The sequence below is a fragment of the Nonomuraea sp. NPDC049649 genome, from assembly GCF_040675175.1.
Lineage (GTDB): Bacteria > Actinomycetota > Actinomycetes > Streptosporangiales > Streptosporangiaceae > Nonomuraea.
Genome location: NZ_JBFAOH010000020.1, coordinates 1 through 56495, shown reverse-complemented (window position 1 = coordinate 56495; position 56495 = coordinate 1). Strand labels below are relative to the sequence as shown.

56 protein-coding genes and 1 riboswitch (1 of these 57 running past the window's edge) are annotated in these 56495 nt (G+C 70.8%); of the genes, 36 read left to right on the top strand and 20 right to left on the bottom strand.

Annotation, left to right across the window (positions count from 1 at the left end):
* On the bottom strand, nt 1-700 hold the 5' portion of the coding sequence (locus AB0J42_RS23855) for a bifunctional adenosylcobinamide kinase/adenosylcobinamide-phosphate guanylyltransferase (RefSeq protein WP_364297898.1). It extends 416 nt beyond the left edge of the window; 700 of the gene's 1116 nt are visible here — the first part of the coding sequence; its start codon is at nt 698-700; its stop codon lies beyond the left edge, outside the window.
* A gap of 148 nt (nt 701-848) precedes the next feature.
* Here AB0J42_RS23855 and AB0J42_RS23850 point away from each other — a divergent pair, with 148 nt between their 5' ends.
* A complete protein-coding gene (locus tag AB0J42_RS23850; RefSeq protein ID WP_364297896.1) occupies nt 849-1055 on the top strand; it encodes a hypothetical protein in 207 nt (68 codons plus the stop codon).
* Between the two features lie 57 nt (nt 1056-1112).
* Here AB0J42_RS23850 and AB0J42_RS23845 read toward each other — a convergent pair whose 3' ends face one another.
* Both AB0J42_RS23845 and AB0J42_RS23840 read right to left on the bottom strand, forming a co-directional pair.
* A complete protein-coding gene (locus AB0J42_RS23845; protein WP_364297894.1) occupies nt 1113-2114 on the bottom strand; it encodes an aldo/keto reductase family protein in 1002 nt (333 codons plus the stop codon).
* A gap of 57 nt (nt 2115-2171) precedes the next feature.
* Nucleotides 2172-2756, bottom strand: coding sequence for a DUF3043 domain-containing protein (locus AB0J42_RS23840; protein ID WP_364297892.1), 585 nt, complete (start codon nt 2754-2756; stop codon nt 2172-2174).
* 151 nt (nt 2757-2907) lie between these two features.
* On the opposite strand from AB0J42_RS23840, the gene AB0J42_RS23835 reads away from it, so the two are divergent.
* The 7 genes from AB0J42_RS23835 to AB0J42_RS23805 all read left to right on the top strand — a co-directional run bounded on the left by AB0J42_RS23835 (nt 2908) and on the right by AB0J42_RS23805 (nt 9785).
* The gene (locus AB0J42_RS23835) at nt 2908-3705 is read left to right on the top strand and encodes a PspA/IM30 family protein (protein WP_364297890.1); all 798 of its coding nucleotides are present in this window, start codon (nt 2908-2910) and stop codon (nt 3703-3705) included.
* Nucleotides 3702-3980, top strand: a complete 279-nt coding sequence (locus AB0J42_RS23830; RefSeq protein WP_364297888.1) for a hypothetical protein — start codon at nt 3702-3704, stop codon at nt 3978-3980. Before AB0J42_RS23835 ends, AB0J42_RS23830 begins: the two co-directional genes overlap by 4 nt.
* Before the next feature lie 3 nt (nt 3981-3983).
* Nucleotides 3984-4883: a zinc metalloprotease HtpX gene (gene htpX, locus AB0J42_RS23825; protein WP_364297886.1), complete on the top strand. Its 900-nt coding sequence runs from the start codon at nt 3984-3986 to the stop codon at nt 4881-4883.
* A gap of 5 nt (nt 4884-4888) precedes the next feature.
* On the top strand, nt 4889-5446 hold the full coding sequence (locus AB0J42_RS23820; protein WP_364297884.1) for a hypothetical protein: 558 nt from the start codon (nt 4889-4891) through the stop codon (nt 5444-5446).
* A 43-nt stretch (nt 5447-5489) separates the two neighbouring features.
* Nucleotides 5490-6830, top strand: a complete 1341-nt coding sequence (locus AB0J42_RS23815) for an alpha/beta hydrolase (RefSeq protein WP_364297882.1) — start codon at nt 5490-5492, stop codon at nt 6828-6830.
* Between the two features lie 178 nt (nt 6831-7008).
* Nucleotides 7009-9147 carry a serine/threonine-protein kinase gene (locus tag AB0J42_RS23810; protein ID WP_364297880.1) on the top strand — a complete coding sequence of 713 codons (2139 nt, stop codon included), beginning with the start codon at nt 7009-7011 and terminating at the stop codon, nt 9145-9147.
* A gap of 17 nt (nt 9148-9164) precedes the next feature.
* The gene (locus AB0J42_RS23805; protein ID WP_364297878.1) at nt 9165-9785 is read left to right on the top strand and encodes an SIMPL domain-containing protein; all 621 of its coding nucleotides are present in this window, start codon (nt 9165-9167) and stop codon (nt 9783-9785) included.
* Nucleotides 9786-9794: 9 nt separating this feature from the next.
* Here AB0J42_RS23805 and nadA read toward each other — a convergent pair whose 3' ends face one another.
* Nucleotides 9795-10946: a quinolinate synthase NadA gene (gene nadA, locus AB0J42_RS23800; protein ID WP_364297876.1), complete on the bottom strand. Its 1152-nt coding sequence runs from the start codon at nt 10944-10946 to the stop codon at nt 9795-9797.
* Nucleotides 10947-11102: 156 nt separating this feature from the next.
* Here nadA and erpA point away from each other — a divergent pair, with 156 nt between their 5' ends.
* Both erpA and AB0J42_RS23790 read left to right on the top strand, forming a co-directional pair.
* Nucleotides 11103-11456 (top strand): iron-sulfur cluster insertion protein ErpA, encoded by a 354-nt coding sequence (gene erpA, locus AB0J42_RS23795; protein ID WP_364297874.1) that lies wholly within the window; start codon nt 11103-11105, stop codon nt 11454-11456.
* A gap of 114 nt (nt 11457-11570) precedes the next feature.
* Complete coding sequence (locus tag AB0J42_RS23790; RefSeq protein WP_364297872.1) at nt 11571-12557, top strand: carbohydrate kinase family protein; 987 nt, start codon at nt 11571-11573, stop codon at nt 12555-12557.
* Between the two features lie 45 nt (nt 12558-12602).
* Here AB0J42_RS23790 and AB0J42_RS23785 read toward each other — a convergent pair whose 3' ends face one another.
* From AB0J42_RS23785 to AB0J42_RS23775, 3 genes are read right to left on the bottom strand one after another with little or no spacing between them, the layout of a single operon-like run.
* Nucleotides 12603-13019: a CBS domain-containing protein gene (locus AB0J42_RS23785; protein WP_364297870.1), complete on the bottom strand. Its 417-nt coding sequence runs from the start codon at nt 13017-13019 to the stop codon at nt 12603-12605.
* 59 nt (nt 13020-13078) lie between these two features.
* Nucleotides 13079-13324 (bottom strand): sulfurtransferase TusA family protein, encoded by a 246-nt coding sequence (locus AB0J42_RS23780; RefSeq protein WP_364297868.1) that lies wholly within the window; start codon nt 13322-13324, stop codon nt 13079-13081.
* Nucleotides 13321-14454, bottom strand: a complete 1134-nt coding sequence (locus AB0J42_RS23775) for a cysteine desulfurase family protein (RefSeq protein WP_364297866.1) — start codon at nt 14452-14454, stop codon at nt 13321-13323. The genes AB0J42_RS23780 and AB0J42_RS23775 overlap by 4 nt, the downstream gene beginning before the upstream one ends.
* Before the next feature lie 221 nt (nt 14455-14675).
* Between AB0J42_RS23775 and AB0J42_RS23770 the strand changes: the two genes are divergently transcribed.
* The 4 genes from AB0J42_RS23770 (at nt 14676) to AB0J42_RS23755 (ending at nt 18880) form a co-directional block, all read left to right on the top strand.
* The gene (locus tag AB0J42_RS23770; protein ID WP_364297864.1) at nt 14676-15443 is read left to right on the top strand and encodes a cytochrome c oxidase subunit II; all 768 of its coding nucleotides are present in this window, start codon (nt 14676-14678) and stop codon (nt 15441-15443) included.
* The gene (gene ctaD, locus AB0J42_RS23765; RefSeq protein ID WP_364297862.1) at nt 15440-17113 is read left to right on the top strand and encodes a cytochrome c oxidase subunit I; all 1674 of its coding nucleotides are present in this window, start codon (nt 15440-15442) and stop codon (nt 17111-17113) included. The genes AB0J42_RS23770 and ctaD overlap by 4 nt, the downstream gene beginning before the upstream one ends.
* Complete coding sequence (locus AB0J42_RS23760) at nt 17113-17526, top strand: cytochrome c oxidase subunit 4 (RefSeq protein WP_364297860.1); 414 nt, start codon at nt 17113-17115, stop codon at nt 17524-17526. The genes ctaD and AB0J42_RS23760 overlap by 1 nt, the downstream gene beginning before the upstream one ends.
* 187 nt (nt 17527-17713) lie before the next feature.
* Nucleotides 17714-18880 carry an Ig-like domain-containing protein gene (locus AB0J42_RS23755; protein ID WP_364297858.1) on the top strand — a complete coding sequence of 389 codons (1167 nt, stop codon included), beginning with the start codon at nt 17714-17716 and terminating at the stop codon, nt 18878-18880.
* 130 nt (nt 18881-19010) lie between these two features.
* On the opposite strand, the gene trpD is transcribed toward AB0J42_RS23755, so the two are convergent.
* Nucleotides 19011-20054: an anthranilate phosphoribosyltransferase gene (gene trpD / locus AB0J42_RS23750; RefSeq protein ID WP_364297856.1), complete on the bottom strand. Its 1044-nt coding sequence runs from the start codon at nt 20052-20054 to the stop codon at nt 19011-19013.
* Nucleotides 20055-20064: 10 nt separating this feature from the next.
* A complete protein-coding gene (locus AB0J42_RS23745; protein ID WP_364298024.1) occupies nt 20065-20463 on the bottom strand; it encodes a hypothetical protein in 399 nt (132 codons plus the stop codon).
* A 196-nt stretch (nt 20464-20659) separates the two neighbouring features.
* Between AB0J42_RS23745 and AB0J42_RS23740 the strand changes: the two genes are divergently transcribed.
* Genes AB0J42_RS23740 through AB0J42_RS23725 form a run of 4 tightly spaced genes read left to right on the top strand, consistent with a single transcriptional unit; the run spans nt 20660 to nt 24889 of the window.
* Complete coding sequence (locus tag AB0J42_RS23740; RefSeq protein ID WP_364297854.1) at nt 20660-21313, top strand: heme-copper oxidase subunit III; 654 nt, start codon at nt 20660-20662, stop codon at nt 21311-21313.
* Nucleotides 21314-21327: 14 nt separating this feature from the next.
* On the top strand, nt 21328-22137 hold the full coding sequence (locus AB0J42_RS23735) for a c-type cytochrome (RefSeq protein ID WP_364297852.1): 810 nt from the start codon (nt 21328-21330) through the stop codon (nt 22135-22137).
* A complete protein-coding gene (locus AB0J42_RS23730; RefSeq protein WP_364297850.1) occupies nt 22134-23255 on the top strand; it encodes a Rieske 2Fe-2S domain-containing protein in 1122 nt (373 codons plus the stop codon). The genes AB0J42_RS23735 and AB0J42_RS23730 overlap by 4 nt, the downstream gene beginning before the upstream one ends.
* Nucleotides 23252-24889, top strand: coding sequence for a cytochrome bc complex cytochrome b subunit (locus tag AB0J42_RS23725; RefSeq protein WP_364297848.1), 1638 nt, complete (start codon nt 23252-23254; stop codon nt 24887-24889). The genes AB0J42_RS23730 and AB0J42_RS23725 overlap by 4 nt, the downstream gene beginning before the upstream one ends.
* A 285-nt stretch (nt 24890-25174) precedes the next feature.
* Here AB0J42_RS23725 and AB0J42_RS23720 read toward each other — a convergent pair whose 3' ends face one another.
* Both AB0J42_RS23720 and AB0J42_RS23715 read right to left on the bottom strand, forming a co-directional pair.
* Nucleotides 25175-25462 (bottom strand): Lrp/AsnC ligand binding domain-containing protein, encoded by a 288-nt coding sequence (locus AB0J42_RS23720; protein WP_364297846.1) that lies wholly within the window; start codon nt 25460-25462, stop codon nt 25175-25177.
* An 18-nt stretch (nt 25463-25480) separates the two neighbouring features.
* Nucleotides 25481-27217, bottom strand: a complete 1737-nt coding sequence (locus AB0J42_RS23715) for a DEDD exonuclease domain-containing protein (protein ID WP_364297844.1) — start codon at nt 27215-27217, stop codon at nt 25481-25483.
* Between the two features lie 125 nt (nt 27218-27342).
* Between AB0J42_RS23715 and AB0J42_RS23710 the strand changes: the two genes are divergently transcribed.
* The 3 genes from AB0J42_RS23710 to AB0J42_RS23700 all read left to right on the top strand — a co-directional run bounded on the left by AB0J42_RS23710 (nt 27343) and on the right by AB0J42_RS23700 (nt 32397).
* Nucleotides 27343-28851, top strand: coding sequence for a serine/threonine-protein kinase (locus AB0J42_RS23710; RefSeq protein WP_364297842.1), 1509 nt, complete (start codon nt 27343-27345; stop codon nt 28849-28851).
* Entirely contained in the window at nt 28841-30289 is a 1449-nt protein-coding gene (locus tag AB0J42_RS23705) for a serine/threonine-protein kinase (RefSeq protein ID WP_364297840.1), read from the top strand. The genes AB0J42_RS23710 and AB0J42_RS23705 overlap by 11 nt, the downstream gene beginning before the upstream one ends.
* Nucleotides 30290-31053: 764 nt before the next feature.
* Nucleotides 31054-32397: a hypothetical protein gene (locus AB0J42_RS23700; protein ID WP_364297838.1), complete on the top strand. Its 1344-nt coding sequence runs from the start codon at nt 31054-31056 to the stop codon at nt 32395-32397.
* A gap of 194 nt (nt 32398-32591) precedes the next feature.
* On the opposite strand, the gene AB0J42_RS23695 is transcribed toward AB0J42_RS23700, so the two are convergent.
* The 3 genes from AB0J42_RS23695 to AB0J42_RS23685 form a co-directional block, all read right to left on the bottom strand.
* Nucleotides 32592-32918 (bottom strand): hypothetical protein, encoded by a 327-nt coding sequence (locus AB0J42_RS23695; RefSeq protein ID WP_364297836.1) that lies wholly within the window; start codon nt 32916-32918, stop codon nt 32592-32594.
* A gap of 73 nt (nt 32919-32991) precedes the next feature.
* Complete coding sequence (locus AB0J42_RS23690; RefSeq protein ID WP_364297834.1) at nt 32992-34623, bottom strand: PH domain-containing protein; 1632 nt, start codon at nt 34621-34623, stop codon at nt 32992-32994.
* Nucleotides 34624-34952: 329 nt separating this feature from the next.
* Nucleotides 34953-35462, bottom strand: coding sequence for a PH domain-containing protein (locus tag AB0J42_RS23685; protein ID WP_364297832.1), 510 nt, complete (start codon nt 35460-35462; stop codon nt 34953-34955).
* A 244-nt stretch (nt 35463-35706) separates the two neighbouring features.
* Between AB0J42_RS23685 and AB0J42_RS23680 the strand changes: the two genes are divergently transcribed.
* From AB0J42_RS23680 to AB0J42_RS23660, 5 genes are all read left to right on the top strand, one after another.
* Complete coding sequence (locus AB0J42_RS23680; protein WP_364297830.1) at nt 35707-36987, top strand: histidine kinase; 1281 nt, start codon at nt 35707-35709, stop codon at nt 36985-36987.
* A 137-nt stretch (nt 36988-37124) separates the two neighbouring features.
* Nucleotides 37125-37793 carry a response regulator transcription factor gene (locus tag AB0J42_RS23675; RefSeq protein WP_364297828.1) on the top strand — a complete coding sequence of 223 codons (669 nt, stop codon included), beginning with the start codon at nt 37125-37127 and terminating at the stop codon, nt 37791-37793.
* Between the two features lie 279 nt (nt 37794-38072).
* Nucleotides 38073-39395, top strand: a complete 1323-nt coding sequence (locus AB0J42_RS23670; RefSeq protein ID WP_364297826.1) for an NYN domain-containing protein — start codon at nt 38073-38075, stop codon at nt 39393-39395.
* 106 nt (nt 39396-39501) lie between these two features.
* Nucleotides 39502-40455 (top strand): NlpC/P60 family protein, encoded by a 954-nt coding sequence (locus AB0J42_RS23665; RefSeq protein WP_364297824.1) that lies wholly within the window; start codon nt 39502-39504, stop codon nt 40453-40455.
* 267 nt (nt 40456-40722) lie between these two features.
* A riboswitch (cyclic di-AMP (ydaO/yuaA leader) is annotated at nt 40723-40890 on the top strand.
* A gap of 79 nt (nt 40891-40969) precedes the next feature.
* Complete coding sequence (locus AB0J42_RS23660; RefSeq protein WP_364297821.1) at nt 40970-41482, top strand: C40 family peptidase; 513 nt, start codon at nt 40970-40972, stop codon at nt 41480-41482.
* Nucleotides 41483-41530: 48 nt separating this feature from the next.
* Here the strand turns inward: AB0J42_RS23660 and AB0J42_RS23655 are convergent, their stop codons facing one another.
* On the bottom strand, nt 41531-42382 hold the full coding sequence (locus AB0J42_RS23655) for a transglutaminase-like domain-containing protein (protein ID WP_364297819.1): 852 nt from the start codon (nt 42380-42382) through the stop codon (nt 41531-41533).
* 114 nt (nt 42383-42496) lie between these two features.
* Here AB0J42_RS23655 and AB0J42_RS23650 point away from each other — a divergent pair, with 114 nt between their 5' ends.
* A complete protein-coding gene (locus AB0J42_RS23650) occupies nt 42497-43864 on the top strand; it encodes a M48 family metallopeptidase (RefSeq protein ID WP_364297817.1) in 1368 nt (455 codons plus the stop codon).
* Nucleotides 43861-44946 carry a glycosyltransferase family 4 protein gene (locus AB0J42_RS23645; RefSeq protein WP_364297815.1) on the top strand — a complete coding sequence of 362 codons (1086 nt, stop codon included), beginning with the start codon at nt 43861-43863 and terminating at the stop codon, nt 44944-44946. The genes AB0J42_RS23650 and AB0J42_RS23645 overlap by 4 nt, the downstream gene beginning before the upstream one ends.
* 2 nt (nt 44947-44948) lie before the next feature.
* Here AB0J42_RS23645 and AB0J42_RS23640 read toward each other — a convergent pair whose 3' ends face one another.
* From AB0J42_RS23640 to AB0J42_RS23620, 5 genes are all read right to left on the bottom strand, one after another.
* A complete protein-coding gene (locus AB0J42_RS23640; RefSeq protein ID WP_364297813.1) occupies nt 44949-45830 on the bottom strand; it encodes a carbohydrate ABC transporter permease in 882 nt (293 codons plus the stop codon).
* On the bottom strand, nt 45827-46699 hold the full coding sequence (locus AB0J42_RS23635; protein WP_364297811.1) for a sugar ABC transporter permease: 873 nt from the start codon (nt 46697-46699) through the stop codon (nt 45827-45829). Before AB0J42_RS23635 ends, AB0J42_RS23640 begins: the two co-directional genes overlap by 4 nt.
* A complete protein-coding gene (locus AB0J42_RS23630; protein ID WP_364297809.1) occupies nt 46699-47973 on the bottom strand; it encodes an ABC transporter substrate-binding protein in 1275 nt (424 codons plus the stop codon). Before AB0J42_RS23630 ends, AB0J42_RS23635 begins: the two co-directional genes overlap by 1 nt.
* Nucleotides 47974-48121: 148 nt before the next feature.
* Nucleotides 48122-48517, bottom strand: a complete 396-nt coding sequence (locus AB0J42_RS23625; protein WP_364297807.1) for a hypothetical protein — start codon at nt 48515-48517, stop codon at nt 48122-48124.
* A 133-nt stretch (nt 48518-48650) separates the two neighbouring features.
* The gene (locus AB0J42_RS23620; RefSeq protein WP_364297805.1) at nt 48651-50411 is read right to left on the bottom strand and encodes an AMP-dependent synthetase/ligase; all 1761 of its coding nucleotides are present in this window, start codon (nt 50409-50411) and stop codon (nt 48651-48653) included.
* Between the two features lie 136 nt (nt 50412-50547).
* Here AB0J42_RS23620 and AB0J42_RS23615 point away from each other — a divergent pair, with 136 nt between their 5' ends.
* From AB0J42_RS23615 to AB0J42_RS23580, 8 genes are all read left to right on the top strand, one after another.
* Nucleotides 50548-51315 carry a metallophosphoesterase gene (locus AB0J42_RS23615; RefSeq protein WP_364297803.1) on the top strand — a complete coding sequence of 256 codons (768 nt, stop codon included), beginning with the start codon at nt 50548-50550 and terminating at the stop codon, nt 51313-51315.
* 46 nt (nt 51316-51361) lie between these two features.
* A complete protein-coding gene (locus AB0J42_RS23610; RefSeq protein WP_364297801.1) occupies nt 51362-51799 on the top strand; it encodes an SRPBCC family protein in 438 nt (145 codons plus the stop codon).
* Nucleotide 51800: 1 nt separating this feature from the next.
* Nucleotides 51801-52982 (top strand): ArsA family ATPase, encoded by a 1182-nt coding sequence (locus AB0J42_RS23605; RefSeq protein WP_364297799.1) that lies wholly within the window; start codon nt 51801-51803, stop codon nt 52980-52982.
* A gap of 38 nt (nt 52983-53020) precedes the next feature.
* Nucleotides 53021-53452 carry a hypothetical protein gene (locus AB0J42_RS23600; RefSeq protein ID WP_364297797.1) on the top strand — a complete coding sequence of 144 codons (432 nt, stop codon included), beginning with the start codon at nt 53021-53023 and terminating at the stop codon, nt 53450-53452.
* 15 nt (nt 53453-53467) lie between these two features.
* On the top strand, nt 53468-54400 hold the full coding sequence (locus AB0J42_RS23595; RefSeq protein WP_364297795.1) for an ROK family glucokinase: 933 nt from the start codon (nt 53468-53470) through the stop codon (nt 54398-54400).
* A 4-nt stretch (nt 54401-54404) separates the two neighbouring features.
* Entirely contained in the window at nt 54405-55103 is a 699-nt protein-coding gene (locus tag AB0J42_RS23590; RefSeq protein WP_364297793.1) for an endonuclease/exonuclease/phosphatase family protein, read from the top strand.
* 38 nt (nt 55104-55141) lie between these two features.
* Nucleotides 55142-56248, top strand: coding sequence for a hypothetical protein (locus AB0J42_RS23585; protein WP_364297791.1), 1107 nt, complete (start codon nt 55142-55144; stop codon nt 56246-56248).
* A 74-nt stretch (nt 56249-56322) separates the two neighbouring features.
* The coding region (locus AB0J42_RS23580; RefSeq protein ID WP_364298022.1) for a transposase at nt 56323-56495 on the top strand (173 nt) is incomplete at its 3' end.

Sequence of the window (56495 nt, the reverse complement as noted above, 5' to 3'; positions counted from 1 at the left end):
CGGTGGCGACGTAGGTGACGTACGGTTCGGCGGCCAGCCGCAGCTCGGCCTCGGCCGACTTGCCCGAACGCGACCCGCCGAGGATCAGCGTCCGTCTCGGGGGAGAGGCACCGGGTCCGGCGTCCAGGACCATTTCATCCGGCAGGGTGAGGGTGTACGGGATCACGTCCGGCGGGGTGCCGTGAGAGGTGCGGGCCCGGCTCGCGTTCGATGGGGGCGTGCCCGGGCGGAGGGACGGGGGCGTGCCCGGGCGGAGGGTGGTTCCGTCCGGGACGGCGGTGGCGCCCCACAGGCTCAGGCGCCTGTCCAGCTCCTGGGGGGAGCGGACGCGGTGGTCCAGGCCGACGGCGACGACGCGGGTGCGGCTGGTGACCGCGCCGATCCGGCGCAGCAGCCCGAGCCTCTCCGGGTGATCCAGGAGGTCGATCAGGACGACGTCGTACGGGGACGCGGCGTCGAGGGGCGGCTCACGGTCCGCGGGCGCGTACAGCACCCGGTGCCCGTCCGGCCCCCGGAGCGCCAGGCCGCCCGCGGAGACCTCGTACCCGGGCGGCACGCCGGTCCACGGGAACGACACCACGTCGTCGACGATCAGCCCGAACGGGCGGCGGGCGGGGGCCGTGACGGCGCAGGACGCGCACGGGCACCCGGGCTCGGGCCAGCCGCGCGCGCCGGCGGTCCCGGTCAGGAGAAGCTTCATCGCGCCGAGCGTACAAACCCGCCGGACAGGACCCGGGCCCGGGCCGACGCGGCGGGCGCCGGGGCGCGTGCGGGAGCGATCGGACGGAGTAGGGTTCCAATGCCGCCGGGGGGTGTGCCGGCGGTCCTGCGGAGAAGGAGCGTAGTTGATGACATGGCGTTGGCGTTACGAGGACGCGCACGGCGGTGAGGTGACGGACCGTCCCCTGTCCCGTGAGGTCTTTACCAGCCAGGCCGACGCCGAGTCGTGGCTCGGCGAGAACTGGCGTGAGCTGCTCGACCAGGGGGTCGAGCAGGTGACGCTGCTCAACGAGGACCGGGTCGAGTATCGGGGGATGTCGCTGCGCCAGGAGTGACGCCCCCGGAAGACGGGAGAACCCCTTGAGCTCCGGGGCTCAAGGGGTTCTCGCGCGTCAGGGGCGCTGCTTGGGGCTCACCGTCTTGGCGGGGTCGCGCTCCACGACCGAGCCGAGCACGTCGTCGATGCGCTTCATCACGTCGGCGTCGAGCTTGACGCCCGCCGCCTTCACGTTGTCGCGCACCTGCTCAGGCCGGCTGGCGCCGACGATCGCGCTGGAGACGTTCGGGTTCTGCAGCACCCACGCCACCGCCAGCTGCGCCATGGACAGGCCCAGGTCGGCGGCGATGGGCTTGAGCTCCTGCACCTTGGTCAGCACGTCGTCGTTCATGAACCGGGCGATCGTGTCGGCGCCGCCGGCCTTGTCGGTCGCCCTGGAGCCCTCGGGCGGGGCCTGGCCGGGCAGGTACTTGCCGGTGAGCACGCCCTGAGCGATCGGCGACCAGACGATCTGGCCGACGCCCTCGCGCTCGCAGAGCGGCACGATCTCGCCCTCGATGATCCGCCACAGCATCGAGTATTGAGGCTGGTTGGACACGATCCGGTCGAAGCCCATCTGGTCGGCGATCTTCAGCGCCTCGGCGATCTGCGGCGCCGACCACTCGCTCACGCCCACGTACAGGACCTTGCCCTGGCGTACGAGGTCGTCGAAGGTCTTGAGCGTCTCCTCGAGCGGCGTCTCGTAGTCGAAGCGGTGCGCCTGGTAGAGGTCCACGTAGTCGGTCTGGAGGCGGCGCAGCGAGCCGTGGATCGACTCGGTGATGTGCTTGCGCGACAGGCCGCGGTCGTTGGGGCCCTTGCCGGTCGGCCAGTAGACCTTGGTGAAGATCTCCAGGGACTCCCTGCGGACGCCCTTCAGCGCCCGGCCGAGCACCTCTTCGGCCTTGGTGCCCGCGTAGACGTCGGCGGTGTCGAAGGTGGTGATGCCCTCGTCGAGCGCCGCCTGCACGCACTGCTTGGCGGCGTCCTCCTCGACCTGGGAGCCGTGGGTGAGCCAGTTGCCGTAGCTGATCTCGCTGACCATGAGACCGCTGCGGCCGAGGTGACGGAATTCCATGATCCGACCTTAAGGCCTTTCCGCGGCTCCATGGTCATCAAGCGGACGCCGCGGGAGCTACTTCCTCGGCTGCACCGGCTTGCCGCCCGGCAGCACCGTGGGCGGCGGGAAGCGCAGCTTGCGGATCTGCAGGGCGCGCATCGCGGCGTAGAAGCCCACCCCGCGCACCGGCTCGTCCGGCATCTTCGCCGCCACCTCGCGCTTGACCTTCCACGACACGTAGATGGAGGTGAACAGCACGCCGATCATCATCACCGGCCACCCCACCGCGATCACCGCGTTGAGCACCTGGACGCGGATCGCGGGCGGCCACGGAATCCAGGTCGCCAGCAGGATCAGCAGCGAGAACGGCAGGAAGTACTGGCTGGGCAGCCTCCGGGAGTCGACCCAGTCGCGCGCGAACTTCCGCGCCGGGCCCTTGTCGCGCGGCGGAAAGTAGCGCTCGTCGCCCGCCAGCATGCCCCGGCGGGCCCGCTCGCGCTCGGCGGCCTGCTTGGCCCGCATCTGCCGATAGGCCTCTTTACGGTCTCTCGGCGCGCTGACCGGCTGGCGCCGCCTGCTCTCGGCATCCCGGCGCTTGGGGGTGGGACGTCCCTTGCCCTGGGGCTTAGGATCGTCGACGGAGACAGGGGTGTCGTCCACGGAGGATTGAGAACGGCGTCGCAACACACGTCAACCCTACCTGGACTGCAACTTAGTGACGCCCTCGTGCGTTATGCGTAGGGTAATCCCAAGGCGGCTGCGCTGCACTGGGTGATCACAGCACGACCGAAGAAGGGGACGGCCGACGCGCATGAGCGTGATGAAGAGACTTTCAATGATCTTCAAGTCCAAGGCCAACAAGGCCTTGGACAAGATGGAGGATCCACGCGAGACCCTCGACTATTCCTATCAGCGGCAGCTGGAGCTGCTGCAGAAGGTGCGTCGTGGCGTGGCGGACGTCGCCACCTCTCGCAAGCGTGTGGAACTGCAGATCAACGGTCTTGAGCAGCAGAGCAAGCGTCTTGAGGAGCAGGGCCGCAAGGCGCTGTCCGTGGGGCGCGAGGACCTGGCCAGGGAGGCGCTGCAGCGCCGCTCCAACCTGCAGTCCCAGATCAGCGACCTCCGGGTTCAGCACGACAACCTGCAAGCGGAGGAGGAGAAGCTGACCACGGCCTCGCAGCGGCTGCAGGCCAAGGTCGACGCCTTCCGCACCAAGAAGGAGACCATCAAGGCGACCTACACCGCCGCCGAGGCGCAGACGCGCATCAACGAGGCCTTCTCCGGCATCTCCGAGGAGATGGGCGACGTCGGCCTCGCGGTCCAGCGCGCCGAGGACAAGACCGCCCAGATGCAGGCCCGGGCCGGCGCCATCGACGAGCTGCTCGCCAGCGGCGCGCTCGACGACGTCAGCGGCACCCGCGGCGACGACATCCAGGCCGAGCTCGACCGCATGGGCGGCGGCATGGACGTGGAGCTGGAGCTGGCCAGGATGAAGGCCGAGCTCGGCCAGGGCCCCGCCCCGCAGAGCGCCATCGAGCAGGGCCAGCAGCAGCCGCAGCAGCAGCAGGCTCAGACCCAGCAGCTTCGTCAGCCGGGGGAGGGCGCGTGATCGTCAGGATTATGGGCGAGGGGCAGATCGAGATCTCGCCGGAGGACATCGCCGTGCTCAACGAGCTCGACAGCGAGCTCGAGTCGGCCATCGAAGCCGGTGACGAGCAGCAGTTCAGGGTCAGGCTGCACGCGCTGCTCGACAAGGTCCGCCATGTCGGAAAGTCACTGCCGGACGACTCCCTGGAGCCTTCCGAGCTGATCCTTCCCCCCGCGGACGCTTCGATAGACGAAGTCCGGGAGATGCTGGGAGACCAGGGCCTGATCCCGGGCTAGGCGATGAAGACCAGGTTCGCGCCCGACAGCGGTCTCACCCGCCGCATGGTCGTGACGATGTTCCTGCTGGGTCTGCTCTACGTGGTCTTCGTCGGCGTGCTCATCGCCCTGGGCGCGCAGGCGGTGACCGTGCTGGTGATCGCGGGGGTCCTGCTGTTCGTGCAGTACTTCCTGTCCGACCGCATCGCGCTCTTCGCGATGCACGGGCGGGAGGTCTCGCCGCAGGAGGCCCCCGAGCTCCACGGCATGATCGACCGGCTCTGCGCCATGGCCGACATGCCGAAGCCCCGGGTGGCGATCGCGCAGTCCGACGTCCCCAACGCGTTCGCCACCGGGCGCAACCGCAAGAAGGCGGTCGTCTGCGTGACGACCGGCCTCCTGCGCCGGTTGGAGCCGCGCGAACTCGAGGGCGTGCTGGCTCATGAGCTGTCCCACGTCGCGCACCGCGACGTGGCGGTGATGACGATCGCGTCGTTCCTGGGCATCGTGGCGGGGCTGATGACGCGGGTCGCGCTCTACACGGGGCTCGGCAGCCGGCGCTCGAACGGGCAGGGGGGCCTGCCCGTCGGGCTGATCGTCATGCTCGTCTCGATCATCGTCTACGCGGTGAGCTTCCTGCTGACCCGGGCCCTGTCTCGCTACCGCGAGCTGTCGGCCGACCGGGCGGCGGCGCTGCTCACCCAGCAGCCCTCGGCCCTGTCGAGCGCGCTGGTCAAGATTTCCGGGGACATGGCCAGGATCCCCACCCGAGATCTGCGTGAGGCGGAGCCGTTCAACGCGTTCTACTTCGCGCCCGCCCTGGCCAGGGGGGAGGCGCTGGCCAGCCTGTTCTCCACGCACCCGCCGCTGGAGCGCCGGCTGGACCAGCTCGCGAAGATCTCCAACCAACTCGGAAGGGGCTGAGCGCGATGAGTTGGCTCGACGCCATCCTCGGCCGGTCGAAACCGGCCAAACCCAACCTCGATGCGCTGTTCGCGCTGCCGTCGGCGGCAGTGACCTTGCAAGCAGCCACCGGGATGGCGCCGACAGGCACCGGCTCGGTGTCGTTCCGCGCCGCCGAAGGCGGCGCTTTCGCCAATCTGGAGCAAGACGTCAAGGCCCTGCTCGGCGGCAGGGTCGAGGAGTTCACCGACAGCTACGGCTACACCTGGCTGCTGGTGCGCCGGACACCGGACGCCATAAGCGACCTGGTCACCGAACTGCACGCGGTCAACTCCTCCCTGGAGGGCGCCGGGTTCGGCCCGTCGCTGCTGTGCTCGCTGGTGTCGTTCGCCGACCGCGACGGCAGGCGGCTGGCCGTGGTCTACCTCTACAAGCGCGGAACGTTCTATCCGTTCGCGCCGCTGGCAGGTCAGCGCCGCGACAACGCCCTGGAACTGCAGGCGCGCGGCGTGCTCGCCGACGAGCTGCCGCTGGAGGAGGACCTCGGGCGCTGGTTCCCGGTCTGGGGCGCTCCCGGCCTCTGACCGCTTTCCCCGATTTGGTCGCTCTGGGTGATGTAATCATCACGTGGAGCGAAGGTTGTGCGTGCTGGCGGCGTCCGCGTTCATCGGGGCCGCGGTGCTGTCCAGCGCGTGGGTCACCGGACAGCTCGCCACGCCGCGAGTCGACCGGGTCCACGGCTACGTCGGCGAGCTCGCTGCTCACGGCCAGCCGTGGACCCGGCTGTTCCGGATCAGCGACGCGCTGGCCGGGCTCGCCTGCCTGGCCGGGGTGGCGCTGACGCCCCGGGTGCGCGAGGAGTGGCCGGGCTGGCTCGCGCTGGCCGCGGCCGGCCTGCTGACCGCGCTCGCCGGGCTGTTCCCGATGGACTGCGCGGTCCTCAGCGACCCGGCCTGCTTTCCCCTCTCGTTCGCGCACCGCGCGCACGCCGCCGCCGCGGTGCTCGCCGCCGTAGCCGCCGCCGTCGCGACGGCGGCGCTCAGCTTCCGCTGGCGGTCCCCGGGGGCGTGGCTGCTCACCGGGCTGACCGCCGTCGCGGGCGCGCTCACCGCGGTCGCGTCCGCCGCCGGGCAGTTCGCCGGGCTGGCGCAGCGGGGGCTGCTCACGATGGTCGCGCTCTGGCTGGTGTACGTGGCCGTACGGCTGCTCGAAACCGACATCACCGTGCTGATCCCCGGCCCGCTGCACGTCGTCCGGGAAGGGGCGGGCCCGGCCGTGCTGATCGCCGGTGGGCCGGGCAGCGCCTGGTGCCACTGGGACGCGGTCGCCGCCGAGCTGGCGCGCGACCGGCTCGTCATCCGGTTCGACCGTCCCGGGCTCGGCTTGAGCCCGGCCTCGCCCGTACCGCCGACCCTGCACGGAGAGGCGGCGCGGCTGGCCGCGCTCGCCCCCGATCACCCCGAGCGGGTCACGGTGGTCGCGCACGACGTCGCCGCCTGGCACGCCGAGGCGTTCGCCCGGCTGCACCCGCTGCGGGTGGCCCGGCTCGTGCTCGTGGACCCGCCCTGCCTGCCCGCGCCGGGGCGCGGCACCTCCTCGCTCGGGCGGGCGGCCGGGGTGTGGCTGCCCGTGCTGGGCGGCACCTGGGGCGCCGCGGTGCTGGCCCGCCTGGTGGGGCCCGTCGCGCACCGCCTGATGTTCGGGCGGGCCGACAGGTGCGGGCTCTACCGCAGCGGGCGGGTGCCGGCGGCGATCGCGGGGGAGTGGCTGGCGCGCCGTGACATGGCCGTCGAGCTGCGTGAGATCAGGGCCGAGCACGAGCTGCCCGCCGTGCCGGTGACCGTGATCCGCACCCGGGGCGCGGCGGGCTGCCCGGAACGGTTCGCCGCCGACCTGTGCGCCCGTCTCGTCCACCTGCCCGCGCACGGGGGCGGGCTCCGGCTGCGCGCCATCGCCGACGTGGTCTGACCGGGCGGACGGGTGACGCGGACCCGGTTCATGGTGCTGTCCGCGCACCCGGCCGGGCGGGTCTGGTGGGGTGGAGACCTGGTTCATGGTGCTCTCTGCCGTCGAAGAGGTGACGCGGACCCCGGTGAGCCGGGAGAATGCCGAGAAGTCATGACTTAGGCCACAAGTGGGGAATATCGTGCCCGACCTCGCGTCTCTGCGCCCAGGGGACCCCGCCTCGGTGGGGGCGTACACGCTGGCCGGGCGGATCGGCGAAGGCGGGCAGGGCCTCGTCTACCTCGCCACCGCCCCCGACGGCGGCAAGGTGGCCGTCAAGCTGCTCCGCGCCGACCTGGCCGGGAACGAGGAGGCCTCGGTACGGTTCGTCCGCGAGGTCGAGCTGGCCCGGCGGGTGGCGCCGTTCTGCACCGCCCAGGTGATCGAGACGGGGCTGGCCGACGGGCGGCCGTACATCGTCAGCGAGTACATCGACGGCCCCACGCTGACCGACGTGGTGCGGAACGAGGGCCCCCGCTCCGGCACGCCGCTGCACCGGCTGGCGATCGGCACCGTCACCGCGCTGGTCGCCATCCACCAGGCCGGGATCGTGCACCGCGACTTCAAGCCGTCCAACGTGGTGCTGGGCCCGGACGGGCCGCGCGTGATCGACTTCGGCGTCGCCAAGGCGCTGGACCTCGGCTCCACGCTCACCGGCAGCGCCATCGGCACGCCGTCGTACATGGCGCCCGAGCAGTTCGACGGCGGGAACCCGGGCGCGGCGGCGGACATGTTCGCCTGGGCCTGCACGCTGCTGTTCGCGGCCTCGGGGCAGGCGCCGTTCGGGCAGGACAGCGTCCCCGCCGTGGTCAACCGGATCATGAACACCGAGGCGGACGTGGGCGTCATCGCCGACCCCGCGCTCCGCTCCCTGGTCGCCGACTGCCTGGCCAAGAACCCGTCCCGGCGGCCCACCGCCCAGCAAGCCCTCATGCGCCTCCTCGGCCAGGCCCAGCACACCCCCGGCCCCTCCGCACCACACAGCCCACCGGCCGCGCCCACCGGCCCCTCCGGTCCTCACGAGCGAGTGGGGGCGTTTCCCTCCGGTCCCGGCGGGCCGTCGGGACCGACTCCAGGTGGCGGGGCTCCGAACGGGCCCGTGGGGTCGTTCCCGGGTGAGGCCCCGCGATCCTCTCCGGGTGGGGTGCCTGGCAGCGGGGGCTTCTCCGGTGCGGGTGGGCCCGCGGCCGGGTTGCTGTGGCAGGGGAGTGCGGCTGCCGCGGGGCCGCATCCGCCGCCTGCCTCGCCGGGAGAGAAGGGGCGCGGGACGGGATGGATCGTGGCGGGGGCGGCGGTGGCCACGGCCCTGCTGGTGGCCGCAGGGGTCTTCGTGGTGAACAGGGTCTCCGCCGGGGCCGACGCGCCTCCTGCCGCCACCCGGACGACGCCTGCCCCGGCGGCCGAGACCAGGACGATCCGGCTTCCCGAGACCTCCGTCACCGTCGAGGAACGGTCGTCCGACCCCGTGAAGCTGGTCTCGTACACGATCGACGGCGGCAAGAAGCTCTTCATCCGGCAGCCCGGCACCGACCGGTTCCGCCACGACTCGCGGTACTTCGAGTACGTGCTCGACCACGACGGGACCCGGGCGCTCGGCACCGACGCGCAGTACAGCGACGACGAGAAGGCGACGGTGTCGGTCGTCGACCACCGGACGGGCACCGGACGCTCGATCGAGGTCAGCGCCAGGCCGGTCTTCCCCACCACCCCGCGCTGGTCGCCCGACGGCAGGCTCGCCCTGGTCACCCTGTACCGGACCACCGCCTCGGACAGCGTCCCGTACGGGTACGGCATCGTCGACGTGACGGCCGGGACCGCTCGCACGTACGAGATCAAGGAGCAGGGCGCGGGCACCTGGCGGTTCTTCTGGAACGCCGCCGGCGACGAGGTCGGCACCTGGGTGGACGGCCGGATGACGTTCTACGACCTGAACGGCCGGAAGGCGCGCACGGTGCCGGAGGCGGGCACCCCGGTCTGGGTGGAGGGCGACGACGTGGCCCCCGGCGGCGACCGGTTCCTCGCGCACTGCGCGTCCTCGGCGACGACCATCTGCGCCCATCCCACCGGCGGCGACGGCGAGCCGGTCCGGGTGCCGTTCACCAGTCAGCGGCTGATCGGCTGGTGGGGTGAGGAGCATCTGGCCGTCTGGCGGGCCAAGGGCACCGGGTACGAGGCCGTGCTGATCGACCTGGCGGGGAAGGTACACAGGGTGCTCGCGACCGCGCCGGCGCGGGCGGAGCTCGACACGATGGTATTCCGATTCAGCAGGGGCACGCCCTAGAGGACGGAGGGTCCGCCTTGGACCAGACAGCGCCGGACGACACCGTGAGCATCACCGTCATCGGGACCGGCTCGGCCGACGCCGCGCCCGACGTCATGCGTCTGCAGGCCGGGGTCGAGGTCCGGGCGCGGTCGGCGGCGGAGGCGTTCGCCGCGGCGCGGGCCGCCGCCGCGAGGCTGGCCGGGGCGCTGGGCGGGGCCGGGATCGCGCCGCACGACCTGCGCACCACCGAGCTGTCGCTCGGCCCGGAGTACGAGGCGTACCCGAAGGTGTCGGCCTACCGGGCGGCGCAGGGCGTGGAGGCGGTGGTGCGCGACCTGGAACGGGCCGACCACGTCATCGACACGGTGGCGGGCGTGGGGGAGGAGGCCAGGCTGCACGGGATCGCGTTCGAGGTGTCCGACCCGGAGGCCGCCCTGACGGCGGCCAGGGAAGCCGCGTTCCGCCAGGCGGCCGCCCGGGCGGCGCAGTACGCGGGCCTGGCCGGGCGGCCGCTGGGCCGGGTGGTCTCGATCAGCGAGGAACTCCAGAGCCCGCCGGTGCCGATGGCGCGGACGATGGCGGCCGAGGACTCGGTGCGGCCCGGACGGCAGGCGATGCACGTCACCGTCCGGGTCGGCTACGCCTTCGACCACTAGGCGCGCTGATCAGGCCAGGGCCAGCATCCGGTCCAGGGCGACACGGGCCCAGTGGGCGGTGTCCTCGTCGACCGTGATCTGGTTGACCACCTCGCCCAGCGCCAGCGACTCCAGCGCCCACACCAGGTGCGGCAGGTCGATCCGGTTCATGGTCGAGCAGTAGCAGACCGTGCGGTCCAGGAACGACACGCTCTTGTCGGGGAACATCTGGGCGAGCCGCTTGACCAGGTTGAGCTCGGTGCCGATGGCCCAGGCCGACCCGGAGGGCGCCTCGCGCAGCGTCCTGATGATGTACTCGGTGGAGCCCACGTAGTCGGACTTCACCACCACTTCGTGCCGGCACTCGGGGTGCACCAGCACGTTCACGCCCGGGATGCGCTCGCGTACGTCGTCCACCGACTCGGCCGTGAAGCGGCCGTGCACCGAGCAGTGGCCGCGCCACAGGATCATGCGCGCCCGCTCCAGCTCCTCGTTCGTCAGCCCGCCGTTGGGCCGGTGCGGGTTCCACACCACGCAGTCGTCGAGCGACAGGCCCATCTCCAGCACGGCGGTGTTGCGGCCGAGGTGCTGGTCAGGCAGGAACAGCACCTTCTCGCCCTGCTCGAACGCCCACGTCAGGGCGCGGCGGGCGTTGGACGAGGTGCACACCACGCCGCCGTTGCGCCCGCAGAACGCCTTGATGTCGGCGCTGGAGTTCATGTACGTGACCGGGACCACGCGCCCGTCCAGCCCGGCGTCCTCCAGCGCCTCCCAGGCCTCCTCGACCTGGTCGAAGGTGGCCATGTCGGCCATGGAGCAGCCCGCGGCCAGGTCCGGCAGGACCACCCGCTGGGCGTCGGTGGTCAGGATGTCGGCCGACTCGGCCATGAAGTGGACCCCGCAGAACACGATGTACTCGGCCTGCGGCCGGGCGGCGGCCTGCTGGGCCAGCTTGAAGGAGTCGCCCGTGACGTCGGCGAACTGGATCACCTCGTCGCGCTGGTAGTGGTGGCCCAGCACGAACAGGCGGTCGCCGAGCGCCTCCTTGGCCTTGCGCGCCCGTTCGACCAGCTGAGGGTCGGACGCGGGCGGCAGCTCGCCGGGGCAGTCCACCCCTTTCTCGCTGTGCGGATCGGCCCCCTGGCCGAGCACGAAGAGCGGAAGTCCGGTCTGGGTGGTCATCGCCCTACCCCCTTATCGTCCAAGTGACGATTCATGATTACACACCCAGAAGACCGATTTGTCCCTGGGGGGCGGACGGGAATGTGTAGCACCGCCCCGGTGTTGGTAGCGTCAATAGCAGGACGTCGGATACAGACCCGGTTAGGGAGTCAGCAGATGACGGTTGAGAGCAGCGAGACCACGGCGCAGGGCCTGATCCTGACCGACGCGGCCGCAGCCAAGGTCAAGAGCCTGCTCGAGCAGCAGGGTGAGGAAGGTCTGCAGCTGCGGGTCGCCGTGCAGCCGGGGGGTTGCTCGGGGCTCCGCTACCAGCTCTTCTTCGACGACCGTTCCATGGACGGCGACGTCGTGACGGACTTCGGCGGCGTGAGCGTGGTCACCGACCGGATGAGCGCTCCCTATCTGATGGGCGCCACCATCGACTTCGTCGACTCGATCGAGAAGCAGGGCTTCACCATCGACAACCCGAACGCCACCGGCTCGTGCGCCTGTGGCGACTCGTTCAACTAGTCGATCATCCGCTCGGTCGGTGGTCAAGGCCCCGTCCCGCCTTTGTGCGGACGGGGCCTTCGCGTAGGCTCGTGGCGCTCAACTGGCCTGCTGACAACGAGGAAGAAGAATCCCGTGCGCATCGCCGTCACCGGCTCCATCGCGACTGACCACCTGATGAACTTTCCCGGCAGCTTCGGCGACCAGCTCATCGCCGAGCAACTCGACCGGGTGTCTCTGTCGTTCCTGGTCGACGACCTGCAGATCCGGCGTGGCGGCTGTGCGGCCAACATCGCCTTCGGCATGGCGTGCCTGGGGCTGAGGCCCATCCTGGTCGGCGCGGTCGGCAACGACTTCGCCGACTACCGCTCCTGGCTGGAGCGCCACGGCGTCGACTGCGACTCCGTGCACGTCTCCGAGACGCAGCACACCGCGCGCTTCCTGTGCACCACCGACGAGAACCACAACCAGATCGCCTCCTTCTACACCGGGGCGATGGCCGAGGCGCGGCTCATCGAGCTGCAGCCCGTCGCCGACCGGGTGGGCGGCCTGGACCTGGTGCTCGTCGGCCCGAACGACCCCGACGGCATGCTCCGCCACACCGACGAGTGCCGCCACCGCGGCATCCCGTTCGCCGCCGACATCTCCCAGCAGCTCGCCCGGATGGCCGACGAGCAGATCCGCCAGCTCGTCGACGGCGCCGCCTACCTGTTCTCCAACGACTACGAGAAGGGCCTGATCGAGCAGAAGACGGGCTGGTCCGACGCTGAGGTGCTGAGCCGCGTCGGCGTCCGGGTCACCACGCTCGGCCCCAAGGGCGCGGTCATCGACCGCGAGGGCGAGCCGTCCCTCCACGTCGGCCCCGCCCCCGAGCGCGGCAAGGCCGACCCGACGGGCGTCGGCGACGCCTTCCGCGCCGGGTTCCTGGCCGGCCTGTCGTGGGGGATGTCCCTGGAGCGGTGCGCCCAGATCGGCAACCTCACCGCCACGCACGTGCTGGAGCGCGTCGGCGGCCAGGAGTACGAGCTGCGGCAGCAGGAGTTCATGGAGCGCTTCACCGAGGCCTACGGCGCCGACGCCGCCGCCGAGATCGCCCCGCACATCCGCTGCTACCACCCGTGACCCGGAGCGCGCCCCCGCCGCCGCGGCGGGGGCGCGCGACCGGCGCTAGCTCGTCGCGTAGACCCGCTGCACGAACTCCGCGAGCTGGTGCTCGGGCAGGTGGCGGGCCAGATCGGCCTCGCTGATCATGCCGATCACGCGGTTGCCGCGCATCACCGGCAGCCGCTTGATCTGGTGTTCCTCCATGCGGGCCAGCGCCTCCTCGACCGTCGCCTCGGCGGGCACCCACACCAGCCCCGTCGCCAGGTCGCCGGCCCGCACCCGGGCCGGGTCGTGGCCCAGGGCCACGCACTCCACCACGATGTCGCGGTCGGTGATGATGCCGGTCACCCGGTCGTCCAGGCAGACCGGCAGCGCGCCCACCCCGTGCTCGCGCATGAGCTGCGCCGCCCGGTCGAGCGTCTCGTGCGCCTGGACGCACTCCACGCCCCGGCTCATCAGGTCGCCGGCGGTGTTGGTCATCTCTTTCGCCCCCCTCTGCGAAGAATGCTTCTCAGGGGGGTTACCCCGTACCGGGCGGCTCAGTAGTTGCGCCGCACGTGGATCGCCCAGCCCCCCTCGGGCAGCTCGTACGACCCGACGTGGTGGTGGGACTTGAGCCGGCACCACGCCGGTACGTCCGTGTAGGCCGCCGGGTCGTCGGCCAGCACGGCCACCACCGCGTTGAGCGGGACGTCGTTGATCTGCTGCGCGAGCATGATGATCGGGATCGGGCACTTCTTCCCCAGCGCGTCGATCGTGAGCATCGGCTGCGTGGCCTCGGTCATGCGACTCCTGCGTCCTCGCGGATCCGGCGCACCAGCTCGGGCAGTACGGCGAGGAACCTGTCGACCTCGGCCGCGGAGACGCCCCTGGGCAGCGACACCCGGATGTTCCCATGCGTGAGCACGCCCATCGCCTCCAGGACGTGCGATGGACGAAGCGTACTAGCCGTGCACGAACTCCCGGACGAGACCGCGAACCCGGCCTTGTCGAGCTCGGTCAGCAGCACCTCGCCGTCCACGTACAGGCAGGAGAACGTGACGATGTGCGGCAGCCGGTCGTCCGGGTCGCCGATCACCTCCACGTCCGGCACCGTCTTCGGCACCGTCTCCCTGATCTTGTCGACCAGCGCCGACAGCCTGGAGCGTTCCCGGGCGGCCTCGGCCGTCATGGCCCGCAGCGCGGCCGCGGCCGCCACGATGCCCGGCACGTTCTCGTACCCCGGCACGCGCCCGCGCTCCCGCTCGTCCTCGGGCAGGTACGAGCGGAACCGGGTGCCCTTCCGCACCGCCAGCACGCCCACGCCCGGCGGGCCGCCCCACTTGTGGGCGCTGGCCGTCAGCACCGACCAGCCCTCGGGCACCGGCATCCGGCCCGCCGTCTGCGCCGCGTCCACCAGCAGCGGCACGCCGAGACGCCGGCACGCCGCGGCGGCCTCGCCCACCGGCTGGACCGTGCCGACCTCGTGGTTGGCCGTCTGCAGGCACGCCAGGGCCGTGTCGGGGCGCGTCACCGCCTCGGTGAACGCGGGCAGATCGACCCGCCCGAGCCGGTCGACGCCGACGGTCTCGACGCTGCCGCCGTCGCGTTCGTGCAGGCGGGCCGCGTGCAGCACGCTGGAATGCTCGACGGCGGAGGTGACCAGGTGACGGCCCACCCGCCGTCTGCCCTGTATTGTGCCCAGCAGACCGAGATGCACGGCCTGCGTGCCGGATGAGGTGAAGGTCACCTCGTCGGGCCGCGCGCCGAGCGCCTCGGCCACCTCCGTGCGGGCCTGCTCCAGCAGCAGGCGGGCACGGCGGGCCTGGTTGTAGAGCCTCGCGGGATCGGCCCAGCCGACGTCGATGGCCGCCAGCAGCGCCTCTCGCGCCTGGGGGTGCAGCGGCTCGGTTGAAGCCGCGTCGAAGTACGCCACGAGTCCTATGATCCCACTCGTGGCACGCCACGGAGGGGGCGCGCGGAAGGGCGAGCCCCTTGCGCGCTAATGTGTCTTTCTGCAATCAGCTGTGCAACAGGAAATACGAGCGCCCGGGAGAGACTCCTGGGCTTCATCTGTGGGGTAGGCGATCCGTGAGTCCGACCCGCCGTTCGACGCGGCGTTCGTTGGCCCGGCGTAGAGTGCCGCGCGCCGCCGCTTTGGCGTTGCTTCTGGCCTCCGCTACGGCGTGTGCAAATGATGTCCCCGAGGCGGACTGGTCCCGAGGGCTGCTGCCCGAGGCGATCACCCGGGAAGGGGAGACCGTCACTGCCCTGTGGAACGGAGCGTGGATCGCCGCGCTCGCCATGGGCGGTCTTGTCGTCGGCCTCATCATTTGGGCATGCCTCTTCCACACCAGGCGCAGGGCCAAGGCGGATCTTCCGCCGCAGGTTCGCTACAACCTGCCCATCGAGATGCTCTACACGCTGGTGCCGCTCGTCATGGTGTCGGTGTTCTTCTTCTTCACCGCCCGTGACACCGAGGAGCTGACCCGCGTCACGGGTGACGCCCAGGTGAAGGTCAAGGTGGAGGCGTTCCAGTGGAGCTGGCGCTTCACCACCACGACCGCCGACGGGAAGACTCTGCAGCCGGTGACCGGCATGCCGGTCAGCGAGTACGAGAACGGCCCGCAGCTCGTGCTGCCGGTCGACACGACGGTGGAGTTCGACCTCTACACCGAGGACGTCATCCACTCGTTCTGGGTGCCCGACTTCCTGTTCAAGCGGGACATCATCCCGGGCATCCCTGAAGACAGCCCGGGACGCAAGTTCGAGATCACCACGCTCGGCAAGACGGGCGTCTACGCCGGCCGCTGCGCCGAGCTGTGCGGTGTCGACCACAGCCGCATGCTCTTCTCGGTCAAGCTCGTCGAGAAGGACGAGTTCAACCAGTACGTCGCGTCCAACCAGGCGGGGAGTGCCCAGTGACCGCCATCCAAGATTCCCTCACCACACCGGCTCCGCCGGTTCAGCGGCCCACCTCCAAGGGCCGCATCCTCGCCAAGTGGCTGTCCTCGACCGACCACAAGGTGATCGGCAACCTCTACCTGATCACCTCGTTCATGTTCTTCCTGGTCGGCGGCATCATAGCGCTGATCATGCGGGCCGAGCTGGCCGCTCCTGGGCTGCAGTTCACCTCGAACGAGCAGTTCAACCAGCTGTTCACCATGCACGGCACGATCATGCTGCTGATGTTCGCGACGCCGCTCTTCGCGGCCTTCGCGAACGCGGTGATGCCGCTGCAGATCGGCGCCCCCGACGTGGCCTTCCCCCGGCTCAACATGGTGAGCTACTGGCTCTACCTGTTCGGCAGCCTCATCGCGATGTCGGGCTTCCTCACCCCTGACGGCGCGGCGTCCTTCGGCTGGTTCGGCTACGCGCCGCTGTCCAACACGGTCTACTCGCCGAGCATCGGCGGCGACCTGTGGATCATGGGCCTGGTGATGTCGGGTCTGGCCACCATTCTCGGTGCGGTCAACTTCATCACCACGATCATCTGCATGCGCGCGCCCGGCATGACCATGTTCCGGATGCCGATCTTCACCTGGAACGTGCTGCTCACCAGCATGCTCGTGCTGATGGCCTTCCCCGTGCTGGCCGCCGCGCTGCTCGCGCTGGAGTCGGACCGCAAGTTCGGCACCCACATCTTCAGCTCCGAGGTCGGCGGGCCGATGCTGTGGCAGCACCTGTTCTGGTTCTTCGGCCACCCCGAGGTCTACATCATCGCGCTGCCGTTCTTCGGCATCGTCACCGAGATCCTGCCGGTCTTCAGCCGCAAGCCCGTCTTCGGCTACATCGGCCTGGTCGGCGCGACCATCGCCATCGCCGGCCTGTCGATGACGGTGTGGGCGCACCACATGTACCCGACGGGTCAGGTGCTGCTGCCGTTCTTCTCGTTCATGACGTTCCTGATCGCGGTGCCGACCGGCGTGAAGTTCTTCAACTGGGTCGGCACGATGTGGCGGGGTCACCTGAGCTTCGAGTCGCCGATGCTCTACTCGATCGGCTTCCTGGTGACCTTCCTGCTCGGTGGCCTGACCGGTGTCATCCTGGCCTCGCCGCCGCTCGACTTCCACATCAGCGACACCTACTTCGTCGTCGCCCACTTCCACTACGTGGTCTTCGGCACCGTGGTGTTCGCGATGTTCGCCGGGTTCTTCTTCTGGTGGCCCAAGCTCACCGGCAAGATGCTCGACGACAAGCTGGGCAAGCTGCAGTTCTGGCTGCTGTTCATCGGCTTCCACATGACGTTCCTGGTGCAGCACTGGCTGGGCATGCTGGGCTTCCCGCGCCGCTATGCCGACTACGGCGTCAACGACGGGTTCACCGACCTCAACATGCTCTCGTCCGTCGGCGCGTTCGTGCTCGGCGCGTCTACGCTGCCGTTCTTCTACAACGTCTGGAAGACCTGGCGTACGGCGCCGAAGGTGACCGTCGACGACCCGTGGGGCTACGGCGGTTCGCTTGAGTGGGCGACCTCCTGCCCGCCGCCGCGGCACAACTTCACCAAGCTTCCTCCCATCCGGTCCGAGCGTCCCGCGTTCGACCTCAAGTACCCGCACCTGTCCGCCAAGCCCGTGCCGGAGGTGGAGGACTGATGAAGGTCCAAGGTTGGCTTTTCATGCTGGTCGGCGTCTTCTTCGCCGGCGTCACCGTCGCCTACTGGTTCTGGACCAAGGCGTCGACGGGCGTCGGTGAGCCGGTCGGCACCACGGCGATGGCCATCTCGGTCGGGTTCGCCTTCATGATCGGCTACTACCTGATGTTCACCGCGCGGCGCATCGGCGCGCAGCCGGAGGACAACAAGCAGGCCGACATCAGCGACGGCGCCGGCGAGGTCGGCTTCTTCAGCCCGAACAGCTGGTGGCCGCTGTTCGTCTGCCTGGCGGCGGCCTTCACCTTCGCCGGGCTCGTCATCGGCCTGTGGATGTTCATCATCGGCGTGTTCCTGGTGATCATGGCGCTGATCGGGTTCGTGTTCCAGTACTACCGGGGCCACTTCTCGCACTGAGTCCCCGCCGAAAAGCGGGCGTCCTTCTTCGGAGGGGACGCCCGCTTTTTGGTGTTCTTTGCCGGGATGCGGAGGTGGTCGAGAGATCACTCCGGGTAATAAGACCGGTGAATCTGCTCGACTCGGACGGGGGGTGCTCGTGTCGCGCGTAGCGAATCGATCGTGGGGCCGGGGCCTGTGCATGGGCATGAGCGTGAGCCTGGTCGCGCTGCTGACGGCGTGCTCGGCGAGCAACGCGGCGGAGGAGGACCGCCAGGCGGCGCCCGACGCCACCGTGACGATCCAGCCGGCCGACCGGGCGGCAGAGGTGCCGACGGACCAGGCGGTCGTCGTGGCGGCCCACGGAGGCACACTGAAGAGCGTCACCGTACAGAGCAAGGAGGGCACCCTTCCGGGCGTGCTGAGCGCCGACAGGACCCGCTGGCGCAGCACCGACACCGCGCGGCCCGGGGCCACCTACACGATCAGCACCGTCGCGGCCAACCCCGACGGCAAGCAGACCGAGAAGACCAGCACGTTCTCCACCATCAAGGCGGCCGGCACCTTCGACATCAAGAGCATCTCGCCCAGCAAGGAGACCACCGGGCTGACCGTCGGCGTCGGCATGCCCATCATGATCGCCTTCGACCAGCCGATCACCGATCGCGTGGCTGTCGAGCGCAACCTGCTCGTCCGTACCTCCAAGCCCGTCGAGGGGGCCTGGCACTGGTTCGACGACCAGCGCGTCGACTTCCGGCCGCGCGAGTACTGGCCGGCGCACACCGACGTGCGGGTGGAGGCCAACCTGGCGGGCGTGAGCGGTGGCAAGGGCATGCACGGCAAGCGCGACGTGGCCATCGACTTCCGCATCGGCCGCTCCCAGATCACCAAGGGGAGCGTCAACGAGCACGTCCTCGTCGTGCGGCGGAACGGCAAGAAGATCCGCGAGATGCCGATGAGCGCCGGTCGAGGCGGAGTCATGAAATATCACACGACTTCGGGCATCCATCTGGCGATGTCCCGCGAGCCGGTCACCGTCATGACCTCGCCCGACGCCGGGCCCGGCCAGTCCGGCTACTACCGGCTGACCGTCTACAACACGGTGCGCATCTCCAACAGCGGCGAGTACATCCACAGCGCCCCCTGGTCCGTCGGCTCCCAGGGGCGCGCCAACGTCAGCCACGGCTGCGTGAACATCAGCCCGGCCAACGCGGCCTGGTACATCAAGAACACCCTGATCGGCGACCCCATCGTCATCACCGGCTCCCCGCGCCAACTGGAGCCGACGAACGGCTGGGGGCACTGGCAGGAGACCTGGAAGCAGTGGCTCCAGTGGAGCTCGCTGAAGGACGGGCCGACGCTGCCGTTCTCCTGACCCGTACGCCGCCGGTAGCGCGGAGGAGAGGGGCGGGGCCGAGAAAGGCCCCGCCCCTCTCCCTGGCCGTAGAAGGGGCGTGAGAGCCCTCAGGCCCTCTCTGCCTGGTTGTAAACGGGCGTGAGAGCCGTCAGGAGGCGATGGCGCGGCTGGTCTCGATCCAGCGGTCTAGGGTGGCCGAGGCCTGGCCGGAGTCGACGGCCTGGGTGGCGCGGGCGTAGGCGTCGATCATCGCCGAGTCCAGGTCGCCGCCGGGGCCGTCGAGCGCGACCAGGGCGGCGGCCGCGTTCAGCAGGACCGCGTCGCGGACCGGCCCGGTCTTGCCGCCGAGCAGGTCGTGCACCGCCTGCGCGTTGAAGGCCACGTCGCCGCCGCGCAGGGCGCCCACCTCGGCGCGGGGGATGCCGAGCACCGCCGGGTCGAAGGTGGTCTGCGTGGCGGTGCCCTCGTGGACCACCCACACGGTGGAGGTGGTGGCGATGGTGAGCTCGTCGAGCCCGTCGTCGCCGCGGAAGACCAGCGCCGAGACGCCGCGCTCGGCGAAGACCCCGGCCAGCACCGGGAGCATGCGCGGATCGTACACGCCGATCGCCTGCGCGGTGGGGCGGGCCGGGTTGGTGAGCGGCCCGAGGAAGTTGAAGACGGTGGGGACGCCGATCTCCTTGCGGGTCGGCCCGGCGAAGCGCAGCGCCGGGTGGTAGACCGGCGCGAAGCAGAAGGCGATGCCCGCCTCGGTGGCCACCCGGGCGGTCTGCTCGGGGGTCAGGTCGAGCTTGATGCCGAGGTGTTCGAGCACGTCGGCGGCGCCGCACGAGGAGGAGGCGGCGCGGTTGCCGTGCTTGACCACGCGGGCGCCCGCCGCCGCGGCCACGATGGCGGCCATCGTGGACACGTTCACGGTGTGGGCCCGGTCGCCGCCGGTGCCGACGACGTCCACGACCGGTCCTTCGACGTGCAGCGGCGTGGCGAGGTCGAGCATCGTGCGGGCCAGGCCCGTCACCTCGGCCACCGTCTCGCCCTTGGCGCGCAGCGCGACCACGAAGGCGGAGATCTGGGCGGGGGTGGCGGTGCCGGACATGATCTCCCGCATCGCCCACGCCGTCTCGTCGGCCGTCAGGTGCTCCCCGGACAGGAGCGCGGAGAGTATGGCAGGCCAGGTCGTCCGCGAGTCCACGTCAGGCTCCCTACTTGGCGGTGAGGCGGCCGGCGAGGCGGCGGCGCATGAGGTCGGCGACGGTGTCGGCCAGGAGCATGGGCTCCAGGGGCTGGGACACGACCGCCTCGGCCTTGGACCACTCGGCCAGCCAGCGGTCGTCGCGCCGGGCGATGATGAGGCAGATGGGCGGGCAGTCGTAGACCTCGTCCTTGGCCTGGCGGGCGACGCCCATGCCGCCCGCGGGCTGGGTCTCGCCGTCGAGCACGGCCACGCCGATCTCGCCCGAGCCGAGCCACTGGTGGACCTTGGGCTCGGTGGCGCACTCCACGATCTCCACGAAGGGCACGTCCGCGGCGGGCCGCCGGCCGATCGCCTGCACGACCTGCTGACGGGTGGCCGCGTCGTCGCTGTAGACGAGGATCTTCATCGTGTCGTCGGTGCTCACGGTCGCACTCACTATCGGTCGTATCGGTAGGGTCATCTGGGATCGTACCGTCGGCACGGGTGTGCGGGCTCAGTCGCCGCCCTAGACGGTCGATTTGCCCGGATTGTCCCAGGTCGGATGCCTGATAGTTCCCGCTAACGGGGGGTCGTGCGTCGGACCGACCACCAGAGCCGCAATAATGCTGCCCGTGGCGACAGCATCCGCAATTACTTCGACGACGACAGGTCAGCCGTACCGCAGACCGAACCTGGTCAGCGTGGGTACGATCGTCTGGTTGTCCTCTGAGCTCATGTTCTTCGCGGCGCTGTTCGCGATGTACTTCACCATCCGGTCGGTGAGCGTGGGCCAAGGCATCGAGTGGAGTCCGGCATACGTACAGTTGGGCGCCTCAACCGAGGGCCTGGCTCACCTGAACATCCCGTTCGCGACGGCCAACACGACGATCCTGGTTCTGTCCAGTGTGACGTGCCAGCTCGGCGTGTGGGCCGCTGAAAAGGGGCAAGTCAACAAGCTCAGGTTCTGGTACTTCGTCAGCTTCATCATGGGCTCGGTGTTCATCGCCGGCCAGCTGTGGGAGTACATCGAACTGGCGAGCGAGGGCGCGACTCTGTCCGCCAACCCCTACACGTCGGTGTTCTACCTCACGACGGGCTTCCACGGCCTGCACGTGACCGGTGGACTGATCGCGTTCCTGTTCATGCTGGGACGTACGTACGCCGCGAAGCGCTTCACGCATGAGCAGGCCACCAGCGCCATCGTCGTGTCCTACTACTGGCACTTCGTCGACGTCGTCTGGATTGGTCTTTTCGCGACCATCTACATCATTCGGTAAGGAACGGGATCTCTGTGACTAGGATCACCGCTTGGCGGCGGCATCCCCTCGCGAGATACGCCGTCCTGATTTTGGCGTTGGCGCTGGTCGGGACGGCATATGCCACCTTTGTGCAGGTGAGCAGGCCCGCTGACGCGGCGCTCGCGTCCGGCAAGGTGGACGACGTGGCGAGGGGCAAGAGCCTTTTCGAGGCTCACTGCGCCAGCTGCCACGGGCTCAACGCCGAGGGCACGTCGATGGGGCCGACGCTGATCGGCGTCGGCGCGGCCTCGGTCGACTTCCAGATGAGCACCGGCCGGATGCCGGCGACCAACCCGGCCGCCCAGGTGCCGCGCAAGCCGCTGCCCGAGTGGGTCGACAGCGCCAGCATCAGCGACATCGCGGCGTACGTGCAGTCGCTCGGCGGCGGTCCGACGGTGCCGTCCGGCGAGCAGGTCGACCCGGCGCTCGGCGACGCCGCCAAGGGTGGTGAGCTGTTCCGCGCCAACTGCATCCAGTGTCACAACTGGGCGGGCGCGGGCGGCGCGCTGACGCGCGGCAAGTACGCGCCCAGCCTGAACGAGTCCTCCCCCACTCAGATCTACGAGGCGATGCTCACCGGGCCGCAGGCGATGCCGGTCTTCAACGACACGACCATCACGCCCGAGCAGAAGCGTGACATGATCGCCTACATCGTCCAGGTGCGCGAGCAGAAGGACCCGGGCGGGTTCGCCCTGGGCCGGATCGGTCCCGTCACCGAGGGCCTCGTAGCCTGGATCGTAGGCGTCGTGGCCATGGTCCTCGCCGCCATCTGGATCACCGCGAAGAGACGACAGAAGTCATGACTGACAACGAGCACGAGATCGAGCAGCCGGACGAGCGCGTCCCGAAGCGCGTGATCGGCACTCCCGCACCGGGCACCTCGATGCTCGGTGAGGCGGAGGCGCGCGACGCCGGCGAGGCCGGGGGCGAGACCCCCGGCATCACGCTGCAGGACGAGCGGAAGGCGGGCAGGGCGGAGAAGATCGTCTCTCTCTGCTTCCTGATCACCTTCCTGGCGGGCATCGCCTTCCTCGTCTCCTACGTGGTGTTCCAGGTGGGCAGCCCCGAGGCGACTGGAACGTCCAACCTCGCGCTGGGCGGCTCCCTGACGCTGGCGGTGCTGGCCCTGGCCGTCGGCATCGTCGTCTGGGTCCGGCAGATCATGCCGAAGTACGCCCTTGTCCAGGAGCGCCACCTGATGGTCTCCGACGAGGACGACCGCGAGGTCGTGGCCGACACGTTCGTCGAGGGCGCCAACGAGAGCGGCTTCGTCAAGCGCAAGATGATGCGCCGCACGCTGCTGCTGGCCGCCGCGCCGCTCGGCCTGATCCCGCTGATCCTGCTGCGCGACCTCGACAACACCAAGATGAAGGCCACCAGCTTCCACAAGCTGCTGGCGCACACCGTCTGGGGCAAGAAGACCGACGACGGCAGGCTGCGGCGCCTGATCGTCGAGGGCACCGGCCAGCCGATCAGGGCGGCCGACTTCAACTCGCCCGGCGGCATCCTGTCGATCGTGCCCGAGGGCTACGAGCACGACATGAACGAGCTCGCCAAGTCGACGCTGATCCTGATCAAGTTCCGGCCCGAGGAGCTGAAGTCGGGCGTCAACATGAACTGGACGCACGACGGCATCGTGGCCTACTCGAAGATCTGCACGCACGTGGGCTGCCCGGCGGCCCTGTACGAGCAGACGACCCACCACATCCTGTGCCCGTGCCACCAGTCGACGTTCGACGCGGCCGACGGCGCCAAGGTCATCTTCGGCCCGGCCGCCCGGCCGCTGCCGCAGCTGCCGATCACCGTCGACAACGAGGGCTACCTCGTCGCGGCCGGCGACTTCCCGGTGCCGGTCGGTCCCAGCTACTGGGAGCGCGGTGACGCCGAGGCGGCGGCCCGGGCCAAGGGAGAACAGCCATGAGCCAGCTGACAACTGTTCCGAAGGCGGTCTCCGGGCCGTCCACCTGGCTGGACGACCGCCTGGGCGGCGCCAACTTCCTCAAGCGCAACATGCGCAAGATCTTCCCGGACCACTGGTCGTTCCTGCTGGGTGAGATCGCGCTCTACTCGTTCATCATCCTGCTGCTGACCGGTACATTCCTGACGTTCTGGTTCAAGCCGAGCATGGAGCACGTGATCTACAACGGCTCCTACGCGCCGCTGCAGGGCGTGGGGATGTCCGCGGCCTACGCGTCGACGCTGGAGATCAGCTTCGACGTCCGCGGGGGTCTCCTCATGCGGCAGATGCACCACTGGGCGGCGCTGCTGTTCGTCGCGGGCATGATGGCGCACATGCTCCGGGTGTTCTTCACCGGCGCCTACCGCAAGCCGCGTGAGATCAACTGGATCATCGGCATCCTGCTGCTGAGCCTGGCGCTGGCCGAGGGCCTCACGGGCTACTCGCTGCCGGACGACCTGCTCTCCGGCGCGGGCGCGCGGATCACCCAGGGTGTGGCCATCTCGCTGCCGCTGGTCGGCACGTACATCTCGTTCTTCCTGTTCGGCGGCGAGTACCCGGGCACCGACCTGATCTCCCGGTTCTACTCGCTGCACATCCTGCTCATCCCGGGCATCCTGCTGGCGCTGATCACGGCGCACATGGTGCTCATGTGGGTGCAGAAGCACACCCAGATGCCCGGCAAGGGGCGGACGAACCAGAACGTGGTGGGCGCGCCGTTCTACCCGGCGTTCATGGCCAAGGCGGGCGCGTACTTCCTGTTCACGCTCGGCGTGATCTCCGGGCTGGCGACCTTCGCCCAGATCAACCCGGTCTGGATCTACGGCCCGTACACCCCGGCCGACATCTCCGCCGGTTCACAGCCCGACTGGTACATGGGCTTCCTGGAAGGCTCGCTGCGCATCATGCCGGCCTGGGAGGTCAACCTGTTCGGCACCGCCCAAGCCGGCACACTGCCACTCAGTGTGATCATCCCGGCGCTGGTGCCACTGGGCCTGGTCATGACGGGTCTGGCGCTCTATCCGTTCCTCGAACAGTGGATCACCGGCGACCGCCGGGAGCACCACATCGCGGAGCGTCCGCGCAACAACCCGCACCGCACCTCGATCGGCATGGCGGGCATCTCGTTCTACGGCGTGCTCTGGCTGCTGGGAGCGAACGACGAGATCTCGGCGTTCTTCCACATCAGCCTCAACTGGACGACGTACGCCGGCCGCGTGCTGGTGTTCGCCGCCCCGGTGATCGCCTACATCATCACCTACCGGATCTGCCTGGGCCTGCAGCGCTCCGACGCCGCGGTCGTCCAGCACGGCGTGGAGTCGGGCGTCATCAAGCGGCTGCCGCACGGTGAGTACATCGAGGTCCACACGCCGATGGCGGAGGACATCGAGGCCCACGTGCGCGGCAAGGCGCCGGTGCCCATGCTGCCGGTGGCCGAGGACGGGGCCGGCATCCCGCCGAAGGGCATGCGCGGCCCGCTCGGCAAGCTCCGTGCCCGCATGTCCAAGGCCTACGGCGGGGAGAAGGTCCCGCTCGAAGCCGAGGAGCGGCACGAGGAGGAGCAGGTGGCGGTCGGCCCCGGCGAGGACCGGAGCTGACGCGCTGAGCTGACGGCAAGAGGGCCCCAGGCGATCGCCCGGGGCCCTTTTCGGCGTTCAAGCCAGGTGCGGTCACACCTGGCGATGAGGGGGAGAGTGGTCACACCTGGCAGTACGTGCGAGCACGCGGCGGTCACGCCTGGCAGCGCAGGAGGGAACGCGCCGGTTGTGCTGTCGCACTTGGCAGCGTGTGCGAGAGCACGGGGTGCCGTTCACACCGGAAAGTACGCGCGAGAACGCGGAATCGCCGCCACGTCCGGCAGCGGGTGAGAAACCTCGGTGAGGTCAGTCGGCCTCGGGCCAGCCGATGGAGAAGGCGGCCTCGAGGTCGTGCTTGGAGTAGGTGCGGAACGCTATGTGCGTCTCGGTGTTGAGCACGCCGGGCACCTTGTTGAGGCGGCCGGGAATGATCTCGGCGACCTGCTCGTACTCGGCCACGCGCACCATGGCCAGGAGGTCGTAAGCGCCGGTGATGGAGTAGACCTCGCTGACGCCGTCGATCGCGGCGATCGTCTCGGCGACCTCCGGGATGCGGTCCACTTCGGCGTTGATGTGAACGATAGCCGTGACCATGTCGCCTACTGTATCGAATCAGGGCAAAGGACGCCCTTCTCGGTGGCGGAGGCGGTCGCGGCCCTGGTAGGCGCGGTCGATGCGGGCCTTGTGGCGGGCCGCGCCCCGGGCGGGCAGGCTCCACTCGCCCTCGACCTCGACCAGCCGCACCCCGGGCGACTCCAGCCAGCGCAGGATGCACTCGGTCTCCTCGGCGCTGGCGGCGGGGATCGGCCCCGGGCCGGGGATGACGGTCTCGGCCCGGGCGGTGAGCGACTCGACGAACGGCGTGGGGTGGGCGCCGCGCGGCATCACCCCGGCCGCGGCGAGCCGGCCGTGGCGGATCACGTGGATGTCCCAGCCGCCGTCGAAGGCGGGGCTGGCCGCCACCAGGTGGGGGATGCGGGTGACGGCGGCGAGCCGCTGCATGCGGGCGGCGGTGCGGACGAACGCGGCCAGCCGGTCGCGGTCGACCGACGCCTCCTCGTAGCGCTGCTCGACCGACAGCCGCTCCATGCGGGCCGAGACCGCGGAGAAGACCGGGGTGGCGTCGAGCGTCATGGCCCGCCGCGCCGCCTCGGCGTGGACGCGGTAGTCGTCCTGGCTCTGCTTGCCCTCGCAGGGGGCGCCGCAGCGGCCCATCTCGTGCAGGACGCAGGCCGGGCGCCGGGTGCGCGTGCTGATCGGCTGGGTGCACTGGCGCAGCGGCACCGCCTCGTGCAGCGCGTTGCGGGCGTCGTCGGCCAGGCGGGTGCTGGAGAACGGGCCGAGGTAGGCGGCGCCGTCGTCCTTCACCTCGCGCACGATCGACAGGCGCGGGAACGCCTCCTGGGTGAGCTTGAGCCAGAAGACCTTCTCCGGAAAGCGGGACCTGCGGTTGTAGCGGGGTTTGGCGCCGCCGATCAGCCGCAGCTCGCGCACTTCGGCCTCCAGCGCCGTCGCGCAGACCACGTGGTGGACCCGCTCGGCGATGCCGATCATCTCGCGGATGCGCGGCCTGGTCTCGCTGGCGGTGAAGTAGGAGCGCACCCGGTTGCGCAGGTTGGTGCTCTTGCCGATGTAGAGGATCTCGCCGCGCTCGTCCTCGAAGAAGTAGACGCCGGGGGCGTGCGGCACCGACTCGGCGAGATGGCGCTTGCGCTGCTGCTCGGGCGTGGGGGCGCGGACGAACGACTTGAGCTCCTCCAGCGTGTGGACCTGGAAGGAGCCGGCCCGCTCGATGAGCCCGTGGAGCACGTCGACGGTGGCCTTGGCGTCCTGGAGCGCGCGGTGGCACGGCTCGGTCGAGGCGCGGAAGAACCGGGCGAGCGTGGCCAGCTTGCTGTTGGGCGTCTCGTCGCGGGTCAGCACCCGCCGGGCCAGGTCGACGGTGTCGACCACCGGGTTGACCGGCGGGGGATAGCCGTGGGCGGCGCAGGCGGCCTTGAGGAAGCGGGTGTCGAAGCTCGCGTTGTGGGCGACGAGCGTGGCCCCATGGATGAACTCCAGGAAGCTCGGCAGCACGGCCTCGATGCGCGGCGCCGCCATGACCATCGCGTCGGTGATGCCCGTCAGCACCGAGATGAACGGCGGGATCGGCCCGCCCGGGTCGACCAGGGTGGAGAACTCGCCCAGCACCTCGCCCGCCCGCACCTTCACCGCGCCGATCTCGGTGATCCGGTCGTCGGCCGGGGACCCGCCGGTGGTCTCGAGGTCGAACACCACGAACGTGACCTCGCTCAGCGGGGTGCCGAGCTCGTCGAGAGTGCCTTGAACGGGATCCACGTCCAAGACCATAGAGAGGATCACCGACAGTTCCAACGGCGGTCCCACGTGCGGCGCCTTTGACCATCGGCTGGTTCTCCGCCGACCGGGAGTTGACCGAATAGGCTTCCGTCAGAACCTTTCGTTACCCTGCCCTTGTGTCCCAGCAAAGACTCGCCGGTCGATACCTCCTGCTGCAGCCGCTCGGCAGCGGCGGGATGGGCCGGGTCTGGCTGGCCAGGGACGAGATGCTCGACCGCGAGGTGGCGGTCAAGGAGCTGACCCTGCCCGAGGGGCTGCCGCAGCAGGAGCGGGCCGAGCTGATCACCCGCGCGGTCCGCGAGGGGCAGGCCACCGGCCAGCTCCGCCACCCCGGCATCGTCGCGCTGCACGACGTGGTCGTCGAGCAGGACCGGCCCTGGCTGGTCATGGAGCTGCTGCGCGGCCGCGACCTGGGCACGGCGGTGCGCGAGCACGGGCCGATGCCGCAGGAGTACGCCGCCAGGATCGGCGCCGAGATGCTCGACGCGCTCTCCGCCGCGCACGCCCGCGGCCTGCAGCACCGCGATGTGAAGCCGGGCAACGTCTTCCTGACCGACAGCGGCAGGGCGGTGCTCACCGACTTCGGCATCGCCCGCCAGGAGGGCCAGGCGACGCTGACCGAGCAGGGCCTGATGATCGGCTCGCCCGGCTTCATCGCGCCCGAGCGGCTGGAGGGAGACCCCGGCGGCCCCGCCAGCGACGTGTGGTCGCTGGGCGCCACCCTGTTCGTCGCGGTGACCGGCCGCCCCGCCTACGAGGGCACGGCGGCCCAGCGCATCCGCGCGACCCTCACCCAGCCGCTGCCGCAGGTCCCGGGCAGGCTCGGCCCGGTGATCGCCGCCATGATGGCGCCCCACCCGGCCGCCCGGCCGCCCGCGCCCCAGCTGATCCAGGCGCTGCGCCAGGTCGCCTCCGGGCAGGACGCGCAGCTCCCGCTCCACCATGACGTCACCGCTCCCTCGTACGTCCGGAAACGCGGCAGGCCGCTGCTCTGGGTCGCCGTGGCCGCGGTCGCGGCGGTGGTGATCGCCGCCGCCACGGCCGCCGTCCTGCTCGTACGCGACGGCGCCGCGGGAGGCGTGCCCGAGGCGTTCACGGCGCCGATGGACGTGTGCTCGCTGCTCGGCCAGGAGGAGGTCGGCCGCTTCCTGCGTACGCGGCAGCCGCCCGAGGCGACGCCGGACAGCGACGAGGCCGGCCCGAGCTGCCAGTGGCCGCTCCAGAACAACGGCGTCGAACTGCAGGTGCAGAAGGACTCCGACACCCGCGACCCGTGGGCGATGACCCCCGCCTCCGCCCGCACCCTCTTCGCCAACCAGCGGCGCTGGTGGGACAAGTACGACACACTCCAGTGGGCCTGGCCCGAGATCGGCGTCAAGAACAGTCTCAACGTGACCCGCACGCCCCTGCGGCCGCTCGACGGCGTCGGCGAGGAGGCGTTCGCGTTCGAGCTGAAGGGCAAGACCGGCCGCGTCCACACCGCGATGGTCTACTACCGGCTGTCCAACCTGGTGGTCTTCGTCGGCTACACCACCATGTCCGAGCAGCTGGGCGACGACGACATCAAGCAGACGGCCCTCAACGCCGCCAAGGCGAGCGAACAGGCGCTGCGCAGTGCGGGCTGACGCGTACGTGCTCGCAGGCCGTTACCGGCTGCTGGAGCGGCTCGGAGAGGGCGGCGCCGGCACGGTCTGGCGGGCCCACGACGTGATGCTCAACCGCGAGGTGGCCGTCAAACAGGTGCGCGTCCCGCCCCGGCTGACCCCCGCCGAGCGGGCCGAGTTCGCCGACCGGGCGATCCACGAGGCGCGGGCCGCGGGGCGGCTGCGCGACCCCGCCATCGTCATGGTCCACGACGTCGTGCTCGACGGCGACCAGCCGTGGATCATCATGGACCTGGTCACCGGCCGCTCGCTCGACAAGGCGATCAAGGAGTTCGGGCCGCTGCCGCCGCCGGTCGTGGCCCGCATCGGCCTGAGCGTGCTCTCCGCGCTCCAGGTCGCCCACTCGCACGGCATGGTCCACCAGGACGTCAAACCCGCCAACATCCTGCTCGACGCCGACGGCTCGGCGATGCTCACCGACTTCGGCATCGCGGTCTCGATGGGCGCCGGGAGCGACCGCTACGGCACCGCGGGCTCGCCCGGCTACATGGCGCCGGAGCGGCTCAACGAACAGCCGTCTAGCCCCGCCTCCGACCTGTGGTCGCTCGGCGCCAGCCTCTACACCGCCGTGGAGGGGCGGCCGCCCTTCGACCGGCCCCACCCGGCCGCGATGGCCGCCGCCGTGCTGCTGCACGACCCGGCGCCTCCCGTGCAGGCGGGGCGCGAGCTCGGCGGGCTGCTGATCGCCATGCTCGCCAAGGACCCGGCCGCGCGCCCCACCGCCGATCAGGTCCGCCTGGCGCTGGAGCGCCTCCTCTCGCCGGGCCACGCCCCCGCGCCGCCGTCACGGCGCCGCGCGTGGTGGCTGGCCCCCGTGCTGCTCGCCGCCGCCGTGCTGCTAGGCGTCGGCGGCTGGTACGGATGGACGGCGCTCAACCAGGGCGAGCCGGGCCGCTACACGACCTCGCCCGACCCGTGCGGCCTGATCACCGGCGCCCAGGCCGAGCAGATCCTGGGCGGCGCCACCAAACCGGAGGCGAGCCGCGAGGGCGAGTGCCAGTGGCGCCGGCAGCAGGGCTCCCAGATGACCCACCGGCTGACCGTGCGCGTCTACCTGGAACGGCCCGACGGGTCACGCGGTGCCCCCGAGGTGGCGACCCGCCGGTTCGACCTGGAGCGGGCCAGCCGGCAGGCCGCCGAGGGCTCCATGCTGCGCGAACGGGTCGGCGCGGTCCGTGACGTGCCGGACACGGGGGAGGCGGCGTTCCTGCAGACCCGCTTCGAGTACTACGTCAACTCCCGCGAGACCGGCCGCGCCGACACCACCGTGCTGCTGCGCGACAGCAACCTGATCGCCGAGGTGGTCTGGCACCGGACGGACGTCCGCGAAGCCGGCGCGGCCGACGAGAAGAGCGCCGTCGCCGCCGCCGCGATGGTTGCGGGTGCGTTGCGAGGCTGACGGATTCAAGCGGCTTGCAACCCCGATGACTAGCATGTTTCCCCGCAAGTCATGGCATACCCCAGGAGTAACTGGTGCATCCCGGTAGCGAGAACGAGCCGCCGACCCCCCCTTCCCAGGCACCGGGCGGGCCCTTCCAGCCACCGGCGGCCCCCCAAGGCCCGTACCCACCCCAGACAGGCCCCCAAGGCCCGTATCCGCCACCCCCAGAGGGCCCGTACCCGTCTCCACACCCTCAAGGACCGCACCCACCCGGACCGCATCCTCATGGGCCGCACGGTCAAGGACCCCATCCCTCAGGGCCGCAGCCATCGGGGGCGCATTCGTCCGGGCCGCATCCTCAGGGGCCGTATCAGTCCGGGTCGTACCCGTCTGGGCCGTACTCCCAAGGACCCCACTCCTCAGGACCGCAGCCGACGGGGCCGCATCCTCAGGGCCCGCAGCCGTCGGGGCCTTACCCTCAGGGACCTCATCCCTCAGGGCCGCACCTTCAAGGGCCGCAGCCGTCCGGGCCGTACTCTCAAGGGCCGCAGCCGTCCGGGCCGTACCCTCAGGGGCCCCATCCCTCAGGGCCGCACCCTGAAGGGCCGCACCCTGAAGGACCGCATCAGTCTCCCGAGACGCATCAGTGGCTGCGGCCGACGCAGCAACTGCCACAGCCGCAACTGCCGACGCCCCGCCCGCCCGGGCGGCGCCCGTGGCTGCTGCCCCTGCTGGCCGCCGGCGCGGTCGTGCTGGCGGGCGGGGGAGCGGGCGGCTATCTGGTGTACGGACAACTCTCGCAGGACGACGGCCCCGACTCAGCGCAGCAGCAGCAGGCAGGCCCCGCAGCCTCCTCGGCGTCCACCGCCGCGTCACCCGTGACGGGCCCCGACGTCTGCGCGCTGCTGCCCCAGGAGGAGTCCGAAAGGCTGGTGCCGGGCGCGACCGTGGTCAAGGGCTCCCGGGAGACCCCGGCGGGCGTCATGTTCTCCTGCAACTGGCAGAACCAGCGGATCTCGCACGGGGATTACTGGCGCAACCGCGAGATCGACGTGAAGATCGACCAGTATCACGGCGAGGGCGCGAAGACCGGCCGGGCCGTGGCGCAGAGCACCTTCGAGTTCGGCTACGGCGGCGCGAAGTACCGCGAGACGGCCAAGCCGACCGCGAAGAAGGACGAGAAGGAGTACATCTCGCCGGTCAAGGACATCGACGGCGTGGGCGACGGCGCCTACGCGCAGTACACCTGGCGCCGGTCCGGCGAAGTCCTGTGGTACTCGTACGGCCAGGCCTGGGCCCGCGTCCACGACATGACGATCGAGATCAAGTATCAGGCCGGCCAGCAGCGCAAGGACGCCCAGATCCTCAGCAACGAAACCGTCCAGTCGATCACCGAGGAGAACGCGATCCGCGAGGTCACCCACCTCGTCAAGATCATCGCCGAGAACCTCGCCGACTGGAAGGCCAAGCACCCGGACGTGGTCGCCCAGCCGTACCCGACCGCCACGACGTCCCCGGAGGCGAAACCCAGCCCGTCGCCGACGGAACTGACGGTCTTCCCGGCCGCCTGCGAATCGGTCACTTCCACGGCCACCGCCCTGGTGCCGCGGCCGACCACCCGTGCCCGCGGCACCGAGGTGGGCAACGACACCCAGACCGAGTGCCGCTGGCTCAACCTGGACGTGCCCGGCGTGCAGGGCAAGACCCGGATCCGCAGCGTGCTCATCACCGTGCACAGCTTCACCAACCGGGCCGGGGTGGCCGACAAGACCGCGGCTCGTTCGTACTACTCGACCCAGCACGGACAGGACCGCTCCATGGCGAAGTCGTCGTTCGGCAACATCAAGTTCGGCCAGGTCCGCGAGATCAAGGGGCTGGGCGAGGCCGCCTACAGCTCCTACTCCCAGACCCGCAACGGCGACGTCCACGCCGGCAGCGGCAGCGTGATGGTGCGGCAGGGCTCGCAGGTCGTGGTCGTCGACTACGCCGGCGCCGACCGCCCCAAGGGCAAACCCGCCAACGCCCCCGAGGTCGAGATGATCCCGGATAAGGAGGCGCGGGCAGGCGCCCTCAAGATGGCCGAGGCCTTCCTGGCCGCGCTGGAGGAGAAGCCGATCGGCAGCTAGAGCTCCGGCACAATTTGACCCAAAGGGTCAAAGCCCTTGCAAGTCCGTTGCAAGCACCCTCAATACCGTTATGTCCGCGGGTGGCAGGTGAGCCGCGCGGACAGGGCGCGCCCAGCACAGGGGCATGGGTGCCGCACGGAGGGGGCCGCCGCGCGGCTCACCGCCGCTTGTAAGCCCAACAAGGCGAGCACACGTCATCCCCCATCCCCGAAGTCGCCGGAAGGCGAACACACGTCATCTGCCGAGCGCGGGAAGTCGGACACGCCGTCACCTGCGAAGCGCGGGAAGGGGAGCGCACCGTCCGAGCAGGGCGGGAAGGTGAGCGTGCCGTCACCTGCGAAGCACGGGAAGGGGAGCGCACCGTGCGCGAAGCGCGGGAAGGCGGACATGCCACCATGCGCCGAGCACAGTAAGGCGAGCGCGTCGTCATCCGAGGAGCAGCCCGGGAAGGTGAGCGTGGCGTCACCTGCCGAGCGCGGGAAGGCGAACATGCCGTCATCCGCGAAGAGCCGGGCCGTCAATCGAGAAGCGCAGGGCCGTCGTCCGAGAAGACCGGGCCGTCGTCTGCGAAGCGCGGGGGAGGGGAGCGCGTGGTCATCTGCCCCGGCCCCGCCTGCGGTCCTCTTCGTGGTGTCGGGGCAGGCCGCCGTCCTCTCCTGTTTCGTAGCGATGGCCGTCCGGGGCTGGGGGCCGGACTAGGAACGGGTCCAGCAAGCTCGGCACCGCACGTGCCGCGAGTTCCAGGACCTCTCCGCGGGCGGCGTCCACGATGTCGTAGTGCCCCGCTCCGGCCGCGGTCGTCGCCGAGACCGTCAGCAGCCCCGACCGGCGCTGGAAGAACGACTGGGTGATGGTCCACCCCACGATGCCGTCCCGGTCCAGCGCCACCGTGCGGCGGACGCCGGTGCCTCGCCGGCAGACCAGATGGCGCGGGCCCAGCGCGTGGCCCAGTGCTCGGTAGGCGTCGGCGGCCAGCCAGAGCGCGATCGGCACCCCGGCCACCACCCCCGCCATGAGCACCTGCCAGAACGGTCCCGTCCACCAGGAGACGGGCAGCCACCCCAGCCGGACCGCGCCCCACGCCGCCGCGACGGCCAGCCCCGCCGACCCCGCCAGGGTGACCAGCGCCGGCACGAACCGCCTGCGCCTGGCTGCGGGTGGGTGGGGGAGGGGGTCGGGCAGCACGGCGCCCGCGACTTCCGCCGCGATCCGGCCAGCCTGGGCGCGGGGCAGCGGCGGGGTCAGCGCGGCCACGTCCTCCGTCTCGTCGTCACCCTTCGCGGCAAGGCCGGTGGCGACCGCCTTGACCCGGGCACCCCCGCCCAGCCGCAGCAGCAGCGGCTCGCTGATCTCCACCCCGCGCAGGCGCCGCTCCTGAAGGGTGAGTGAGCGGTGGGTGAGCAGGCCGCGGTGGAGTCTTAGCCGGCCGGGCTCGCGCTCCAGCCTGTAGCGGCCCCAGGACTCGGCGAACAGCAGGAGCGCACCGGTCACGCCCACCGCCGCGTTCACCGCCAGCAGCAGCGGCACAGCCACCCAGGGCTCCCCGGTCACCCACCGCCACAGGGCCGCCGCGCTGTCCTCGGTGAGCACCTTCAGGCCCAGCACGTCGAGCACCTTGTAGAGGGCGCCCAGCACCAGCGCGCCGCCCGCGAACGACCACACCGACAGCGGCGCGAACCTCGCCCAGCCCCAGTCGAACGCGGCGATCGGGGAGTCGTGCGGCCGTTCCTCGTGGGGCAGCAGGAGAGCCCGCAATTCCTCGGCCCGGTGCCGGAGGAGCGCGTCGAGCGTCAGGTCGCCCTGAACGTCCGCGTGCTCGCCGGTGCCCACCTTGACCAGGGTCAGCCCGGACAGCCGCCGCACCGGATCGGCCCGCAGGTCAACGCTGCGGATCCGGTCACGCGGGATCGACCTGTGCTGGCGTACGGCGATTCCCGAACGCACCTCCAGCCGGTCGTCGGTCAGCCGCCAGCGGAAGGCGCGCAGCCGCGCCGTCTCGTACACCAGCACCGCCGCGACCACCAGCACGGCCGCCGCACCGCTTGCCGCGGCGATAGCCCCCGGCGTCCACTCGAGCCGGGTCAGCAGCCGGACCAGCACCAGCACCGCAGGCACCGCGACGGCCAGCGACTTGACCGCCGCCACCCGCAGGTTATGGCGCGGGAGCTCCTGCCACTCCTCCCGCGCCGTCGGCGCGACGTCCCCGGCCACCTCACGTCCTTCCATCCACTCACTCTTCCTTCCGCCGCGAGACTCATCACGCCGAGAAACCGCCGTCCTTGATGCCGCAACGGCAACGTGGTTTCACCCGTTTTCCTTCTGTCGCAGGGCTCGTCACACCGCCGAGCCGCCGTCCTTGCTGCTGCGCGGCAATGTGTTCTCTCACCCGTCCTTTTGTCGCGGGTCTCGTCGCAACGAGAAGGCACCGTTTCGATGCCGCGCGGCAACGCGCTTTCACTCGTTCTTGGTTTCGTCGTGGGGCTCGCCGTGCCGTGAAGCCGCCGTACTCGCTGCTGCGGGGCAGCCTGCCTTCCCCGTTAGGGGCGCTGGGGGTCTCATGTGGCGTCGCCTCGGGTTGCCTGGGTGACGGCTGTCAGGCGGGCGGCCAGGTCGGTGGCCAGCTTCTCGTCGAGGCCCTCGATCTTGACGGCGCCGGCTGCCGAGGCAGTGGTGACCGTGACGTCCGCCAGCCCGAACAGCCGTTGCAGCGGCCCGCGCGCCGTGTCGACCGTCTGAACCCGGGACATCGGCGCCACCCGCCAGGTGTGGGTCAGCAGGCCACGGCGGGTGTAGACCGCCTCGCCGGTGACCTCCCAGCGCTGCACCCGGTACTGGGCGTGTGGTGCCGTCAGCGCCAGCACCGCGCAGCCTGCTGCGAAGGCCGCTGCCGCCACTCCCAGGCCCGGCGGGCGGTCCGTCAGGAACCAGAACGCCGCCGCCGCGCCCCCGCCGAGCGGCAGCATGAAGGAGAGCCAGCGCACCGTCCACCACGACACGGCCCGGGGATCGGGGCGGTTGCGGGGCGGGCGCAGCGTGGTCTCGCGGGCTTCGGAAAGGACTCGCATGGCGACCAAGGGTGTCCTAGCCATCTGGATCCGCGCGTCGGCCCGAGGTCTCGCCCTTCATCGACTTTGGTCGCTGTTCGCGCGACCTCGGAAGCGCATAACCTCGGGGAACGTGACCTTGGTAAGTGAGCCGCGCCTCGGCAAGCTGACGGCGCCGGCCGCGATGTGGTGAAGGCGTGGCCTTGGTGAGTGAGCCGTGCCTCGGCCAGGTGGTGGGTGGCGTCGACCGCGATGTGCTGGGGGCGTGGCCTTGATAAGTGAGAAGAGCCTCGGCCCGGTGGTGGGTGGTGCTGACCGCGAGCCGCTGGGGGACGTGACCTTGGTGAGTGAGCCGCGTCAGGAGTACCGGTGGGTGCTCCCGTCCGTGCTGCTCGGCGACGGCCGCGCGGGCGGGCCGGTGCGGCGCTCCACCCGCGACTGGATCGTCGACATCGTCATCTTCCTGCTGGCCTGCGGGATCACCCTGGCAACCGCGCTGGAGATCCACGGGCCGACCCCGCTGGTGGCCGCGGAGCAGGTGGTCGGCGTGCTGTCCTGCCTGGCGGTGTGGCTGCGGCGCCGCTGGCCGGTCGGCCTGGCGGTGGTCACCACGGTGGCGTCGGGATACTTCGAGATGGTGGGCGGGGCGGCGCTGGTGGCGCTGTTCACGGTGGCGGTGCACCGGCCGTTCAAGATCTCCGGCACGATCGCCCTCACCGGGCTGATCGTGGTCGTGCCGTTCTACTTCCTCCGCTCGGACGTGGATCTCGGCGGGCCGACCTACGCGCTTCTCTCCCTCGCGGTCGTGCTGTCGACCCTCGCCTGGGGCATCGTCATCCGGGCCCGGCGTCAGCTCATCTGGTCGCTCAGGCAGCGTGCCGAGACCGCCGCCGAGGAGGCCAAACGGCTGGAGCGGGAGCGGATCGCCAGGGAGATGCACGACGTGCTCGCCCATCGGCTGTCCATGCTCAGCCTGCATGCCGGTGCCCTGGAGTTCCGGCCGGACGCGCCTGCCGACGAGATCGCCAGAGCGGCGGGGGCGATCAGGAGCAGCGCTCACCTGGCGTTGCAGGACCTGCGGGAGGTGATCGGCGTTCTGCGCCATCCCGACGCGCCCGGTGACGTGCCCGACCGGCCCCAGCCGACGCTGGCCGACCTGCCCGCTCTGGTGGCCGAGTGCGAGCAGGCGGGCATGGATGTACGGCTGAGCATGGAGGTCGGCGAGGCGCCGGAGAAACCGGGCCGCAACCTCTACCGCATCGTCCAGGAGGCTCTCACCAACGCCCGCAAGCACGCGGGCGGCGCTCCCGTCAGCGTCACCGTGACCGGCGGGCCCGGCGAGGGGCTGGAGGCCGAGGTGCGCAACGGGCTTCCCGCCGGTTCCCGCCTCCACGGCGTCCAGATCCCGGGCGCGGGTGCCGGGCTCATCGGGTTGACGGAGCGCGCCGAGTTGGCGGGCGGGAGGCTGGAGCACGGTCCGACCCCGCAGGGTGAGTACGTGGTCCGCGCCTGGTTGCCGTGGCCGGAGGAGACGGGTGAGAGGTGACTGGCTGCACGGGCGAGCGAGACGGCTGCCCGGTGTGGGTCGGCGGGCACTCGATTGTGTGCACGGGTGGCGGAGACGGTGAGCACGGACGGGCTGCCGTGGTCGGTGGAGACGGGCGAGAGTTGACGGGAGTACGGATGACGACGGAGGAGGGGCGGCCGGTCCGGGTGCTGATCGTCGATGATGACGCGCTCGTGCGGGCGGGGCTGTCGATGATCCTGGGCGGCGCCGGCGACATCGAGATCGTCGGTGAGGCGGCCGACGGTGCCGAGGTGCCGCCGATGGTGGCCGAGCACCGGCCCGACGTGGTGCTGATGGACATCCGGATGCCCGGCGTCGACGGGCTGACCGCGACCGAGGCGCTGCGGGCCACCAAGTCGCCGCCGGAGGTCGTGGTGCTGACCACCTTCCACGCCGACGCGCAGGTGCTGCGGGCGTTGCGCGCGGGCGCGGCCGGGTTCCTGCTCAAGGACATCCCGCCGGTCGAGCTGGTCGGCGCCATCAGGAAGGTGGCGGCGGGGGAGCCGATCCTGTCGCCCGCCGTGACCCGGCAGCTCATCACCCACGTCTCCAGCGGCGGCGCCGACGACCGTTCCTCGCGGGCCCGCGCGCTGATCGACCGGCTCAGCGAGCGTGAGCGGGAGGTGGCGCTGGCCGTCGGGCGGGGCAGGTCGAACGCGGAGATCGGCCGGGAGCTGTACATGAGCGTGCCCACGGTCAAGGCGCACGTCTCGCGCATCCTCACCAAACTGGAGCTGAACAACCGGGTCCAGGTGGCCCTGCTCGTCTACGACGCCCGGCTCTGAACAATGCTGGGATTCCAGCTTTTCGGGCAGACTCCTTACGTGTGCTCGACTCGTACGAGAGAGACTTCGCGCAGGTACCGGCCACGTGAGCAGGGGCGGAGCGGCCGGTCCGGCGCGGGAACGCGGAGGCCCGGCGCGCCTCCCTGAGAGGGGTTTTCGCAGGTCGGCGCCGCAATCATGCTCGGACCAAGCGCTTGCGCGGAATCGGGTGCCGGTTACGGACAGGTACCTGACAGCCGTACCCTTGTCTGAAAGAGCATGTCATGAAGGGACAGTGGGATGAGCGCAGCGGGTGAAGGCCTGTCTCGCCCGCTTCCCGAGCAGGTGCGGCTGAACGTCGTCGACCTGGCGGCTCAGGTCCTCGGCTCGATGCACGCTGCCGCCATCCCGCCTCCGCTGCGCGGCATAGCGAAATTCGATCCCCGCAAGCGCGCCCGCCTGGGCAGCGCGCCCATCGCCGCCCAGCTGGAGAACGACAAGGACTTCCGCGAGGCCGTCGCCGAGCACGTGTCCGCCGGATGGCCGGAGCTCGTGTCGTCGCTGGCCGAGGGTCACGTGCCGCCCGCCGCCGACCCGGTGCTCGTCGCCGCGGCCGCCTATCTGACCCGCCCGCCGGGGTGGGAGGAGATGATCGAGGCCGCCCGCGCCGAGCTGGAGCGGAGCGCCGCCGCGGCCGAGGGCTCGGAGCGCGAGGAAGTGGTCTCCCGGCTGCGCGAGCAGCTCGCCGCGCAGAAGACGGCGGCTAAGTCGGAGGCCGACCGGCTGCGCGAGCAGCTCAAGTCCGCCCGGAGCGAGATCTCCGACCTGCGCCGCAAGCTCCACGACGCGCGCGAGCGGGCCAAGGCGGCCGTGCAGCGGGCGGAGGCGATGGAGCGGGCCGCCGAGGAGGCCCAGGCCGCGGCCGCGGCGGCCGGGAACGCCGGCGAGACCGAGCTGCGCCGGCTGCGCGAGCGCCTGGCCGCCACGGAGAAGCAGCTCGAAACCTCGCGCCGGGCCGCCCGTGAGGGCCGCAGCATAGAAGACTCCCGCATCCGGGTGCTGCTCGACGCGCTGCAGGACGCCTCCGCAGGGCTGCGCAGGGAGCTGGCGCTGCCCACCACCATCTCCCGGCCCGCCGACTCGGTGGCGGCCGTCGCCGGGGAGTCGCCGAGCGTACGGGGGGTGCCGGCCCGCGCGCTGGCCGACGACGACCCGCAGCTGCTCGACCAGCTCCTCGCCCTGCCGCAGATCCACCTGATCATCGACGGCTACAACGTGACCAAGACCGGCTACGGCACCCTCACCCTGGCCGACCAGCGCAACCGCCTGATGACCGGGCTCGGCGGGCTGGTCGCGCAGACCAGGGTCGAGGTGACGGTGGTCTTCGACGGCGCCGAGCTGAACGCGCCGGTGCAGGTGGTCGCGCCGCGCGGGGTCCGGGTGCTGTTCAGCGCGCCCGGGGAGATCGCCGACGACCTGATCCGCCAGCTGGTCCGGGCCGAGCCGCCGGGCCGGGCCGTGGCGGTGGTCTCCACCGACCGCGAGGTGGCCGAATCGGTCCGCAGGATGGGCGCCAGACCCGTTCCGTCATCTTTGCTGCTGCGCAGGCTAGGCCGCGCCTAGATTACAAATCAGCGTTTAGGTGAGACCTCACCTGTTACTTCTGTACTATTTCGCCCCAGAATCTAATCCCCTCGGGAGGCGGGCTGTGAGGTTGGGCCGGGCGTCGTTGGCCGCAGGTCTTGCGATCGGGCTGAGCATCGTCCCGGCGGGAGGAGTGGCCGCCGATCCGCAGCCCACGGTCGCCCAGGCCAAGGCCAAGCTCGAAAAGCTCAACGACCGGGCCGACAAGGTCGTCGACCGCTACAACACGGCCACGGAGAACTACAAGACCGCCAAGAAGCGCTACGACAAGCTGAACACCAACTACCGGCGCAAGGTGGCCACCGTCGCGGAGCTGCGCAACCAGGTCGTCACGATGGCGGTCGACGGCTACAAGATGGGCAGCGACCTGACCTCGCTGCCGGCCCTGCTCACCAGCGAACGCCCGGACGACCTGCTCTACAAGATGGCGCTGACCGGGCAGCTGAGTGCCGAGCGCGCCGGCCTGCTGGCGGCCTTCGACCGGGAGAACCGCGGGCTCAAGGCCGAGCGCGACAAGGCCCAGAAGGCGCTGGGCGAGGCCGACCGCGAGCGCGACAAGATCAAGAAGGAGCGCTCCGAGATCGAGAAGCTGATCGCCCAGCAGAAGAAGCTTCTCGACCGCCTGGGCGCCTACCGCCCCGGCAACCCGCACAGCACCGGCATCAAGTACACCGGCTCCGCCTCCGGGAACGCCGTGAGCGTGCTGAACTTCGCCTTCGCGCAGATCGGCAAGCCCTACCAGTTCGGCGGCACCGGCCCCGGCGGCTGGGACTGCTCGGGCCTGACGCAGGCCGCCTGGCGCGCCGCGGGCGTGTCCCTGCCGCGCACGACGTGGCAGCAGTGGGCCTGGGGCGCGAACCGGAGGGTGTCGCTGGACGCGCTCCAGCCCGGTGACCTGATCTTCAGCGAGGGGCTGGGGCACGTGAGCATCTACGCCGGCGAGGGCCGGATCGTGCACGCCCCGCAGACCGGTGACGTGGTGAAACTCGTCTCACTTTCCTCGTACGGGCGCCGTCTCGTCGGCGCCGTACGCCCCTGAACAGCTGAAACTCCTGTGACTTGTGTGACACATGGGACCTGACTGGCTGTCAGGGCACAAGTGTGAGTATGGTCACATTAGGGTAACGAGGCCCCAGTTCCAGCTGGGGCTGCCGGGTTTACAACCCTCTTGTCAGATCATTACCTGTTGACCCTCCCTTTGCCAGTTCATGCCTTCCGGCGTAATTTCTGGCCCGCGGCGGACATCCCATGCCCGTCGCGATCACATCCGCGGTCACCGCCGTACCCGTAGACACCTCTGATCCGGGGCGGTGACCTGCCGAATCCATGCAGCCAGGAGGCATGGAGCCGGGGAACCACCAGATCCCGCCATTTCAGGGCGGGATCTAGGGGTGAGTCGGCGCATCGCGCGCCGTAGGGCGACTTCCAGGCCCGAATCCGTCAGCTAACCCGGTAGGCGTTCGTGGAAGAGTCAAGGAGCAATCCTGTCAACCTCGTCGCAGAACCCCCGTCTGTCCCGCCTTGCCCTGCGTGGCGCAGCGCTCACCGTTGCCGTGACGGCCGGAGGCCTGGGCCTCCACGTCCCGGCGGCGCAGGCCGAGACGGTGAACGGCCCCTCCGAATCCGCACCGGCGGAAGCGGAGACGACGGTGAAGACCGTCGAGGCCGCCACGTCCAAGAAGCAGACCAAGGCGGCACGGCAGAAGATGAAGGCCCTCAAGGCCGTCGCGGTGGCCAAGAAACAGATCGGTGACCCGTACCGGTACGGGGCCACCGGGCCGCACGCCTTCGACTGCTCAGGCCTCGTCCAGTTCGCCTGGAAGAAGGCCGGAGTGAAGATCCCGCGCGTGACGTACAGCCAGTTCGCACGCATCAAGAAGAAGGTCTCCTACAAGAACCTGCAGCCAGGCGACCTGATGTTCTTCCGCGGGCTCGGCCATGTGGGCATGTACGTCGGCAAGGGCAAGATGATCCACTCGCCGAGCACGGGCAAGACCGTGCGCGTCGAGAAGGTGAGCGGATGGCGCAAGGCGTCATTCGCCGGCGCGGTCCGTCCCGGCCTGTGACCGGCCGCGAAGGCCCCGTCCCTTCCCGGGGGCGGGGCCTTCGCGCTGCTATACGAGGTGGACGTCCCGCTGGTAGCGGTGGCTGCGCACGGTCCGCCCGACCCGGACCTCGTCGCGCTCGTACAGGCGGCGGCACCGGGCGAGATCGCCGGACGTGACCGCCTCGGCGATCTCGTCGACGAGCGCCGCCCGGGGATCCCCGGCGTCCACGGGAGTGTCGATCATCCCCCAGACGTCCCAGGGCAGCAGCTCGACCTTGTTCAGCGCGGCCAGGTCGCGGACCACGTTGCCCGCCACGAACCACGCGCCGCGCATCTCTCCCAGGCCGAACCGCTCCGGGTCCTCCAGGCCGCTCCGGCAGCGCAGCCACGCCTCGCCGCCGGTCAGGAACGCGCCCTCCGGCAGGTCGTACGGATCGAAGCCGATCTTGAACAGCTCCGTCTGTCTCTCGTCGAGCTGCGCGTCCGTACGCTTCCAGCGATGTGCGTCGGCGTCCCAGCGCTCCACGATCCAGTGGTCGACCCAGCCCTCGCCGAAATAGCCGGCGAAGCCCGCCCGCGCCCGCGCCGGGATTCCCGCCCGGCGCAGCAGCGCGACCGTGAGCACGCTGAAATGCCGGCAGTTGCCGATCATGCGCAGCGCCGGGGGCCGGGGCTCGGCCAGGCCGCGTGGGTCGAGGCGGCGGATCCGGGCGGCCATCTCGGCCGCCGAGCGGTTCTCCACCTCCTCGCGGCGGGCGTCGACGTCCTGGACGCCGTACTGGTCCGCCAGGAACTCGTGAACGATCAAGCCCTGACTGATCGCGCAGAGCCCGGCGGCGTCGCCGGGGAGGCCGGTCTCCGCTTCGAGCCTGGTCATCGGGCCCGGCGTGGTGAAGAAGGCCAGTTCGTCCGTGTTCATGTCGTCCCCTCGGGTGGTCCTCGTCCCTGTCGTTGTAGGGGCTCTCACCGTGTGAGGGTCAACCGGGCGCGGGGCGGCTAGCATCGGGCAGCGGCTGGGGTGAGAGGACGAGAAGTGGACGACGGCGAGGACAGGAACGGCACCGCGGACGAGCGGACGTCCGAAGAGGAGGCGCGGCCGGGCCATGACCGTGAGCCGTCGGCGGGGGAGTCCGGGCGGGAGGTGTCGGAGGGAAGCTCCCGGGAGGTGCGGTGGGCCGGGGTGGCCGCGGCCGTGCTCGGGGGTGTGATCGTCGCCGTGGTGGGGCTGACGACGCCGTGGGAGGCGCTGGCGGGGACGCCTGTGGCGGCGGCGGGTCCCGAGGGGGACTTCACCGCTGAGCAGATCGCCCGCTCTCAGGCGTTCGACGCGGCCACCAGCGTGCCGAGCTATCTGTCGCTCGGGCTGACGCTCGTGTTCGCCGGGCTGCTGGTCGCCACCCCGCTGGGCGCCAAGGTTCTCGGGGTGCTGCGCGGGCCGTGGTGGGTGCGGGTGCTGCTGGGGGTGCTCCTGCTCACAGTGATCGAGGAGGCGCTGCGCTGGCCGCTCGGCGTCTGGTTCGAGACGGTGCTGCGCGACTACGGCCTGTCCACGCAGGACTGGGTGTCGTGGACGGGCGACCGGCTCAAGCGCATCGGCATCAGCACGGCGCTGCTGGGCGGCATGATCCTGGCGGTGGTGGCGCTGGCCCGGCGGTTCCGCCGCTGGTGGATCCCGGCGGCGGCGGGGGCGTTCGCGCTCACCGTGGCCGCCTCGTTCGTCTACCCCGTGGTGTTCGAGCCGGTGTTCAACGACTTCCGCTCCATGCCGGACGGCCCGCTGCGCACCAGCCTGCTGGCGATGGCCGAGCGCGACGGGGTGCCGGTGGAGGACGTGCTGGTGGCCGACGCCTCCCGCCGCACCACCGCGCTGAACGCCTACGTCTCCGGGTTCGGCGCCACCCGCCGCATCGTGGTCTACGACAACCTGCTGAAGGCGCCGGAGCCCGAGGTCGAGCTGGTGGTGGCGCACGAGCTGGGCCACGCGAAGGAGAACGACGTCCTGTACGGGACGCTCATCGGCGCGCTGGGGGCCGCGTTCGGCGCGATCCTGCTGTACCTGGTCTTCGGCAGGGTCCGCAGGCGGGCCGGGGTGGCGTCGATCGCCGACTGGCGCGCGGCGGGCGCGATCATGGGCTTGATGACGCTGGCGACGTTTCTGTCCGGCCCCGCGCAGAACCTCGTCAGCCGTCAGATCGAGGCCAGGGCCGACGTCCACGCCCTGGACCTGACCCGGGACCCGGTCACGTTCGCGGCGATGCAGAAACGCCTGGCAACAGCCAATATTTCCGACTTGTCGCCCGATGCCGTGGAATATGTGCTCTATGCCTCCCATCCCACGGCACCGCAGCGGATCGCCCTGGCCCGCGCCTGGGCGGAGCTGAACGGCGTCCCAGGACCGTGACCCGCGTCGTCTTCGTCACCAACGACTTCCCGCCCCGCCCGGGCGGCATCCAGTCGTTCGTGCACGGGCTGGCCCTGCGCACCCCCGACGTGGCCGTCTACGCCCCCGGCTGGCCCGGTTGCGCCGAGTTCGACCGCCGTCAGCCGTACCCGGTCGTCCGCCACCCGGGACGGCTCATGCTGCCCGTGCCCTCAGTCGCCCGTACGGCGGCCCGGCTGGTCGCCGAGCACCGCGCGGAGACCGTCGTGTTCGGCGCGGCGGCCCCGCTCGGCCTGCTCGCGCCCCGCCTGCGCGCCGCGGGCGCGCGGCGCGTGGTGATGCTCACCCACGGCCACGAGGCGTCCTGGGCGGCCGCGCCCGGCTTCCGCGCCGTGCTGCGCCGCATCGGCGCGCACGCCGACGCGGTCACCTACCTGGGCGAGTACACGCGCGCCCGGCTGGCCGCCGCGATCGGCGACGACAAGCTGGTACGGCTCGCGCCCGGCGTCGACCCCGACCAGTTCCACCCGCAGGCGGCCAAGGCGGAGCTGGGGCTGGCGGGCCGGCCGGTGGTGGCGTGCGTGTCCAGGCTGGTGCCGCGGAAGGGCCAGGACCGGCTCATCAGGGCCTGGCCCGCGGTGCTCGGCGCGGTGCCGGACGCGGTGCTGCTCCTGGTCGGCGGCGGCCCGCACCGGCGCAAACTGGAGAGGCTGGCTGGCGGCCATCCGTCGATCGTCGTCACCGGCACCGTCCCGGCCGCCGACCTGCCCGGCTACTACGCCGCCGCCGACGTCTTCGCCATGCCGTGCCGCACCCGGTGGGGCGGGATCGACGTGGAGGGGCTCGGCATCGTGTTCCTGGAGGCGGCGGCGACCGGCCTGCCGGTCGTGGCCGGCCGTTCGGGCGGCGCTCCCGAGGCGGTACGGGACGGCGAGACCGGCCTGGTCGTCGACGGCCGCGACACCGGCGCCGTGGCCCGGGCGGTCATCGAGCTGCTGACCCGCCCCGAGCAGGCGCGGAAGATGGGCGAGGCCGGCCGCGACTGGGTGGTCCGCGAATGGTCCTGGGACCGGGTCGCCGCCCGCTTCCACGCCCTGCTCTGAGCTCACCCCTTCGTCGAGCCGAGCGTCAGCCCGGCCACGAACTGCTTGTGCAGCAGCTGGAACACGATCAGCGTCGGCAGCGCCACCAGCACCGAACCGGCCGCCAGCAGGTTGTAGTCGGTGAAGAACTGGCCGCGCAGGTTGTTCAGCGCCGAGGTGACCGGCAGCTTGTCACCCGACACCATGAGCACCAGCGCCCACAGGAAGTCGTTGTACATCCAGGTGAACTGGAGCGTGGCCAGCGCCGCCAGCACCGGCCGGCAGAGCGGCAGCGTCAGCTTCCAGTAGCGGCGCCACAGGCTCGCCCCGTCCACCAGCGCCGCCTCGGTGATCTCCTCGGGGATGGTGCGCATGAAGTTCGCCATGACGAACACGCAGAACCCGAACTGGAACGCCACGTGGATCAGGATCAGCCCCAGGTACGAGTCGTACAGCGACTGCGAGTCCGACAGCCACGCGGGCAGCGGGATGAGGATGTAGAGCGAGTAGAGCGGGGTGATGAGCACCTGCGGCGGCAGCAGGTTGCCCGCGGTGAACACGATGAGCAGCGTCTTGCGGCCCGGCACCCGCGCCCGCGCGATCGCGAACGCGACGAACGAGGCCAGGAACAGCGTCAGCACCAGCGCCGGGATCACGATGATGAGCGTGTTCAGGTAGTAGCGGGGCAGCTCGGCCTGGCTCCACGCCTGCCCGTAGTAGCCCAGCGTCAGCTCCTCGGGCAGCGAGAAGTAGCCCAGCCGGGCGGTCTCCTCGTACGGGCGGAGCGACGCGTACACGGCCAGCAGGAGCGGCAGCAGCCACCCCAGCGCCACCAGCGCCAGGAACACGTGGAGCAGCCAGCGCAGCGGCCGGACCCTGCGCCCGGTCGACGTCGCCGCGGTCATCGCTCCTCCTTGAACAGCTGCGACAGGTAGGTGACGATGAACCCGAGCGAGATCACCAGCAGGATCACCGCGATGGCCGAGCCGAACCCGATCCGGCTGGCCTCGCCCACGATGTTCTCGGTGACCAGCACCGACAGCAGTTCGAGCCCGTTCCTGCCCTTGTTGATCGCGTAGACGATGTCGAACGCGCGCAGCGCCTCGATCACCGTGATCACCAGCACGATCACGTTGACCGGCCGCAGCGTCGGGAACACCACCCGGAAGAACGTCTGCCACTCGTTCGCCCCGTCGATGGCGGCGGCCTCCTTCAGCGCCGGGTCGACCGCCTTCAGCCCCGCGAGATAGATGATCATGACGTAGCCGACGTGCCGCCACGCCGCCGCCACCATGACCACCCAGATGTTGACCGACCGGTCGCCCAGCCAGTCGACCGACAGCCCGGTGACGGCGTTCAGCACGCCGTAGTCGTGCGAGTAGACGAGCTGGGCGATGAACCCCACCACCGCCAGTGACAGCACCACCGGCATGTACAACGCGCTCTGGTATAAACGCGAGCCTCGCAGCCGACGGTCCAGCAGCACCGCGCAGAACAGCCCGAACGGTGTCGCTACCAGCCCGAGGAAGACCAGCCAGAGGACGTTGTTGCGGACGGCCGACCAGAACGGCGGATACTCGCCGGCCAGGTCGCCGTAGTTGCGCCCGCCGATCCACTCGATCGGCCCGAAGCCGTTCCAGTCGGTGGCGGACAGGGCCACGGAGGCCAGCGTGGGCCCCCAGATGAGGCCCACGTTGACGATGACGGCCACCCCCAGCCCGATGACCAGCACGGTCACGTCGCGGGCGGAGTAGCGACGGGTCTTGACGGCCATCAACGGAAGATGTTGACCTTCTGCTGCTCGATGCTCCTTACGAGTGAATCGATCTCGGCGGGTTTGTCGATGAACGACTGCAGCGACGGGATCATCACCGTGGAGGCGAAGTCCGGCCGGGTGTCGCGGTCGAGGAACTGGGCGATGTGCTTGGCCTGCGAGACCAGCTCGGCGCCGCGCTTCTGCAGCGCGCTGTAGCCGCTGGTGTCGGCCTTGGAGCTGGCCGCGAGCGTGCCGGGGTCCAGCTCGGTGGCGATGTCCTGCGACGACGCCTGGGCGAAGTGCTTGATCAGGGCCTTGGCGCCCTCGACGTTCTTGGCCTTGGCGGAGACCATGTAGCCGTCGATGGGGGCGTCGATCGAGTCGGTGCCGTAGTCGGGATTGATCTCGGGGAAGGTGAAGAAGTCCAGGTCGTCCCGTTCCTCCTCGGGGAACTGCTGGGCGACGAACATGCCCAGCAGGTACATGCCGCTCTTCTTCTGCGCCAGCGACTGCGCGGCCTCCTGCCAGGTGCGGCCCAGCGACGCCGGCTGGTGGAACTCCATCAGCCCGCGCCAGGTGTCGAACACCTGCTTGACGCGCGGGTCCGTCCACGACTCCTTGCCCGCCATGAGCGAGATGTGGAAGTCGTAGCCGTTCATCCGCATGTTGATGATGTCGAAGGTGCCCATCGCGGGCCAGCCGTCCTTGTCCGCGAACGCGATCGGGACCAGGTCGTCGGCCTGCATCCGCCTGGCCAGCGCGGTCAGCTCGTCGAGCGTCTTCGGCGGCTCGTACCCCTTCTCCTCCCAGACGCTCTTACGGTAGAAGACCGCCCACGGGTAGTACGTGAACGGGACGAAATACTGCTTGCCGTCGATCCCCGTGGAAGCGTCCTTGAACGCCTGCGTGTAGTCGCCGCCGATCTCCTGCCAGACATCCGAGATGTCGGTGGCCAGGCCCTGCTCGGCGAAGAACTGCATCCGATAGCCGGCGAACCAGGTGAACACGTCGTCCGGCGTACCCCTGAGGTAGCGGTTGATGTTCTCCTGGAAGGTGTTGTGGTCGACGGTGTTGATCCGTACGCCGGCCTGGGTGAACTTCTCGACAACGGTGGCGAGCGACTTCTTCGGCACCTCGTCGGAGGCGTTGGAGCCCAAGGTGACGGTGCCGAGGCCGGTGCCGGGGGCGGGCTGTTCGGAGCCGCCGCAGGCGGCGAGCACGGCGGGCACGCCGAAAGCGGCGGCTGTGCCTAAGAGCAGGTTGCGGCGGGAGATCGGCGGGCGGTGGTCCATGGTGGTTCCTCCTTGCCAGACCCTCAGATTCCCCCGAGTTCAATCACCCTTCATCGAAAAGCCAAGTTTTCAAACTGTCAACGGCACATACGACGAGGCCGCCAGGGCACCCCTGGCGGCCTCGCGATGATCAGGGCCGATGATCAGGTCAGTTGCAGGAGGACTTGTCGCCGAGCTGACGCTGGATGTCGATGAGAATCTTCAGCATCTCGGTCTGCGTGGCCTGCATGGTGTCGAACTTCTGGTCCGCGGTTTCGAACCGCTGGTCCACGGCGTCGAAGCGCTTGTCTACGGACTCGGTGAGGTTGTCGACCTTCGTCTCCAGGCTGCTGACGCGCCCGTCGAGGAGGTCCACCTTCGTCTCCAGGCTGCTGACGCGCCCGTCGAGCATGTCCACCTTCGTGTCCAGGACCTTGACCCGGTCGGCGACGCCGTTGATCCGCTCGGTCAGGTCCTGGCCCAGCTCCATCTGGTCGGCCCTGATCTGAATGAGCTCGTTCTGGATCAGGGTGCCGAATCGGAGGGCTGTCTCCTTGATGTCCACGTGTGGTCTCCCCTACCTTCGGTGGTAGGGACCGGGGATGTTAGGGATCTCCGGTCCCGACTGTCATCCGAAAGGCTACTGGACGTGACTGGCCGACTCCATACCGTTTCTTGGAATTGGTTGGAGCCCCAGATCACCCGGCGTAAAGCGCCTCGATGTCCGCCGCGAAGTCCCGCATCACGACCGCCCGCTTGACCTTCAGCGTCGGCGTCAGGTGCCCGCTCTCCTCGGTGATGTCCGCCGCCAGCACGGTGAACTTCTTGATCTGCTCCGCCTTGGACACCATGAGGTTGGCCCGGTCGACCGCCCCCTGCAGCTCGGCCAGGACGCGCGGGTCGGTGCGCAGCTCGGCGGCCGTGGCCGGCGCGTACGGCTCCAGCGCCTCCGGGTCGAGGGTGATGAGCGCGCTGACGAACGGCCGCCCGTCGCCGATCAGCATGGCCTGGGAGATGAGCGGGTGCGCGCGCAGCGCGTCCTCCAGCGGGCCGGGGGCGACGTTCTTGCCCGCGGCGGTCACCAGGATCTCCTTCTTGCGCCCGGTGATGCGCAGGTAGCCGTCCTCGTCCAGCTCGCCCACGTCGCCGGTGTGGAACCAGCCTTCGGCGTCGAGGACCTCGGCGGTGGCGTTGTCGTTGTTCCAGTAGCCGGTGAAGACGTTGCGGCCCTTGGCCAGGATCTCGCCGTCGCCGGCGACGCGCAGCGTGACGCCGGGCAGCGGCCGCCCGACGGTGCCGATCTTGTTGCCGCCCGGCAGGTTGACCGAGCACGGGGCGGAGGTCTCGGTCAGCCCGTAGCCCTCGAACACCTCGATGCCGACGCCGCGGAAGAAGTGGCCCAGCCGCTCGCCCAGCGCCGAGCCGCCCGACACCGCGGCCGTCAGCCGGCCGCCCGTCGCCTCGCGCAGCTTGGCGTACACGAGCCGGTCGAAGAGCGCGTGGCGCAGGCGCAGCCCGAGCCCTGGCCCGCCGGACGCCTGCGCCCTGCTCCAGGTCACCGCCGTGTCGACGGCCTTGGCGAAGATCTTGCCCTTGCCGCCCGCGATGGCCTTCTGCTCGGCGGTGTTGTAGACCTTCTCGAACACGCGCGGCACGCCCAGCAGGAAAGTGGGCTTGAACTGCTGCAGGTCGGGCCCGACGTTCTTCATGTTGGGCGTGTGCGCCATGACCGCGCCGGCCTCGATCAGCACGACCTGGATCATCCGCGCGAAGATGTGCGCCAGCGGCAGGAACAGCAGCGCGGCGGGCGTGCCGGCGAACAGCGGCTCCAGCGGCCCGCGCAGCACGTTCAGCGCGGTGAACAGCAGGTTGTCGTGGGTGATGAGGCAGCCCTTGGGCCTGCCGGTGGTGCCGGAGGTGTAGACGATCGTCGCCAGGTCGGCCCCGCTCACCCGGGACCGGGCCTCCTCCAGCGCGGCGTCGTCCACGCCGCCGGTGCCGATCGAGCCGTCGAGCGCGGCCTCCAGCCGCCACAGGTGTTTGAGCGCGGGCGCGGCCTCGCGCACGGTCTGCTCGTGCGTGTCGAGCTCGGCGAAGGCGGCCTTGGCGCCGCTGTCGGAGAGGATCCAGGCGACCTGCTCGGCCGAGGAGGTCTCGTAGATCGGCACGGTGACCGCGCCGATCGCCCAGATCGCGTAGTCGGCGAGCGTCCACTCGTAGCGGGTGCGCGACATCAGCGCCACCCGGTCGCCGTGGCCCAGGCCCGCCGCCAGCAGCCCCTTGGCCAGCGCGGCCACCTGGTCGCGGAACTCGCGGGCGGTGACGCCGGGCCAGGCGTCGCCGTCCTTGCGGCGCATGATCACCCGGTCGGGCTCCTGCTCGCCCCGCCGGAACACGGTGTCGGCCAGCGAGGCCGAGGCCGGGACGTCTACCAGTACGGGGACGCTGTACTCGCGCACGGGTCACTCCTCCGGGTTCACGCTTCGGTTCTCCCGGACGTTATCGCGATAAGTTACCAATAGGTAGCTTTCGTCATCCAGGCGTTATCAGAAGCCGTACCTCACGCTAGCAGGGACAACTCATAGGATTCCCCGCATGAGGGTCCATGTAGTCAGTGATGTGCATGGCAGGGCCGACGCGCTGGCCAAAGCCGGGGACGGCGCGGACGCGCTCATCTGCCTCGGAGATCTGATTCTGTTCATCGACTACTACGACCACGGCAAGGGCATCTTCGCCGACCTGTTCGGCGCCGAGCAGGCCGGGGAGTACATCGCGCTGCGCACCGCCAAGCGCTTCGACGAGGCCAGGGCCATGTCCGCGCGGCTGTGGGCGGGCCTCGGCGGCGACCCCCGCGACCACATCGAGCGCCACGTGCGCGCCCAGTACGCGGAGCTGTTCGCCGCCATGCCCGCGCCCGCCTACCTGACCTACGGCAACGTGGACGTGCCGCGCCTGTGGAGTGAGTACCTCGGCCCCGGCCACCGGGTGCTCGACGGCGAGACGGTGGAGATCGGCGGGCTCCGCTTCGGCTTCGTCGGCGGCGGGCTGAAGACCGACTACCGCACCCCCAACGAGATCAGCGACGAGGAGTTCGCCGCCAAGGTCGCGGCGCTCGGCGAGGTGGACGTGCTGTGCTGCCACATCCCGCCCGCCGTGCCCGAACTCCTCTACGACGTGGTGGCCCGGCGCTTCGAGCGGGGCAGCGAGGCCACGCTGGAGCTGATCAGGCGCACCCAGCCGCGCTACGCCCTCTTCGGCCACGTCCACCAGCCGCTCCACCGGCGCATGCGGATCGGCCGCACCGAGTGCGTCAACGTCGGCCACTTCCGCGGCAGCGGAGTCCCGTACGTCCTGGAGTGGTGACCCCCGGATCCGCCGCGCGGGGCGGATCCTGCACTACTTTGGTGCCATGGCTGATCGCACCAGTTCGAGTATCACCATCGACGCCGACCGCGCCCGCGTGATGGCCGTCATCGCCGACCTCCCCTCGTACCCGGAGTGGGCCGGTCAGGTGAAGAGCGCCGAGGTCCTCACCACCGCCGCCGACGGCAGGCCGGAGACGGTCCGGTTCGTCCTCGACGCCGGCGTGATCAGCGACGCCTACACCCTCGCCTACACCTGGAACGGCGACGAGAGCGTCACCTGGCGGGTGGCCGAGCCCGGCACGATGGTCGCCAAGCTCGACGGGAGTTACATGCTCGCCGAGACGGGCAGGGGCGTGGAGGTGACGTACGAGCTCGCGGTCGGCCTCGCCGTCCCCATGATCGGCATGATCAAGCGCAAGGCCGAGAAGGTGATCGTCGACACGGCTCTCAAGGGCCTCAAGAAGCGCGTCGAAGGCCGCTGAGGTGAGCCCGCGGGTCCTGCTCTTCACCGGGAAGGGCGGCGTCGGCAAGACCACCGCCGCGGCGGCCACCGCCACTCTCGCCGCCAGGCGCGGGCTCAAGACGCTGCTCGTCTCCACCGACACCGCCCACTCCCTGGCCGACGCGCTCGCCGCCGAGCCCGGCGAGATCGCCCCCGGCCTCCACCTGCACCAGGTCGACACCCAGCGCACGCTCGAACGCCACTGGGGCGAGCTGCGCGAGTACGCCCGCGGCGTCCTCGTCGAGCTGGGCCTGGACGAGATCACCTCCGAGGAGATCACCGTCCTGCCCGGTGCCGAGGAGGTCATCGCCCTGCTGGAGCTGCGCGAGCACGCCCGCGAGGGCCGCTGGGACGTCCTCGTCGTCGACTGCGCGCCCACCGCCGAGACGCTCCGCCTGCTCGCCCTGCCCGAGGCGCTCGACTGGCACGTCAACCGGCTCCTGCCGGTCGGCCGCAGGCTCATGCGGCTGGCCGCGCCGCTGGTGCGCGGCGTCGCCCGGGTCAGCGCGCCCGGCGACGAGGTGGTGGGCGCCGCCGAGCGCTTCCACCGCGGGCTGATGGAGGTGCGCGAGCTGCTCACCGGCGACCACGCCTCCGTGCGCCTCGTGCTCACGCCCGAGGCGGTGGTGCTCGCCGAGGCCCGGCGCACCCTCACCTCGCTCAGCCTGTACGGGTACCGCGTCGACGCGGTCATCGCCAACCGGATCTTCCCCGCCGAGGACGCCGACGCCTGGCGCGCCCGCTGGGTGGCCGCCCAGTCGCGGCTGCTGGCCGAGGCCGAGGAGTCGTTCGCGCCGCTGCCCGTCCACACCGTGCCCTACCTGCCCGCCGAACCCGTCGGCAGCCAGGCGCTCGCCGCCGTCGGGGAGGCGCTGTACGGGGAGAGCGACCCGTTCGCCCGGCCCGCCGTCGAACCGCCGCTGCGGCTGGCCCGCGACGAGCTCACCCTGGCCCTGCCCGGCGCGGAGCGGGGCGAGGTCGACCTGGCGCGCAAGGGCGACGAGCTGATCATCACCGCGGGCGGCTACCGGCGGATCCTGGCCTTGCCCGCGGCGCTGGCACGCAGGAAGATCAGTACGGCCGTGCTCCGCGACGGCCTGCTCCGGGTACGGTTCACCTCGGAGGCGGAAACCGACGAAGCGCACGGCCGGGACGGCACGTGAGCGAAGAGGGCGCACGCCGCACCGACCGGGAGGGCCAGATGACCGAGAACGCACGGAACACAGCCAACGACAGAGACCCCCTCGGCGCCGTCGCCGAGGAGGCCCGCAAGCTCTTCGACAGCCTGCAGGGACGCGCCACCCGGCAGGTCGGGAAGACCGTGTTCAACTCCTTCACCGGCGGCGGCCAGGCCGAGAAGGACGTCTGGAGCGAGGCCGTCGCCGAGCAGGACGACGAGTACATCTGCCGCGCCTGCCCCGTCTGCCGCGCCATCGCGGCGCAGCGGGAGGCGGGCCGGGAGCGCGTCCCCGAGGGCACCGCCGACGTCGCCGGCCACCTCGTCGCGGCGGGCGGCGAGCTGTTCGCGGCCTTCCGCGGCGCGCTCGACGTGCTCAGCCGGCCCGCGGCCCGTCCCCGGGACGACCGAGAGCGCTCCGGGCGCGACAATGTCGAACACATAGACCTGGACTAGCAGAAGGATTGGGTCATGCTCACGATCGGTGTGGACATCGGCGGGACCAAGGTCGCCGCGGGCGTGGTTGACGACGACGGCGCGATCGTCGAGCAGACTTTGAGACCGACGGACGCCGAACACCCCGACCTGGTGGCCGACACCGTCGCCGACGTCGTCCGCGAGCTCGGCGAGGGCCGCGAGATCGAGGCGGTGGGCATCGGCGCGGCCGGTTTCGTCGACGAGTCCCGCTCGATCGTGCGCTTCGCGCCCAACCTGGCCTGGCGCGAGGAGCCGCTGCAGAAGCGGATCAGCTCGCTGGTCGGGCTGCCCGTCGTGGTGGAGAACGACGCCAACGCGATGGCCTGGGCCGAGTCCAGGTTCGGCGCCGGGCGCGGCCAGTCCCACGTCGTCTGCCTGACCCTCGGCACCGGCATCGGCGGCGGCATCGTCTTCGACGGCCACCTCTACCGCGGGCGCTGGGGGATGGGCGCCGAGCTGGGCCACATGAAGGTGGTGCCCGACGGGCGGCTGTGCGGCTGCGGCCAGCACGGCTGCTGGGAGCAGTACGCGAGCGGCAACGCGCTGGTCGCCGAGGCCAGGGAGATCGCCGCCGCGCACCCCGAACGGGCCGGGATCCTGCTCGGGCTGGCCGGCGGCACGATCGAGGGCGAGGAGGTGACCGAGGCGGCCCGCAAGGGCGACGACGCCTCGCTCGCCGCGTTCGCCTCGCTCGCCGACTGGCTCGGCCGGGGCATGGCCGACCTGGCCGCCGTGCTCGACCCCGGCTGCTTCATCCTGGGCGGCGGCGTGTCCAGGGCCGCCGACCTGTTCGTCGACCGCGCCCGGGCCTCGTTCGAGGAGCACCTGACCGGCAGGGGCCACCGCCCGGTGGCCGAGGTGCGGCTGGCCGAGCTCGGCCCGTCCGCGGGCCTCGTGGGCGCGGCCGACCTGGCCCGCAGACGCTGACCGCGTGACCACGGTCAGGATCGGCACCTACAACCTGCGGGGGCTGAGGGACGACGTCTCCGCGCTCGTACGCGTGATCACCGCGATGCGCGCCGACCTGATCTGCCTCCAGGAGGCGCCCAGGATCGCCCGCTGGCGGGCCCGCTGCGAACGGCTGGCCCGCCGCTGCGGGCTGCGCCTCCTGGCGGGCCACGGCGCGACCGGGGTGGCGGTGCTGGGCGCGCCCCGGGTGCGGCTGCTGCACGCCGGGAGCGCCCTGCTCCGGGTCTTCCTCGGGCTGGAGCCGCGCGGGCTCGCCGTGGCCGTCGTGGAGGTGGACGCGGCCCCCCTCGCCGTCGGCTCGGTCCACCTCGGGCTCGACGGCCGGGCCAGGCTCCACCACGCCGCCGAGGCGGTCGAGCGCCTGCGCCGGGCCGCCGCACCGTACCGGGCGCCCGTGGTGCTCGGCGGCGACGTGAACGAGAACCCGCACCAGCCCGCCTGGCGCTACCTCGCCGCGCGCCTGACCGACTGCTACGCCGCCGCGCCCCGCGGCGACGGGCTCACCTTCACCTCCAGGCGGCCCGCGCACCGCATCGACGGGGTGTTCGCCGCGCCCGGGATACAGGTCGTGTCCTGCGGCGGAGCGGACGCCGAAGGCGCCGATCCGGCCCGTGCCAGCGACCACCTGCCGGTCGTGGCCGAGCTGAGACTTGCCGGGTGAAGCATGATCAGCGCCGCGCAACCCGTAGCATCGTCCTCATGACCCGTCGCTCTCAGCGGCGTGCGCTCACCATGATCCTGGCGGCCTGCCTGGCCGTTCCCGGCCTCCCGACCGCCGCGCATGCCGACCCACGCCCCGGAGCGTCCGAGGCCTGGCAGCGGAGCACGAGCGCGCACCTGCCGGCCGACGGCTCGCTCTCCGACGTGCTCGCCCTGTCGTCCGGCGACGTCTGGGCCGTCGGCCAGCAGCAGATCTGGGACGTGTGGAAGAACCGCGGCACGATCCGCCACTGGAACGGCAAGCAGTGGAGCGAGATCGGCATCCGCGACGCCACCGGCGCCGGCAACCTGCGGTCGGTCTCCGCCACCGGGCCGCGCGACGTGTGGGCGGTCGGCGACGGCCACGACGCCGTGCCCTACATCGCCCACGGCGACGTCACCGGCTTCAACCGGGTCAGGCCGCAGGGGCTGCGCAGCGGCGACTGGCTCGGCGGCGTCGAGGCGGGCGCCCAGCGGATCGTGGCCGTGGGCAGCCGCGGCAAGCACGCGCTCGTCGTCACCCGCGAGGACGGCGACTGGCACGTCCGCGAGACCGGCGAGAAAGGCGCCCTCTACGCCGTCGACGGCGACTTCGCCGTCGGCGACACCGGCACCCGGCCGCTCATCATGAAACGCTCCGGGAGCTCCTGGAAGCCCATGCGGGTGCCCGCTATCCGCGGCGGCTACCTGCGCGACGTGCACGCCGACAGCGGCAAGCGGGCGCTGGCCGTCGGCGGCGTCTACCACGGCCCCGGCCAGATAGAGCCGCTCGCGCTCGTCTGGAACGGCAAGCGGTGGCGGCGCCTGCCCGTCCCCACCGCCAAGGCCAGGCTCTACGGCGTGACCGGCGACGGCAAGGGCCGCTACTGGATCTCCGGCCACGACCCCCGGCGGGCCGCCGAGCCCTACCTGCTCCGCTGCGGCCAGCGCTCCTGCGCCGTGGTCCGCGGCGAGGCCGCCGACGGCAGGACCCGCGTCCGCCTGCACGCCGTCACCTACCTGGCCGAGGGACGGGCGGTCTGGGCGGTCGGGCACGCGGTCGACGGCCAGGAACGTTACACCGACGTGGTGGAGGCCTTCGGCCCGCGCGACCCGGAGAAGTCCTGAAGCCGTCTTAGAGCTCCTAACAAAATGATCACTCTGGTCTCTCATGAGACGGTTTGCGGGTTTGATCACGTCGTGTGAGGAAGGGTGAGCAGCCGCCCTGGATCGTGCGCGACAGTCTGTGGGAGCGGATCGAGCCGCTGCTGCCGAAGGTGGAGCGGCGCACGCGTCATCCGGGTCGTAAGCGGCTGGACGATCGCAAGGTGTTGTGCGGGATCTTGTTCGTGCTCTACACCGGGATCCCGTGGGA

Coding starts and splice junctions, on each gene's coding strand:
- AB0J42_RS23610 (WP_364297801.1), top strand. CDS start 51,362: ATGGCTGATCGCACCAGTTCGAGTATCACCATCGACGCCGACCGCGCC.
- AB0J42_RS23600 (WP_364297797.1), top strand. CDS start 53,021: ATGACCGAGAACGCACGGAACACAGCCAACGACAGAGACCCCCTCGGC.
- AB0J42_RS23745 (WP_364298024.1), bottom strand. CDS start 20,463: ATGAAGATCCTCGTCTACAGCGACGACGCGGCCACCCGTCAGCAGGTC.
- AB0J42_RS23630 (WP_364297809.1), bottom strand. CDS start 47,973: ATGGACCACCGCCCGCCGATCTCCCGCCGCAACCTGCTCTTAGGCACA.
- AB0J42_RS23595 (WP_364297795.1), top strand. CDS start 53,468: ATGCTCACGATCGGTGTGGACATCGGCGGGACCAAGGTCGCCGCGGGC.
- AB0J42_RS23720 (WP_364297846.1), bottom strand. CDS start 25,462: ATGGTCACGGCTATCGTTCACATCAACGCCGAAGTGGACCGCATCCCG.
- AB0J42_RS23615 (WP_364297803.1), top strand. CDS start 50,548: ATGAGGGTCCATGTAGTCAGTGATGTGCATGGCAGGGCCGACGCGCTG.
- AB0J42_RS23820 (WP_364297884.1), top strand. CDS start 4,889: ATGAGTTGGCTCGACGCCATCCTCGGCCGGTCGAAACCGGCCAAACCC.
- AB0J42_RS23715 (WP_364297844.1), bottom strand. CDS start 27,217: ATGGTCTTGGACGTGGATCCCGTTCAAGGCACTCTCGACGAGCTCGGC.
- AB0J42_RS23730 (WP_364297850.1), top strand. CDS start 22,134: ATGACTGACAACGAGCACGAGATCGAGCAGCCGGACGAGCGCGTCCCG.
- AB0J42_RS23725 (WP_364297848.1), top strand. CDS start 23,252: ATGAGCCAGCTGACAACTGTTCCGAAGGCGGTCTCCGGGCCGTCCACC.
- AB0J42_RS23780 (WP_364297868.1), bottom strand. CDS start 13,324: ATGACCGAGGCCACGCAGCCGATGCTCACGATCGACGCGCTGGGGAAG.
- AB0J42_RS23850 (WP_364297896.1), top strand. CDS start 849: ATGACATGGCGTTGGCGTTACGAGGACGCGCACGGCGGTGAGGTGACG.
- nadA (WP_364297876.1), bottom strand. CDS start 10,946: ATGACCACCCAGACCGGACTTCCGCTCTTCGTGCTCGGCCAGGGGGCC.
- AB0J42_RS23785 (WP_364297870.1), bottom strand. CDS start 13,019: ATGACCAACACCGCCGGCGACCTGATGAGCCGGGGCGTGGAGTGCGTC.
- AB0J42_RS23740 (WP_364297854.1), top strand. CDS start 20,660: ATGCTGCCCGTGGCGACAGCATCCGCAATTACTTCGACGACGACAGGT.
- AB0J42_RS23835 (WP_364297890.1), top strand. CDS start 2,908: ATGAGCGTGATGAAGAGACTTTCAATGATCTTCAAGTCCAAGGCCAAC.
- AB0J42_RS23675 (WP_364297828.1), top strand. CDS start 37,125: ATGACGACGGAGGAGGGGCGGCCGGTCCGGGTGCTGATCGTCGATGAT.
- AB0J42_RS23690 (WP_364297834.1), bottom strand. CDS start 34,623: ATGGAAGGACGTGAGGTGGCCGGGGACGTCGCGCCGACGGCGCGGGAG.
- erpA (WP_364297874.1), top strand. CDS start 11,103: ATGACGGTTGAGAGCAGCGAGACCACGGCGCAGGGCCTGATCCTGACC.
- AB0J42_RS23845 (WP_364297894.1), bottom strand. CDS start 2,114: ATGGAATTCCGTCACCTCGGCCGCAGCGGTCTCATGGTCAGCGAGATC.
- AB0J42_RS23670 (WP_364297826.1), top strand. CDS start 38,073: ATGAGCGCAGCGGGTGAAGGCCTGTCTCGCCCGCTTCCCGAGCAGGTG.
- AB0J42_RS23585 (WP_364297791.1), top strand. CDS start 55,142: ATGACCCGTCGCTCTCAGCGGCGTGCGCTCACCATGATCCTGGCGGCC.
- AB0J42_RS23685 (WP_364297832.1), bottom strand. CDS start 35,462: ATGCGAGTCCTTTCCGAAGCCCGCGAGACCACGCTGCGCCCGCCCCGC.
- AB0J42_RS23755 (WP_364297858.1), top strand. CDS start 17,714: ATGAGCGTGAGCCTGGTCGCGCTGCTGACGGCGTGCTCGGCGAGCAAC.
- AB0J42_RS23760 (WP_364297860.1), top strand. CDS start 17,113: ATGAAGGTCCAAGGTTGGCTTTTCATGCTGGTCGGCGTCTTCTTCGCC.
- AB0J42_RS23635 (WP_364297811.1), bottom strand. CDS start 46,699: ATGGCCGTCAAGACCCGTCGCTACTCCGCCCGCGACGTGACCGTGCTG.
- AB0J42_RS23640 (WP_364297813.1), bottom strand. CDS start 45,830: ATGACCGCGGCGACGTCGACCGGGCGCAGGGTCCGGCCGCTGCGCTGG.
- htpX (WP_364297886.1), top strand. CDS start 3,984: ATGAAGACCAGGTTCGCGCCCGACAGCGGTCTCACCCGCCGCATGGTC.
- AB0J42_RS23655 (WP_364297819.1), bottom strand. CDS start 42,382: ATGAACACGGACGAACTGGCCTTCTTCACCACGCCGGGCCCGATGACC.